This is a genomic window from Streptomyces sp. NPDC028305 (assembly GCF_055569495.1).
Map to the genome: position 1 here is coordinate 169,758 of NZ_JBVHTN010000002.1, position 57,257 is coordinate 227,014.

Consider the following 57,257-nt stretch of genomic DNA (forward strand, 5'->3'; position numbering starts at 1 on the left):
GCGCTCCCGGCTCATGGCCAGTACGCGGTCCCGTATCGGTTCGACGGCCTCGCCGCTGAACCGGTACGGGGGTTCACACCAACCATGGGTCCGGTAGGCGGACTTGAGGGCGGAGAGCGAGGTGACTGCGGCACCGGCCATGGACGCGAACCTCCAGGGTGAAAGTGGCTTCGTCGCGACGTAATCGGGCATATCGGTGATCAGGGCTTTCGATTTCACGCCATGATATTCGAATGGAAAAGAAGCGATGGGCGCCGCGGAACAGCATGCTGATCGCGATGGCGTAGGCTCGGTGGATGGCGAAGTATTTCGACGTGCACCCCGAAAACCCCCAGCAGCGCACCATCGGCAATGTGGTCGACAGGATCCGCTCCGGCGAGCTCATCGCCTATCCGACGGACTCCTGTTTCGCGCTGGGATGCCAAATGGGCAACCGTGACGGTATCGGTCGGATCCGGTCGATCCGGAACCTCGACGACCGTCACCACTTCACCCTGGTGTGCCAGAATTTCGCTCAGCTGGGTCAGTTCGTGCATATCGACAAAGACGTGTTCCGTGCGATCAAAGCGGCGACGCCCGGCAGCTACACCTTCATTCTCCCCGCGACGAAGGACGTACCGCGCCAGTTGCCGCACCCGAAGAAGAAGACGGTCGGCGTGCGGATTCCCGACCATGCCGTGGCCCAGGCCCTGCTCGCCGAACTCGGTGAGCCGCTGCTCTCCAGTACGTTGCTGCTGCCCGGTGAGGACGAGCCGATGACGCAGGGCTGGGAGATCAAGGACCGGCTCGACCATGTGGTGGACGCCGTGGTCGACTCGGGAGACTGCGGCACCGAGCCGACCACGGTCATCGACTTCTCCAGCGGCGAAGCCGAGATCGTACGCCGAGGGGCGGGCGACACGGCCCGGTTCGAGTAGCCCGTAGCCGCGTTCCGCCGCCCCGACGTCGTCCGGCGTCAGGAACCGGTGACGGTGAGCGCTCCGGAGACGGTGGCCGGGTCACCCTGACCGTCGGCGGGGGCGGCGGTGAGGGTCCAGGTGTAGGCGCCGTCGGGCGCGGCGGGGCCCTCGGCGGTGGTGCCGTCCCAGGCGACCTTGACGGTGCTCGCGGCCGACGTGCCGGTCCAGGTGCGCACCTCGGTGTCGGTGTCGTCGTTGTGCAGCGTCAGTTTCCAGGACGTGGCCGGCTTGGAGAGCCACCACTGGGCGTTCCAGGAGGCCGTTTCCGCGCCGCGGTCCCAGGTGGCGGGGACGCTGCGGTCGGGTACGGAGAGCGCGGAGACGCCGTGCTGGGGCGCGAAGACGTGAACGGTCTCCGCCCTGTCCACATAGGCGAGCTTGCCCGCGCGGCGGTCCACCGCCCAGGTGACGCCCCGGCTGTCGGCGGCGGAGGTGGGCTTCATCCCGAGGACGGTGCCCAGATCGGTGGTGGTCCCGTCCTCGTTGAGGCCGGTCAGGCCGAGCGTGCCGTCGACGGTGTTGTGGTCGGCGATGAAACCGTCACCGAGGAGGGCTCCGGTGGCCGGGGCGGGGTAGGCGGTCCCGGTGTCCGGGTCCTGGACGCCGGCCTGGTCCTGTTCGGGGCAGCTCCAGTAGAGAAGCGTGCCGTTGGTCTGGAGCTCCTCAGGTGTGCACGACGCGCCGAGCGACACGGTGTCGGTCTGGTTTCCGGTCCGCAGATCGGTGGCGATCACGGTGCCGGGCCGGTCCGGGGACGGCGTCCAGAGGGTGGCGTAGTCCAGGGCCGCGGCCTGCGCGGCCTGTTCCCGGACGATCCGGTCGCGGACGATGTCGATGACGTACTGCCGCTTCAGCGGGCCCTGCGACTCGTAGAGGACGTACTCGGGGGAGATGTCCAGGATCCGGCCGTCCGCGCCGGGCAGCGGCAGCCGGTCGACGGGCCGGTCCGGGTCGTCACCCGTCACCAGCACGTCCTTGCCGCCGTTGTCCGGGTCCGCCACCAGCCGGGCCAGCCCCTCGTCGCCACCGTCGGCGAACCGCCCCGGTGCGGAGTCGCCGTACACGGGCAGATCGTCCCCGGCGGCCGGGTCCAGCGCGGTGCCGATGTCCTTGCCGTGCAGCCGCTGTGTCTCCTGAAGCGCGTTGACGTAGCGGACGGTTCCCCGGTCCAGGCCGAGCGCCTGGATCGAGCCGTAGGCCACCGTGACCGGCGCCACCACGCGCAGCTGCTGATCGAATACGAGCCCGCTGCCGTCCACGGTGAACCGGTGGATGGCGCGCGTGCCGTCCGCGTCGCGGCCCAGGGCGGTGAGCGTGCTGTTGGACCCCTGGAGACCTTGTTCGATATCGGTGAGCAGGACGCGTGAGGTCTCCGCCCCGTCGATCGGCGTCAGCCGCAGCGGCCCGCGGTCCCCTTCGTGCCACAGCACGTTCCGGCCCACCGTGTAGGCGGTGATCTCGCTGTCGGGGGACCGCGGTGTGAGCGGGACGACCCGCGGTGTCGTCGTACTGCCGTCGCGCGGCAGCACCCGCACCCCCTGCTCGTCCTGGCGGCTGAACCAGGTCACCGTGTCGCGCGTGAGGCGGAAGCTGCTCGCCTCGCCGGTGACCGGCAGCGGGGCGACCGCGCCGGTGATGCCGTTGAGGATGCCGTAGCCGTGGGTGGAGCCGGTGCGGTAGCGGATGAGGAGCGAGGTGCTCTCGCCGCCGAGCACCACCGGCTCGGACTCGGCGGTGGCGCCCGCGGGCAGCTGCACCTGCACGTCGTAGGGCGTGTCCCCGGCGCGGGGCCGCAGCACCCGCAGTTCGTATGTGCCGTCCTCCAGAGTCCGGGTGGCGAGGACGAACCCGCCGTACACCTGGGGGTGCGCGTAGCCGTCCGGCAGTCTCAGGGTGGACTTGGTGTTCTGGTCGACGTTGAGCAGAGTGATCGTGGTCGCGCCGTCCGCGTCGGTGGTGGCGTAGGCGACGCGGTTGCTCTGGTCGTGGTGGGAGAAGATCGACTCGCGTGACACGCCGTCCAGCGCCTTCACGGGAATGGTCTGCCGGTTATACGTATTCGTCCACAGATAGCTCTTGGAGCCCTGCTCCTGGTGCAGCACACCGGTGTCGCCGGTGGACAGCAGCGTCTCGGCCCGATCGTCGTAGGCGTCGGGCGACGGTATGACCACCTCGGTGGCGTCGGCCGCCCGGGCGGTGGCCGGCGGCAGTGACACGGCCACGCCCGAGGCGAGCGTGAGCGTGACCGCGACCAGGGTCGCGGAACGCGCCGAGCGTCTGAGACGTCTTTGCCGTAGGGTCATTTCTTTCCCCCTCGCTGATCGACCAGTGGCGACCCGTCGCCTCCTGGTCACCCGTGGGCCTGCCGATCATGCGAGGCCCACGTCAGGGTAGGGACAACGTCCGTGCCGCGGCGGCTGTTTCAGAAGATTGCGCTGAAGGCGGGGGAAAAGTGGCCGCGCCGCGGGCGGACGCCCGTCGACCAGTTCGTCAGGTGGCGGTGTTCTGCCGTTCCCGGGCGGCGCGGGCGATGGCGCGCCTGATGGGCTCGTAGCCGGTGCACCGGCAGAGGTTGGAGCCCACGAGGCCCGCGACGGCCTCCGGGTCGTCACCGAGCGCGGGGTCGGCCTCCAGCGCTCCGGCGGCCACCATGAGGAACCCCGGCGTGCAGAACCCGCATTGGAGGGCGTGTTCGGCCGAGAAGGCGCGCTGGAGGGGGTGTGGCTCGCCATCGGGCCCCGAGAGCCCTTCCACGGTGCGCACCGTGCTGCCGTCGCACTGCACGGCGAACATGAGGCAGGAGCGGACGGCGCTGCCGTCGACGAGGACCGTGCAGGCGCCGCAGACGCCGTGCTCGCAGCCCAGATGCGTACCGGTGAGACCGCAGTCCTCGCGCAGTACGTCGGCGAGGATGCGCCGTGGCTCGACGTCGAGCGGGTACGCGTCACCGTTCACATTGAGGGTGATCTTCATGGGGGATCTCCCTTGCCCGCGGCGGCCCGCGACCGATGGTCCGCCGCTGCCTGGCTCAGCGTCCTGGCCACCAGGACCGCGATGGCCTGCCGCCGGTACTCGAGATCGGCGTACGGCTCGGCCACGGGCGAGGCGTCCTCCGCCGCGGCCGTCCGGCCGGCGCGGGCGAACGGGTGGCCCTCCGGAATCCGGTGGCCGACCGGGAGGGGGCCGGCCTCGGCGCCGGTCAGCAACTGCTCCGCCGCGCGTGCCCGCACCGGCCGGTCGGCGCAGTTGACCAGCCCGATCCGCGCCTCGCGGATCACCCCGTCGCCGATGGTCAGGGCCGCCGCGACGGCCACCTGCGCGAAACAGAAGTGCGTGCGCCGGTGCTCGAGGAAGCCGACCCCCGTGTCGTCGCCGAGCAGGGGGTAGCGCACCGAGGTGATCAGTTCCTCCGGGCGCCGCGCGGTCCGGTACGGCCCGTGGAAGTAGTCGCGGGCCGCCACCTCGCGAGCGCCGTCCGGGCCGTGCAGTTCGACGTCCGCGTCCAGGGCGACACCGATGGCACACCACTCGGAGGCGGGATGCGCCCAGGCGAAGCTGCCCACCATGGTGCCGCGAGCGCGGATGGGAGGGTGGGCGATGTTCACGACGGCGCGTGAGAAGAGTGTGCCGAGCGGACCCGGTACGGCCCTGGGGGACTCGAAGACCTGATGCCGCACCAGCGCGCCGACCCGCAGCGAGTGGTCGTACACCCGCATCTCGTCGAGCGCCGGGAGGCGGTTGATGTCGACCACGAGGCCGGGGTGGACGCGCTCCAGGTGCATCTCGAGGATCAGGCTCTGGCCACCGGCGAGAACCTGGGCCTCGCGCCCGGAGTCGCCGAGTGCCTCGACGGCCTCGGGCACCGTGCGCGGCACGACGTAGTCGAAGGCGGCGGGCTTCACCTGGCCTCCTCGAATTTGGGGGCGCGGGCCGCCCGCCACACCACATCCGGGGTGAGCGGCATCTGAAGCAGGGCGGGGTCGGCGACCTGGAGGGCGTCGACCACCGCGTTGACGACCGCGCCCGGGGTGCCGATGCAGCCCGACTCGCCCGCTCCCTTCGCGCCCAGCGGCGTGCTGGGACTCGGTGTGCAGGTGTCCTTGACCTCGAGCGGCGGGATCTCCGTGAACGTCGGCACCAGATAGTCCAGCAGGCCGTTGGCCAGCATCGGTGTGCCGGCGTCGTCGTAGGGGATGCCTTCGTACAGCGCCTGGCCGATCCCCTGCACGGCCGATCCGAACGCCTGGCCGTGCACGAGAGTGGGATTGAGCGCCACGCCGCAGTCGTCCACCGCCACCACCCGCAGCAGCCGCACGGTGCCCAGCTCCGGATCGACCTCGGCCACCGCCACATGGGCGCCGAACGGAAACGCCATGCCCGACTCGAATCTGTCCTCCACCCGCAACGTCCCCGTGGCCTTGGCCAGTTCGGCCACGTCCGTGGCCGCCGGGCCGTGGTGTACGGCGCCGTGGGACCACTCCACCTCCTCGACCGGCACCTGCCACAGCCGTGCGGCCCGGTCGCGGGCCTCATCGATGAGCAACTGGGAGGCGTGCTGGAGCATCGCTCCGGCCACCTGCGCCGACCTGCTGGCGAAGGAGCCGAGACCTTCGGCCAGTTCGTCGGTGTCCCCCTCGACCAGCCGGACCCGCCGCCCCTCGACGCCCAGGGTCTCGGCGACCAGCGCGGGGAAGACCGTCTCGTGGCCCTGGCCGCTCGACGCGGCCCCGCAACGGACGATGATCGTGCCGTCCTCGTCGACCTCGATGCTCCCGAACTCGTGCAGTCCTCCGGGCTCACCGCCGGAGCGCTCCACGTAGCAGGACAGACCGATGCCCACGGGCAGGGCGTCCGGGTCGGCGCGGCGCCGGGCCTGCTCGGCCCGCCACTCGTCGTAGCCGACGGTCTCCAGCGCCAGGTCGAGCGCGGCGGCGTAGTTCCCGCTGTCGTAGCGCCGGCCCGTGGGCGTCTCGTACGGGAAGTCCTCGGGCGGGATGAAGTTGCGCCGCCGCAGTTCCGCCGGGTCCGTGTTCAGCCGACGGGCCAGGTCGTCCATCGCCCGCTCCAGAGCGATCGCGGCCTCCGGCCGGCCCGCCCCGCGATAGGGATACGTCAGCATCGTGTTGGTCAGCACCGAGCGGACGGTCGCGTGCACCTCGGGGGTGGCGTACGGACCCGGTGCCATCCAGGCGGTCTGCATCGGCAGCCCCACCCCGAGGTGCGGATACGCGCCGACATCGGCGTCGACCGTCAACTCGTAGGCGAGCAGCCGCCCCTCACCGTCGGCGGCGAGCCGCACCCGCTGGTCCTGTCCCCGGCCCCGGGTCGCGACCGCCATGGACTCCAGACGGTCCTCGATCCACCGCACGGGCCGCTTGAGCCGCATCGCCAGGAAGGCGACCACCACGAACTCCGGGAACGAGGCGCTCTTCGACCCGAACGCTCCTCCGGTGTCCGGGACGACCACCCGCAGCCGGTCGGTCGGCAACCCCAGCAACGCGGCCAGTTCACGGCGCAGCCGGTGCGGCATCTGATGCCCCGACCACACGGTCAGCCGGTCTCCCTCGGGCACGGCGAGGATGGTCCGGCACTCCATCGGGGTGGGCATGAGCAGTTGCTGACGGTACCGGCCCTCCACGACGACGGCCGCCTCCCGCCACGTCGACTCCTCGACGGGCCTGCCGGTATCCCCTTCGAACGCGACGTTGCTCAAGCCGTCGAACAGGCGAACGCGGTCGTCCGCCGCCGCGGACGGTGTCACCACCGCCGGCAGCGGATCGATCCGGAAGTCGATCTCCGCCGCTCCGTCCTCGGCCCGGTAGCGGTCCTCGCCCAGCACCACCGCGACCGCCTCGCCCGCGAACCGAACCCGGTCCTTCACCAGCGCCGGCCACTCGCGGCCTGCCACCGACTCCTCCGTGGACAGCTTGGCGAGCAAGGTGTACGGCACCGGGGGCAGATCCTGGAGGCCGGCGGCCGACTGCGCGCACGCGGGCAGATCGGTGAAGTCCGCGGCGGACCAGGCCCCGACCACTCCGGGCACCGCGCGGGCGGCGGCGCAGTCCACCTCGCGCAGGGTGCCATGGCCGACGGGGCTCCTGACGAACACGGCGTCCAGACAGCCGGGCACATCGATGTCGGCGACATAGCGGCCGCTTCCGGTGAGAAGCCGTTTGTCCTCGCGCCTGGTCCATTGATCCACGACTACCCCTCTGCGCCTGGTGTCGTTGCGGCGGGTGGCGAGGGCGCCTCATACGCGCGGTGGTACGAGTTTCTCACCGCTGAGGGCCACCCGCATGCCGACCGCGCGGGGCGTTCGGGGCGGGGAGCGGCGCGCCCGGGAGGGGCGCGCCGCGCCTGATGAACCGCGTCTCCCTGAACCGCGTCTCATGCGCCGGGCCTCATGCTGCGGTCAGCCGCAGCATGACCTTGCTGCTGCCGCTGTGCGGGTCGGCGGCGACGGCCAGTGCCTCCTCCGCCCGTTCCAGCGGGAAGCGGTGGGTGATCAGCGGCGTCACATCCAGGCCGTCCCGCAGGGCGCGCAGGGCGTCGTCGATCTCGTCGACGAAGCGGTAGGAGCCGATCCAGGTGATCTCGCGGGTCACCAGGTCACCGAGGACCGCCGGGGCGGGCGTGCCGGGCAGGTTGCCGACCTGGACGAGGGTGCCGCCGCGGGCGGTGGCGCGCAGGACCGGGCCGAGCGCGGCCGGGGCGCCGGAGGCCTCGAAGACGAGGTCCACGTCCTGTGGCAGGCCGTCGCCGCGCGAGAGGTCGCGGGTCTCGTCGGCGCCCATGGCGCGGGCGACGGCGAGGGAGGACGCCGCCAGGTCGGCGGCGACGACCGTGCCCGCCCCGCGGTGCCGGGCCGCGGCGACGACCAGCGAGCCGATCGGTCCCGCGCCGTTGACCAGGACGGTACGGCCGCGCAGGTCGGGGACGCGGCCGACGGCGTGCAGGGCGACCGCCAACGGCTCGGCCAGGGCGCCGCGTTCGGTGTCGACGCCGTCTGGCAGTGGCCGGATCTGGTCCGCGCGGACCGCCCGGTACTCGCTGAACCCGCCGTCGGTGTGCGGGTCGAAGGCCGCCGAGCCGAAGTAGCGGACGCTTGGGTAGAGGTTGGTGCGCCCGGCGATCCGCGCCGGCAGTACGCCGTCGCCGACGAGCTGCGCCGGGTGGACGGTGACCGGCTGCCCTTCGCCGAGGCCGGTGACCCCAGGGCCGAGCGCGGCGATCCGGCCCGCGACCTCGTGCCCGAGCACCAGCGGGTGCGTGAGCGAGGCCGTACCGGACGCCCCCTTCTTCCAGTAGGCGATGTCCGATCCGCAGATCCCGCCCCACTCCAGGGCCAGGAGGATCTCGCCGGGGCCCGGCACCGGCCGGGCCCGTTCGTCGACGCGCACATCGCCGGGGCCGTGCACCACGACCGCCCGCATACGGCGGTCTCCCGTGGCCGTACTCATGCCGCGTCCTCCAGCCGGACCAGGTCGCGTCCGCGTGTCTCGGGGGAGAGCAGCGCGCTGACGAAGGTGATGAGCGAGTAGACGACGAGCATCGCCGCGATCGGCCACCAGCTGCCGGTGACGGCCGTGAGCGTGGCCGCCAGGACCGGGCCGATCGCGGTGGCGAGGATCCCGCCGATCTCCTTGGCGAGCGCGAGCTGGGTGAACCGGGAGCGGGCGCCGAAGAGTTCGGCCATTGTCACGCTCTCCAGCGAGAACAGCCCGAGGACACCGACGTTCAGGGCGAGCACCATGCCGATCAGCACGCCCGGGGTGGAGCCGGAGGTGATCAGGAGCATCGCCGGGAAGGCCGCGGCCATGGTGAGCACGGTGAGCGTGAGGTAGAGCACCCGGCGTCCGAAGCGGTCGCCGAGCAGGCCGATCAGCGGCACGGTGACGAAGCCCAGCAGTGAGCCGTACATGATCGCGTCGGTGGGGACGGTCTTGCCGACGGCGAGGTTGGTGGCGATGTAGCCGACGAGGAACGTCTGGACGAGCCCGGAGTTGCCTGCCTGGCCGAAGCGCAGTCCGAGCGCGAGGAAGAACGCCTTGCCCTTGCGCTGCCGGACACCGGCCGCCAGCACATCGCCCCGGTGGTCGTCGGCCTCGGCGATGGCGGACTCGACCTCGTCGCGGCGCAGGGCCACGCCGTCCACCACGTCGGCGCGCTCGGCGAAGACCGGGCTCTCCCTGAGGCCACGGCGCAGCCAGAACGCGAAGAGCATCAGCGCGAAGCTCAGCAGGAAGGGCAGCCGCCAGCCCCAGGAGAGCAGCTGCTCCTCGCTGAGCACGCCGAGCAGCAGGGCCCACAGGCCCGAGGCGGCGAGCGTTCCGGAGTTGGTGCCGAGCGAGACCAGCGAGGAGACCAGGCCGCGCCGGCGGACGGGGGCGTACTCGGCGAGCAGCACGGTGGCCCCGGCGATCTCGGCGCCCGCGCCGAAGCCCTGCACCAGCCGCAGCGCGACGAGCAGGATCGGCGCCGCGATGCCGATGGCGGAGTAGGTGGGCAGGGCGCCGATGAGGGTGGTGGAGGCGCCCATCAGCAGGATGGTGAGGTACAGGACCTTCTTGCGGCCGATCCGGTCGCCCATCCGCCCGAAGTAGACGGCGCCGGCGAGCCGGGCGACGTAGCCGACGCCGTACGTGGCCATGGCGGCGATCAGGCCGATGGCGGGGCTGACGTCCGGGAAGAAGAGCTTGTTGAAGACGATCGCGGCGGCCAGCGAGTAGAGCTGGAAGTCCATGAACTCCATGGCCGTACCGAGCCAGCCCGAGACGGCGGCTCTGGCCAGATCGCTCGTGGTGCGTTGCGCGGGGCGCGCCTGCTCCTCGGTCATGGTGCTGTCCTGCATGGTGAACTCCGTTGTTCGGGGACGACGGTGAGCGGTGTTCGGGGGAGGGGTGATGTGCGGTGGGCGGGCCGGCGGCCGGGCCGGCTCAGATCTCCACGCGGCCCGAGCGGAGCGCGGGCAGCCGGTCCGCGACGGCGGCGACGAGGGCGTCGTCGTCCGCCAGGTCCGCCGCGCCGAGCAGGCGCAGCAGCGCGCGCACCGCCGTCGAGGGGCGGTCCGACGGTTCCCAGCAGGCGGCGAGCGCCTCGGCCGCGGGGTCGGCGAGGGTGCCGTGGGCGTGGCGGGTGGCGTGCGCCCAGGCCGCGAGGGCGAGTTCCAGCACCGGGGTGGCCGCGCCGCGGGCGCGCAGCTCGCGCAGGGCAGGGAGCCAGCGCTCGGTGATCTTCAGAGAGCCGTCGGAGCCGATCTGCCGCAGCAGGTGGCGCATCGCGGGATTGCGGAAGCGTACGACGAGATCGTCGGCGTACGCGACCGGATCGGGGCCGTCGGCGGGGAGGGTGGGGGCGACCTCCGCGCACAGCGCCCGGACCAGGGGCGCACCCCAGTCCGCCGCCATGGTGTCGGCGATGGTGGCGCACCCGGCGGCCAGGCCGAGGTAGGCCAGCGCCGAGTGGGAGCCGTTCAGCAGCCGCAGCTTGGTGAGCTGGTACGGCGCGACGTCGGGGACGAACAGGGCGCCGTCCCGTTCCCAGGGCGGCCGGGGCGCGGCGAACGAGTCCTCCAGCACCCACTGACGGTAGGGCTCACCCGTCACGGGGAGGGCGTCGTGCACCCCGAGCGCGGCAGCGGCGGCGGACCGCTCGGCCTCGCTCGTGGCGGGCACGATCCGGTCCACGACGGTAGCCGGGAAGGCGACGCTTTCGGCCATTTCGGCCAGGATGGTGTCGCGGTCCGGCCAGGCGGAGGCCCGGACGAAGTCATGGACGACCCGGCCCAGCGCGGCGCCGTTGCCCGCCATGTTGTCGCAGGACACCACGGTGACCGGCGGCGCGCCGGCCCGCATCCGCGCGGCCAGCCCGGCGGCCAGCCGGCCCACCACGGTGGCGAGGCGGCCGCCGGGGGCCGCGGCGAGGTCGGCGGCGACCGGTGCCGCCGCGGTGTCCAGACCGCCGGTCAGCGGCGAGCGGTGGTAGCCCTTCTCCGTGACGGTCAGGGTGACCACGGTCACCTCGGGGTCGGCGAGCAGGGCGTCGACGGCCTCGGCGTCCGGCCCCATCGCGAGCGCGCCGACGACCGAGCCCACGACGCGGGTGACGCTGCCCTCCGGGTGGCGTTCGGTGCACGAGTAGAGGCAGTCCTGGTCCCGCAGCGCGCGCACGGTCTCCGCCGACCGGGGCGCGACGGCGGTGATGCCCCAGGGCTCGCCGGACTGGGCGGCGGCGTTCTCGGTGTAGACCGCCTGGTGCGCCCGGTGGAAGGCGCCGAGCCCGAAGTGGACGACCCTGGCGCGCAACTCGGCGGGGTCGACCGCGGGGCGCGCCTCGGGGGCGAGGCGGGAGAGCGCCGCGCGGTTCAGCGCGGGGCGGGCGGTGGCGCTCACCAGTCGTGCACCGAGCCGTCGAGGCGGCGCGCGACCGGCAGGTAGCGCCGCTGGTAGGGGAAGCGCTCGGCGGCCTTCTCGTCGTACTCCACGCCCAGACCCGGCTCCTCGGACGGGTGGAGCATGCCGTCGGCGAACGTGACGCCGCTGCGGAACACCTCGTGGGTCTCGTCGGCGTGGCCCATGTACTCCTGGATGCCGAAGTTCGGCACCGTCACGTCGAGGTGCACGGCGGCGGCCATGCTGACGGGGGAGAGGTCGGTCGCGCCGTGGGAGCCGGTGCGCACCTGGTAGAGCGCCGCGAGGTCGAAGATCCGCCGCAGATGGGTGATGCCGCCCGCGTGGACGACGGTGGTGCGCACATAGTCGATGAGCTGCTCGGTGATCAGCTGCTGGACGTCCCAGATCGAGTTCATCACCTCGCCCACCGCGATCGGGGTCGTGGTGTGCTGCCGGATGAGCCGGAACGCCTCCTGGTTCTCGGCCGGCGTCGGGTCCTCCATCCAGAACAGCCGGCAGGCCTCGACGCTCTTGCCGAAGCGGGCCGCCTCGATGGGGGTCAGCCGGTGGTGCACGTCGTGCAGGAGGTGGAAGCCGAAGCCGAAGCGCTCCCGCACCGCCTCCAGGTAGGTGGGCGCGAAGCCGAGGTAGGCCTCGGTGTCCCAGGGCTGCTCGTCGGGCAGATCGGTCGCGGCGGGCTCGTAGACCTTGCCCTTGCGGACCCCGTACGTACCACCGACCTCCGGCACCGCGGCCTGCGCCCGGACGGCCTTGTAGCCCAGCTCCAGATAGCGCTCGACGTCGTCGAGCAGCGAGGGCACGTCGGCGCCGCTGGCGTGCGAGTACACCAGGACGCCATCACGGGACCGGCCGCCGAGGAGCTGGTAGACGGGCAGCCGGGCGGTCTTCCCCTTGATGTCCCACAGCGCGGTGTCGACGGCGGAGATGGCCGTCATGGTGACGGGCCCGCGACGCCAGTACGCGCCCTTGTACAGGTACTGCCACATGTCCTCGATGCGGGCGGGGTCCTTGCCGATCAGCAGCGGAGCCACGTGGTCGCGCAGATAGCTCGCCACGGACAGCTCACGGCCGTTGAGCGTGGCGTCGCCGAGGCCGGTCACCCCGTCCGAGGTGGTGATGCGCAGCGTGACGAAGGTGCGCCCGGGGGATGCGACGAACACGTCGACACGTTCGATCTTGCTCAATGGGGGCTCTCCTCGCGGCGCGGTGGTACCAGGCTGCCCGACCGGCGTCCGCCATCGGTCGGGCAGTTCCTGTCGCGCAGTGCTTGTATACAAGCAGCTGTCGTGCTCGTCGGCAATACTCCCGTCACCATGTTTTTACGGGCGGCCCAAAGTCGGCCCACACCTCCCCGACCGGCGCCGGGCGGGCTCCGCCGATACGTACGATGGGCGCATGGCTCAATCGAACCGCCGTCGGACGAGTCGGCGCGCTATCTACCTCAAGCTGCGTCAGATGGTCCTGACCCTCGAACTCGCCCCGGGCGCCGCCCTGTCGGAGAACGAACTCGCGGCGTCCCTGGGCGTGAGCCGCACACCGGTGCGGGAGAGCCTGATCCTGCTGGCCCAGGAGGGCCTGGTGCAGATCTTCCCGAAGATCGGGTCATTTGTGTCCCGGGTGGACCCGGCGCAGGTCGCGGACGCGCAGTTCCTGCGGGAGGCAGTCGAGCTGACCTCCTTGGACGATCTGCCCCCACAGCTCGACCCCGCGGTCGTCGAGGAGCTACGGGACAACCTGAAACGCCAGCAGCGCGCGGACCTCGGCCTCGAGGAGTTCTTCGAGCTGGACGAGGCCTTCCACCAGGGCCTGATGCGGTTGAGCGGGCACGGCAACGTCTGGTCCACGGTCGCCGCGGCCAAGGGGCATCTGGACCGGGCCCGGCGCCTCGGTCTCCATGAGAACGTGTCCCCGGCCGTCTTCGCCGCCCAGCACCACGAGATCTTCGACGCGGTGCTCGGCGGGAACGTCCAGCTCGCCCGCACCTCCATGCGCGTTCATCTGAGGGCCGTCTTCAGCGACATCGAGCGCATCCGCGCCCACTCACCCGAACTGTTCGCCTCCGACCCCTCGGGGGTGCCGGTGCGGCGCAACGTGGTGGTCTGGGAGTGACCCGGACAGGTCCAGGAGTGTCCCGCATGACCAGCACCCGGCGCTGGTTCAGTTTCCGGGTACTCCCGATGCCCGGCCGGAGTCCAGGGCGACCGCTCGGTGGAGGGCGCCCCGGCACGCGAGGACCGCGGGGTGCCGGCTGCGCCCGCGGCGTACGACGGTGAAGATGCGGCGGGCGCGCTGGCCGCGGGGGAGCTGCCGCAGGGTGACGGTCCGGGGTTGTCCGTTCCAGACCAGCTCGGGTAGGAAAGAGGCGGCGTGGCCCTGCTCGACGAGGCGGAGGTGGAGCAGGAGGTCGGTGGTCTCGAACCGTACGTCGGGCTCGAACCCGGCGTTGCGGCACAGGGCCGTGGCCCAGTGCCGGGCGGCCGTGCCCTCGGGTTCCATCACCCAGGGGTGGTCCGCGAGCGAACGCAGCGCCGCCATCGGGCCGTCGGTGCCCGGCCCCACGACCGGTTCGGGCAGGGCGAGGTGGAGGGGGTCGTCGAGCAGGTCCTCTTGTTCGAGTTCGGCGGAGCGCGGATTGGGGTTACCGGGGTATTCCTCGGCGAGGACCAGGTCGAAGTCGCGGGCCAGCAGGGCGGGCAGGGACTTTTCCGGTTCCATGTGCGTGACATGGACGCGCAGGCTCGGGTGCCGATCGCGCAGCAGGCCCAGCGCGGCCGGGACCAGGGCCAGGGCCGCCGTCTGGAACGAGGCGATGCGCAGGGTGCCGGTCAGCTCGGTGAGGGAGGTGGCGATGTCGGCCTCCGCGCGCTCCAGGCGTTCGAGGACCGCTTCGGTGTGGGCGACGAGGATCTCGGCCTGCTCGGTCAGCCGCACCCGCCGGCCGACCGGCTCCAGCAGCGGGACGCCGACTTCGGCTTCCAGCTGGGAGAGCTGCTGGGAGACGGATGAGGGCGCGTAGGACAGGGCCGAGGCGACGGCCGCCAGGGTGCCGCGGTGCTTGAGCTCGCGCAGCAGGCGCAGCCGGTGCAGATCGAACATCGCCGGTCCGGTTTCCCCGCCGTCGCGCAGCGACAGCTTCAATGGTCGGTTTTTCCGATGAGTATACGTCGAAAACATTCGCTGGACCGATCCTGGGCGGGTGCCGGACCCTGATCGTGTGCTTGAGAACCTCTCCTCCCCCCGCGCGCTGCCGTGGCTGGCGCGGCCAGGCGCCCGTACCTGGCGGTGTGATCCGGCACCCACCGAGGTGCGGGGCTTCCACGCCGCGCTGCCCGCCTACTCACCCACCCCGCTGCACGAACTATCCGCTCTGGCCTTCGAGTTGGGGGTCGGCCGGGTCTTCGTCAAGGACGAGTCCTGCCGTCTGGGGCTGCCCGCCTTCAAGGCGCTGGGCGCGTCCTGGGCGGTCCACCGCACCCTGGCCGAGCGGGCCGCGAGCGGCCGGGCGCCGGGCCCGGTCACCCTGGTGACCGCCACCGACGGCAACCACGGCCGCGCGGTGGCCCACACGGCACGCCTGCTCGGGCAGCGCGCCCATGTCTTCGTCCCGCGGGGCGTGCACGCGGGGGCCGTGGCGGCCATCGTCGCCGAGCAGGCGAAGGTCACCGAGGTCGAGGGGGCGTACGACGAGGCCGTACGCCGGGCGGCCCGGGCGGCCGCCGCGCCGGACGCGGTCCTGGTCCAGGACACCGCCTGGCCCGGCTATGAGCAGATCCCGGGCTGGATCGTCGAGGGCTACTCCACCCTCTGCGCGGAGATCGACGAGCAGTTGGCGGCACAGGGAGCCGCCGACGGACCCGACCTCGTCGCCGTCCCGGTGGGCGTGGGGTCGCTGGCCCAGGCCGTGATCACGCACTACCGCAGCCACACCTCCAGGCGGGCTCCGGCACTGCTCTCGGTGGAGCCGGAGTCCGCGGCCTGCGTGCTCGAGAGCCTCACCCACGGTGCACCCGTCAGCGTCACCACCGGCGACACCACCATGGCCGGACTCAACTGCGGCACCCCGTCCAGCATCGCCTGGCCCTACCTGCGCGGCGGGCTGGACGCCGCGGTCGCCATCCCCGACGACGACAGCGCCCTCGCAGCCGCCCGCCTCGACGCCCTCGGCGTGTCCTCGGGCCCGTGCGGGGCCGCGGCTCTCGCCGGCCTGCGCGCGGTGCTCACCGGCGCGGGCGCCGAAGACCGCCGTACGGCGCTGGGCCTCGGCGCGACGTCGACGGTCGTCCTGCTGAGCACCGAGGGCACGGCCGCCAACCCGCACTCCACCACCGCCCACGGCACACACCGCTTCTGACCACCCCCCGGAGACAAGCCATGACCAGCCCGAAGATCACTGTCAACGGCGAACGCCTGTGGCAGTCCCTCATGGACCTCGCCGAGATCGGCGCCTACGACGACGAGCGCACCGGCCTGCGCGGCGTCAACCGCCTCGCCCTGACCGACGCCGACGCGGCCGGCCGCCGCCAGGTCATCGCCTGGATGGAAGAGGCCGGACTGGCCGTCCGTATCGACCGGATGGGCAACATCTACGGCCGCCGCGAGGGCACCGACCCCACCGCGGCCCCGGTGCTGACCGGCTCGCACATCGACAGCGTCGCCACCGCCGGCGCCTTCGACGGCTGCCTCGGCGTCCTGGGCGGCATCGAGGTCATACGGACCCTGAACGAGCGCGGCATCCGCACCCGCCGCCCGGTCGAGGTCGGCATCTTCACCGAGGAGGAAGGCGTCCGCTTCGGCACCGACATGCTCGGCAGCGCCGTGGCCGCCGGCCGCCTGACCGTGGAGTACGCACACGCCCTGACCGACCGCGACGGCCGCACCCTCGGCGGCGAACTCGCCCGCACCGGCTTCGACGGCCCCGGCTGCCCCACCGACGTGTGCCTCGCCCCGCCGTACGCCTACGTCGAGTGCCATATCGAGCAGGGGCCGGTCCTCGCCGAGAACGGCGTCGAGATCGGTGTCGTCACCGGTGTGCAGGGCATCTCCTGGCAGGAGATCACCATCCACGGCCGCGCCGCCCACGCCGGCACCACCCCCACCCACCTGCGCGCCGACGCGGGCCTCGCGGCCGCGCAGATCGTCGTCCACCTGCGGGCCCTGGTCGACTCCGGTGAGTACGGCGAGCTGCGCGCCACCGTCGGCCATCTGGTTGTCCACCCGGACCTGACCAACATCGTCCCGGCCCGCGCCGAGATGACCGTCGACCTGCGCAACCCCGACGACACTCAGATGGCCCGCGCCGAGAAAGCCCTCGCCACGTTCCTCCACGACCTGGAAGGCAGTCAACCGGGGCTGTCGCTGACCACCCGGCGCATGGCCAGGACCGCCTACGTCCCCTTCGACGAGGGGGTGCGGAAGACCATCGCGCAGGCCGCCGACGACCACGGCCTGGAGCACATCTCCCTGCTGTCCGGCGCCGGACACGACGCCCAGGAGATCGCCGCGCTCTGCCCCACCGCCATGATCTTCGTGCGGGGAGAGTACGACGGCATCAGCCACAACCCCCGCGAGTACTCGACCCCCGAGGCATGCGCCCACGGCGTCGATGTCCTGGCGACCACCCTCCTGCGCCTGGCCGACCAGGACTGACCCCACGGCGGCCCACCTGCCGAACGCACCGCCCTGCCGCTGAATCCCCGGCCGGCAGCCGAACTTCGAAAGGTCCTCGATGCCCCCCGAGCCCCCGGACACCGACCCCGGCCGCCTGCTGGCCGAGCTGATCGCCATCGACTCCGTCAACCCGGACCTCGTCCCCGGCGGGGGCGGCGAGGCCGCCATCGCCGGCTTCTGCGGCGCATGGCTGGCCGCCCGCGGCTTCGAGGTCCACCGCCTGGAGAAGCGCCCCGGCCGGCCCTCGCTCGTCGCCGTCGCCCGCGGCACCGGCGGAGGTCGCTCCCTGATGCTGGGCGGCCACCTCGACACCGTCAGCCTCGCCGACTACGACGGCGACCCGCTCGACCCGTGCATCCGCGACGGCAGGATGTACGGCCGCGGCGCCTTCGACATGAAAGGCGGCATCGCGGCCATGATGGTCGCGGCCGCCCGCGCCACCGCCCACGGACCTCTGCGCGGCGATGTCATCCTCGCCTGCGTCGCCGACGAGGAGCACGCCAGCTCGGGCACCGAGGAGGTGCTGGAGTCCTTCACCGCCGACGCGGCCGTCGTCACCGAACCGAGCCACCTCGAAGTCACCCTCGCCCACAAGGGTTTCGCCTGGTTCGACGTCGAGATCGAAGGCCGCGCCGCGCACGGTTCACGCCCCGAACTCGGCATCGACGCCATCGCCAAGGCCGGCCACTTCCTGGTCGCCCTCGAAGAACTGGCACAGCGCCTCGCACAGGGCCCGGCACACCCCCTCCTGGGCACCGGCACCGTGCACGCCTCCGTCATCCGCGGCGGCGAGGAGCCCTCCACCTACCCGGCGCACTGCCGCATCACCCTGGAGCGCCGCACCGTCCCCGGCGAGAGCGCCGACAGCGTCGAGCGCGAACTGACCGCCGTCCTCGACCGCCTCGCCGCCACGGTCCCCGACTTCCGCTACCGCCTGGCCCGCGGCCTGCACCGCGAGCCCTTCGCGGCCGACCCCGAAGCCCTGATCGTGCGCACCCTCGCCCGCCACGCCGAGCAGACCCTCGGCCACCCGCCCGCGGTGCGCGCCGAAGCCTTCTGGACCGATTGCGCCCTCCTGGACCGCGCCGGCATCCCCTGCCTGCTCTTCGGCGTGGACGGGGCGGGCGCCCACGCGGCCACCGAGTACGTCGACCTCGCCTCGCTGGACCGCCTCACCGACATCCTCACCGCCACCATCGCGGACTTCTGCTCCTGAGCCCCGGTCAGTTGGTCTGTTCCGTCGGCCGTACGAGCAGCTCGTTGAGGGCGACATGGCGCGGGCGGGTCACCATGAACACGACGGTGGCCGCGATGTCGTCCGGCTGGAGCGGGCCGTATCCGGCGACGCTCGTCGCTTCGGGCGTGTAGGCGTGGCCGCTGGTCGTCAGCTCGGTGGCGACGATGCCGGGTTCCACCAGGCCGGCGCGCACATGCTGCTCGGCGAGTTCCTGCCGGAGGGCTTCGGAGAAGGCGCCGACGGCGTGCTTGGTGGCCGAGTAGACGTTGCTGTTCGCGCTCGGCACTCTGCGCCCGGCGACGGAGCTGATGGTCACGATGTCGGCGACACCACGCCCGTGGGTCGCGGCGGCACGGGTGAGGTGAGGCAGAGCGGCGTGGGTGGCGTTGAGCACTCCGTTGACGTTCAGCTCGACCGTGCTGTGCCAGTCGGCCAGTTCGGCGGTGACAGCGGGCCCCCAGGAGCCGCCCCCGGCGTTGTTGACCAGGATGTCGATGCCGCCGCAGTCGCGGGCCACGGCGTCGATCGTGTCGCGTACGGCGTCGGCATGCGTGACGTCGGCCTCGTACATCCGCGCCCGGCCGCCGTCGCGCGTGTTGATGGTGCCGGCGAGTTCGGCCAGCTTGTCGCGGCGCCGCGCGAGCAGGGCGACCGTGGCCCCTTCCTCGGCGAGTGCTCGCGCGACGGCGGCGCCGATGCCGCTGGAGGCGCCGGTGACGACGGCTGTGGTGTCTTTCAGCACGGCAGAGATCCCATCGTTCGTGCGTGCACACCGTCGCACGCGTCGGCTGCGTTACAGCATTGCCTTCTGCGGCTGCGTGGACACCACGATGACCGTGGTGGTGTCGGCGGACAGGGCCTCCGTGAGCTCGCGCTCCAGGTCCTCCGTGGTTCTGACATCGACCGCGCGGCAGCCGAAGCCCCGGGCCACGGTGGCGATGTCGAGACCGGGCAGGTCGAGGCCCGGAACGCCCGGTGTCTCCTCCAGCACCGCGAAGCTCTTGAGGATGGAGTACTCGCCGTTGCGCATGACCACATAGGCGATCGGCAGTTTGTGCTGAGCCGCGGTCCAGACGGCCTGTACGGAGTACTGGAACGAACCGTCGCCGATCAGGCCGAGGACGGGCCGTTCGACGCCCTTTTCCCGGTCGCCCAGGGCCACTCCCACCGCGGCCGGTGTGCCCCAGCCGATACCGCCGCTGGCCGTGGCGAAGAACGAGCCGGTCCTGACCGTCGGAAGCCACTCGACCTGTTGCGCCATGGTGGAGGTGGATTCGTTGACGATGACGGCGTCGGCCGGCCTGACCCTGCTGAGCGCGGCGTAGACCTCCGGCGGTGTGAGCGGGCTGTTGGGCGTCCGGCTGACCGGGCGCTCCCGTGACCGCTCCATCGGCGCCGGGGCGGTGCGTGCGGTGCCGTCGGCCACCATGTTCAGCAGCAGGCCGATCGCCGTATGCGTGTCGCCGAGGAGGCTGTCGCCCACCCGCGCCGCCGCGGCGACCTCGGGGTTCGCGGTGATCTGGAGCAGTTCGGTGCCTGCCGGGAGGTAGTCGCCGGGGACGTAGGGGTAGTACCGGAACGCCTCGGCGCCGATGACGACGACCAGGTCGTGCCCGGTCAGCCGGTCGCTGATGGTCTTCACGGACATCCCGAGCGGCCCGCGGAAGAGGGGATGGTCCTCGGGGAAGGAGGCACGGTCCAGCAGCGGGGCGCCGTAGACGGCCGCGCGCAGTTTCTCGGCCAGGGCGATCGCCGCGTCCCAGCCGCCGCCGCGGTCCACCTCCGGCCCGAAGACCAGCGCGGGGCGGCTGCTGGCGGAGATGCGGTCGGCGAACTGCCGCAGGCGGTCCGGGTCCGGGGCGACCCGGTTGCCGACCGTCCGGGCGCGGGTGTAGCCGGCCAGCGGCCGCTTCCAGTCGTCCAAGGGAATCGACAGGTAGACCGGCCCCGCGGGCGGCTGCAAGGCCATCGCGTAGGCCCGCATGAACGCCTCCGGGACATCCTCGGCGCGCGCGGGCTCGTACGACCACTTCACCCAGGGCTTCGGCATGGTGGTGGCCTCACGGTTGCCCAGGTACGGATCGCCGATCACCAGCTCCCGGTGCTGCTGTCCCGAGGTGACGATCAGGGGAGTGCTGCCGTGGTACGCCGCCACCAGATTCCCCACCGCGTTTCCCAGACCTGCCGAGGAGTGCACGTTGACCAGGGCCGGGCGCCCGGTGACCTGGGCGAAGCCGTCGGCCATCGCGATGACGGAGGCCTCCTGGAGCGCCAGTACGTAGGTGAAATCGTCGGGGAATTCCTGAAGAAAGGGCTGTTCGGTCGAACCGGGATTGCCGAAGACGGTGGTGAGCCCCAAGGAGCGCAGCAGATCGTAGGTCACGCTTCGGACGGTGCGTTGCGCAGTCATCGTGAGCCGCCACCTTTCGTACGAGCACGGTGGCTTTTCCTGGAGACGCGGCCATGTGTGCGCCGGTAGACACGACGCTACGGGGTGGACAGCGCGGCAGCCACTGGGCGCCCGGCAGGATCGCGCCGCCGACGTCACGCTGAAAGAGCGGCATGCCTCACCGATCCCTCACCCATGCCTCACCCATCCGAATCGAAAGGAGTGAGGAACTGATGGCCGACATCACCGACCTCCGGTCCTATATTTCCGCGCTCGACGCGCTGGGAGATGTTCAGCGCATCTCCCGCGTGATCGATCCGAACCTGGAAGCGGCGGCCGTCACGCGACGCTCCACCGAGAACGGCCGGCCCGCCCCGTTCTTCGAGCACCTCGACGGAGTCGGAGAGGGATTCCGCATGATCGGAGCCCCCGGCGCGCTCTCGAGCGTTCCCGGGCATCCGCTGGCGCGGATCTCCCTCTCCCTCGGCCTGCCGTATACGACGACCCCTGCCGAGCTGGTCGAATGTCTCAGGGAGGCAGGCGCCAGGCAACTGCTCCCGCCGCGGCGTGTGGCAGCCGACTCGGTGCCCTGCAAGGAGAACATCCTGCTGGGTGACGAGGCTCGTCTCGGCCGATTTCCGATCCCGTTCGTTCACCAGAACGACGGCGGCCCCTACGTCAACACGTGGGGTGTGGTCGTCGCGAGGACACCCGACGGCCGTTGGACGAACTGGTCCATTTCTCGCATCATGATGATCGACGACCGGCACATGACCGGACTGGTGCTGCCGAGTCAGCACCTCGGCATGATCTGGCGCGAGTGGGAGGCCCTGGGTGAGCCGATGCCCTACGCCCTCGTCCAGGGTGGCGACCCGGGTGTTTCCGTCGTCGGCGGAATGACCGTCCCGACCGAGGTCGACGAGGGCGCGTATCTCGGAGCGGTGCTGGGCAGGCCCGTCGACGTGGTGAGGTGCGAGACGAACGACCTGGACGTGCCGGCCTCCGCCGAGGTCGTCATCGAGGGGCATCTGTCCGCAACGCGTGATGCCGTGGAAGGCCCGTTCGCCGAGTTCCACGGCTGGGCGCTGCCCGAGACGTCGCCACAGCCGCTGTTCGGCATCGAAGCGATCACGTACCGAGGGAACCCCATCTGGCCGCTGGCCGCCGCCGGACGGCCTGTCGACGACTCGCATGTCGCACCGGCCGCCGGTATCTCGGCAGAGGCTGTCGCGGTCTTGCGGAAGGCGGGACTGCCCATCACGACTGCCTGGCTGCCGCTCGGCGCCGCCTGCTTCTGGACGGTGATCACGGTCCCGCAGAACTGGCGCGATGTGCTGCCGGGGATGGACAGCGCGCGATTCGTGCACCGCATCGGTGAGGTACTGAACGGCACCCGTGTCGGCCGGCTCTCCCCGGTCGTCTACGTACTCGACGACGATGTGGATCCGTCGAATGATGCGGATCTCCTGTGGGCGCTGGCCACCCGGGTGCATCCGTCATTCCGCCAGGAGCAGTGGCACGGGCCGATCATGCCGTGGTACCCGTGCTTCCTCGAGGAGGAACTCCACAACGGCTGGGGTGCCGTCGTCGTGCACGACGCGCTGCTCCCGGCGGTGGGAAGCGGACGCGTCCCGCCCGCGACCTTCGACGGCGTCTACCCGGCGGATGTGCGCGCCAAGGTCCTCGCCGCTGAGTCGGAGTCCGAGTCCGAGTCCGAGTCCGAGGCGGCAGGTGGACGCCGCCCGGGTGAATGACGGGGTTTCGGCGATCACACGGCGAGGTACCGATCAGCGTGCGTCTCGGACCGCAACGGACAGCGGTCCTCAACCACGGGGATGAGCCAGGAAAGGGACACTCGTGACCCAGCAGAATGTGACAGTTGCTGTCACAGGAGCGGGCGGCACCGGTGTGGCCAAGTGCCTGCTCGCCGCGCTTCAGCGGGACGACCGGGTCGGCCATATCAACCTTCTGGTGTCGGCCAATGGGCGCAAACTGGTGGCCTTCGAATTCCGCACCGGCGAGGATCCGGACTCGGTGGTCGAGGCTTTGGACGCGACATCACCGAAAGTACGCTTCCTGGACCCGGCCGATATGTCCGGACCGGTGACCAGCGGCAGCTACCCGACCGACGCAATGATCATTATGCCGTGTGCGGCCGGCGTCATCGGACGCATCGCTCACGGCCATACGGAGAGCCTCGTCGAGCGAGCCGCGGATGTGATGTTGAAGCAACGGCGGAAACTCGTCCTCTGCCTCCGGGAAGCGCCGCTGAATCTCATCCATCTGCGCAACATGGTCGCCGTCACCGAGGCGGGAGCCACCGTGTACCCCATGATCCCCACGTACTACAACGTGCCGGAGACACTCGCGGAGCTGCGGGAGGAGTTCGTCGAACGCGTCTTGCAGTTCCTGGGCCTGGCCGGCACGGATCGCTACCAGTGGGACGGCAGCGACACCACGGCGCGACGCGAGCACACGCAAGCCCGGTAAATCGAGGGCAACCACAGCCGTTCCCGCTTTGCGAGCAGCTCCGAAGGGGTTGATCCTGAGGGAGAGGCATGCCGACCGATCGTATGGACCGAGCGCGGGGGCCGCGGAGCGTGGCGCGACCGTGGCCCGAGCAAGGAGCGGGTTCCAGATGAGGCTTGTCGTCGATCTCAACCGGTGCCAGGGATTCGCGCAGTGCGTGTTTCTCGCCCCGGACGTGTTCACTCTGCATGGCGAAGAGGCGCTGAGGTTCTCCCCCCTGTTCGACGAGGCGCGGCGTGAGCAGGTGGAACAGGCTGTGGCGGCCTGTCCGGTGCAGGCCATCCTCGTCGACTACTCCGACGAGCCGACGCAGGGGGTGGAGCCCGGTGTCGGCTGACAGCGACGTCGAGGCCCTTCGGCGAAAGGGGCGCATCGTCGTCGTCGGTGCCTCGCTGGCCGGCCTGCGCGCGGCGGAGACCCTGCGCGACATGGGATTCACCGGCTCGCTGACCATGGTCGGCGACGAGCCCTATGAGCCGTACGACCGGCCGCCGCTGTCCAAGCAGGTGCTGCTGGGGCGGGCGCGGGCCGAGGACACCGCGCTGCCGCGACGGCGCGACATCGACGCCGAGTGGCGTCTGGGCGTCGCCGCCGAGAGCCTGGACCGGGAAGCCAAGCAGGTGCGTCTGGCGAACGGCGACACCGTGGCCTACGACCGCCTGCTGATCACCACCGGGACCAGGGCCCGGCCCTGGTTCCACCCGGAACAGGCGGCGCTGGACGGGGTGTTCGTGCTGCGTACCCGGCACGACGCCGCCCGGCTGTACCGGAAGCTGGGCGCCCGCCCGTCCCGGGTGCTGGTGATCGGCGCCGGTTTCACCGGCTCCGAGGTCGCCTCCGCCTGCCGGGAGCGGGGCCTTGCGGTCACGGTCGCCGAACGCGGCCCGGCGCCGCTGGTGGGCGCGCTCGGCGGGGTGGTCGGCGATGTGGCGGCCCGGCTACAGCGCGATCACGGGGTGGACCTGCGCTGCGGCACCAGCGTCACCGCGCTGGAGGGCGACCAGGCCGGACGGCTCAGGCGCGCCCATCTGTCCGACGGTTCGGCGATCGACGTGGGCGTGGCGTTGGCCGCGCTCGGCGCCGTCCGGAACACCGAATGGCTCGCCGGCTCCGGGCTGGCCGCCGGTCCCAGGGGGATCGCCTGCGACGCCGGATGCCGGGTGTTCGACGTCAACGGCATCGTCACCGACGACATCTACGCCGCCGGCGATGTGGCACGCAGCCCCCACCCGCTGTTCGACTACCAGTTCCTGGCGCTGGAGCACTGGGGCAACGCGGTCGAACAGGCCGAGATCGCCGCCCACAACATGATCTGCGCGGGGCCCGACCGCAGTCCGCATCTGTGGCTGCCGACCTTCTGGTCCACCCAGTTCGGCGTCAACATCAAGTCCGTAGGCGTCCCCACGATGGGCGACCAACTGGTCATCGCCCAGGGGACACTCGCCGAGCAGGGGTTCGTCGCGGTGTACGGCTACCGCGGCCGCGTCATCGCCGCGGCTTTCTTCGACCGTGCAAAGTGGCTGGGGTTCTACCGGGAGCAGATCGAGGCCAACGCGTCGTTCCCGCCGGAGTACCGCATGGCCGACCGCCGAACCGAAACGCTGGAGCCGGTCGATCCCGCCTTCCCCGACCCCCACCTCCCCACCCACCAGCCCACCGTCACGCTGACGGGTCACTCACCGAGCGAGCGACGTGTCCGGTTCGTCCCGTCGCGTGCCTGACCAGCGGCCCCGAACACCCGGAGCCCCCAGGAGACACCATGACGCTCGGCACCATCTCCGCGCAGATCACCGACTACGCGAACCGAGCCGATCCCTATCCCCTCTTCGCGGAACTGCGCAAGCAGCCGGTCACGCGGGAGGACGACGGCACTTACCTGGTCAGCACCTACTACGAGGTGAAGAGCCTGGCCAACGACCCACGGCTCAGCAACGACACAAGCAACCGCTCACCCGGTTACGCCCGCTTCGGGAAAACGGAGGAGGACACCGGCCTGCCGCCGAGCTTCATCTTCACCGACCCGCCCGAACACGACCGGCTGCGCAACACGGCGAATCGCCCCTTCGGACCCCCGCACAGCCCCAGGTTCCTCCACGACCTGCGCGGAGACCTGGCCAAGGTGGTCACCGAACTGCTCGACGCCTTCGAAGGCAAGGACCAGGTCGACATCGTCGACGACTTCGCCTACCCCCTTCCCGTCACCGCCATCTGCCGCGTCCTCGGCGTGCCGCGCGAGGACGAACCGCGCTTCCACGGCTGGGCCGACGCCCTGGCGTCCGGAGTCGACCCCCACCCCGGCGGAAGCGGCCAGGAACAGGCGGACACGGCACGGCAGGCGATGGGCGCCTACCTGTCCGACCTGATCGACGCCTCACGCCGCCATCCCCGCCCGGGGATCCTCAGCGCCCTCGCCCCCGAGACCGGCCCCGGCGGCAGCATGACACCGGCGGATCTGGTGGCCACGGCGGTGCTGCTCCTGGTCGCCGGCCACGAAACCACCGTCAACCTGATCACCAACACCACGCTCACCCTGCTGCGCCACCCCGACATCCTCCGGCGGTTCCAACGCGAGCCGGACCTGGCCACCCCGCTCATCGAGGAAGTGCTGCGCTACGAGCCCCCGGTGCAGTTCGTCCCGTGGACCACCGCCCTGGCCGACATCGACGTCGCCGACACCACCATCCCCAAGGGCTCCCCGGTCTGGCTCATGCTGGCCGCGGCCAACCGCGACCCGAGGCGCTTCGAGGACCCCGACCGGTTCATGCCGGAACGCCAGGACAACCAGCACCTCGGCTTCTACACCGGCATCCACTACTGCTTCGGCGCCCCGCTCGCCCGCATAGAGGCGCACCTCGCCCTGCCCGAACTCTTCCGCCGGGTCGAGGACTTCCGGCTGCTGGAGGACCCGCCGCCGTACCGCGCCAACGCCGTGCTGCGCGGCCCCCGCCACCTTCCCGTGGCGATCAGCCTGCCGTGAGCACCATCCGGAAGCGGGCCTTGCCGGCGAGCATCTTCTGGTAGGCCTCGTCGGCCTGGTCCAGCGGCACGGTCTCCGTCATCGGGCGGATGCCGTGCAGGGCGCTGAACGCCATGGTGTCCTCCACGTCCCGCGAGGTGCCGGACGGGTGGCCCCGGACGACGCGGGCGTGCATGAGCAGCTGGGCCGGGGTGATGGCCATCGGTGCGGCGTCCGCTCCGATCACCACCAGCTCCCCGCGGTGGGCCAGGCCGTCCACGGTGGCCGTGATGGCCTCGGAGCTTCCGGCGGTGGCCAGGACGGCCTTGGCGCCGCCGAGGGACTGGAGCGCCTCGGCGACCGGGGTGCCGGAGGTGCTGTCGATGTAGTGGTGGGCGCCCAGCTGCTTGGCGAAGTCGGCCTTCTCGGCGCCGCGGGCGATCCCCACGGTCTCGAAGCCCATCGCCACCGCGTACCGCACCCCCAGGTGCCCGAGGCCGCCGAGTCCGAGCACGGCGACCAGATCGCCCGGCCGGGCGGAGCTGCGCCGCAGCCCGTTGTACGTGGTCACGCCCGCGCAGGCCATCGGCCCCGCGTCGCTCGCCGACAGTCCGTCGGGGATCCGGGCCAGGGCGTCGGCGGGGGCGATGACCTGCTCGCCGAAGCCTCCGTCGTACGCCCATCCCGGGACCTTCAGGTTCTGGCACACGACGAAGTCGCCCTCGCGGCAGGGTCCGCAGTAGCCGCAGCTGCCGCCGAACCAGCCGACCGCGATCCGGTCACCGACCTGCCATCCACGGTCTTGAACGCCTTCGCCCAGCTCCTCGATGTGCCCGGCGATCTCGTGTCCGGGAACCTCGGGGAACGACACGCCCGGTAGTCCGCCGTTCACGAAGAGCGCGTCACTGTGGCAGATCCCGCACGCTTCCACGGCGATCCTCACCCGGCCGGGTCCCGGCCGCGGCACCTCGCGCTCGGCCGGCTCGAACCTACCGCCCGGGGCGGTGACCTGTGCGACTCGATAGCGACTCATGGTTCCTCCGGAGAACAGGTACGAAGGCCCCTCAACCAGCAGATCAGCTCCGGGCCGATCGCGCGCGCCGAGGGCCCGGCCCCGGGGCCACGCGTCCGCTCACCACCGCTCCGCGGTGAGAAATCCGGAGACCAGGGCGCCGGCCGCCGACCGGCACTCCTCAAAGTAGGCGTGTCGGGCGCCGGGGAAGACATGCGTCGTCGCGTGGGGGATGCGGGCTGCGAGCAGGGGGATGTTGTCCGGCGGGGTGAGCCGGTCCTGGTCGCCGTGCAGGAGGAGGGTGGGGGCGCCGATGTCGGACAGGGCGTCCCAGGCGTCGTGCTCGTTGCTGGCCCGCAGGTGGCCTCGCCGGGCGTGTGCGGGCATGTCCGGATCGCCGAGGGTCGAGTACGGGCCGGGGTGGGCGGCCAGCCAGGCGGGGGAGTACATGAGATCCAGCAGGGCCTCGCGCGCGGCGCCCGGATCCGCCTGGGCGAGGGCGCGCCGCACCGAGGCGTCGCGCTCGACGGCGTGCGGGCCGCCGGGTGAGGTGCAGCCGAGGACGAGGCGCCGGACCCGCTCCGGGTGGCGGGCGGCGACCCATTGGGCGACCCGGCCGCCCATGGACGTCCCGTAGACATCGGCGCGCTCGACGCCCAACTGGTCCAGGACTGTGATCACGTCCTCGGCGAACTGCGGTGTGGAGTAGCCGTCCTGGGGTTTGCCGCTTGCGCCGGTACCCCGGTAGTCGACGGTGATCGTGTGGTGCGTGGCGTGGAAGTCCTCGCGTATGCCGTCCCACCAGTGGTGGTTGTTGGCCTGTCCGGCCAGGAGCACGAGCGGATGCCCGGATCCCTGGAGCTGATAGGCCAGGGCCGTGCCGTCCAGGGCGCGGGTGGTGCCGTGGATGTGTTGTGCGCCGTCTGTCATGCCATTCCCTGCGAAGCTGTTGCGGTCGGGCCCTGATCTCACCGGTGGCCATTCTCGGCGGACAGCGGCGCCGGGGCGTGACGGGGGTCGCATTGGACACCATGCATGCGCCTGTACCATTATGTGCATATGAATGCACGCATGCATCAATCAGCTCGCTGGGCCGGCGGATGCCGGTGAATGACGGGCCGGCGACCCCGACCAGGTCGCATACGCATCCCAGCGGCGCGGCGCAGTTCTCCGCGGCCGCCCATGTCTTCTCGCTGCTCTCCGACCCGACCCGGCTGCATCTGGTGTGGTCCCTCGCCCGGGGCGAGGCCGATGTCAACACCCTCACCGAGGCCAGCGGGGCGGCCCGCCCCGCGGTGAGCCAGCACCTGGCCAAGCTGCGGCTGGCCGGGCTGGTCCAGGTGCGCAAGGAGGGCCGCCGCTCGGTGTACTCGCTCCACGACGGCCACCTGCGCCGGCTGGTCGTCGAGGCCGTCAACCACGCCGATCACATGGTCACCGGGGCTCCGCCGCACGACTGAGACGGTAGACGGTCATGCGCCACGGCGTACGGCGACGACCTTGGGCTCGGTCATGGCCTCCACGGCATACCGCACCCCCTCACGGCCGACGCCCGACCGTTTGGGCCCGCCGAAGGGCATCGCGTCGATCCGGAAGTCGCTGCTGTCGTTGATCATCACCGCGCCGACCCGGAGCCGTTCCGCGATGTCCAAGGCGGTGTCCAGCGAGGTGGTGAAGACGCCCGCCTGAAGGCCGTAGCGGGTGTCGTTGGCGCGGGCGACGGCCTCGTCCACCGTGGCGACCGGCTCGACCACCAGCACCGGGCCGAAGATCTCCTCGGTCATCACCTTCGCGTCCGCCGGGACGTCCGTGAGCACGGTCGGCCGGTAAAAAGTGCCGTCCCGGCGGCCTCCGGCGCGCACCACGGCGCCGCCCTCGCGCGCCTCCCGCACCCACTCCTCGACCCGGCGCGCCTCGCGCTCGCTGATGAGCGGACCGATGTCCGTACGGAGATCGGCCTTGCTGCCGACCCGCAGCTTCTCGGTGGCCGAGAGCACGTCCCGGAGCAAGGGCGCGAAGACGCGCGCGGCGACGAAGACCCGCTGCACCGACAGGCAGTTCTGCCCCGCCACGCCGAAGGCCCCCGCCACCACGGCCTGTGCGGCCGCCCGGGTGTCCGCGTCGTCGAGGACGAGGACGGCGTTGTTCCCGCCCAGCTCCATGAGGGTCTTCTTGGCTCCGGCGGCGCCGGCCACCGCGTTTCCGGTCCGGTGGCCGCCGGTGAAGGACACCAGGTCCACCAGCGGGTGGCTGACCAGGGCGTGGCCCGCACCGCCGCCGGTGCCCGGGACGACGGCGATCCGCCCGGCGGGCACCCCGGCGTCCAGCAGGATCTCGGTGAACGCCAGCGCGGTGAGCGGTGTGGCCTCGGCCGGCTTGAGGACCACGCCGTTCCCGCCGGCCAGGGCCGGACCCACCTTGTGCGCGACCAGGTTGAGCGGGTCGTTGAAGGGGGTGATGGCGGCGACCACCCCGACCGGTTCCCGGGTGTACCAGCCCAGCCGGCCCTCGCCGCGGGAGGTGTCGGAGAACGGCAGGGTCTCACCGGTGAGGCGGTGGGTCTGCTGGGCCGAGAGCCGCAGGGTCTCCGCGGCGCGGGACACCTCGCCGTTCGCCTCCCGCAGCGTTTTGCAGCCCTCCCGGGAGATCACTTCGGCCAGCCGTTCGCGGTGGCGCAGGACCAGCCCGGCGGCCTCCTCCAGCGCCTCGCGCCGCCTCCAGGCGGGCCAGCTCGCCCCGGAGGCGACGGCGGCGGCCACGCCGGTGACGGCCTCGTCGACCTCGGCGGGGCTGGTGTCCGTGACATGGCCGAGCAGGCGGCCGTCCTCCGGATCGTGCACAGGCATCGTGGACGCGCCGTCCACCCATCTCCCGGACCACAGCGCCCCGGCGGGCGGCCGCCAGGTCAGCGGGGTGGCGGGCGCGGTCTCGACAGTGGTCATCGGCTCGCTCTCTTCGTTCGGGCGGCGCGTCACGCGCTCGGGTAGTGGCAGGAGACGAGGCGGCCCGTGGGGCCCGCGCCCAGCGTGGGGGCCTGGGTGCGGCACCGCTCGCCGACCAGGGGGCAGCGGGGGTGGAAGCGGCACCCGGAGGGCGGGCTCACCGGGCTGGGCGGCTCACCGCGCAGCGCGCCGAACTCGCCCTCCCCGGCGGACGCCTCCGGCAGCGAGGCGTCCAGCAGCGCTCGGGTGTAGGGGTGGGCGGGGCGTTCGAACAGCTCCTCCCGGGAGGCCACTTCGACGATCTCGCCGAGATACATGACCGCCACCCGGTCGCAGATGTGCCGTACGACGCGCAGGTCGTGGGAGATCATCAGCAGGGTCAGGTCCAGCTCGTCCTTCAGCTCGACGAGGAGGTTGAGGATCTGGGCGCGGACCGAGGCGTCGAGCGCGGAGGTCGGCTCGTCACAGATCAGCAGGCGTGGGCGGAGCAGCAGGGCGCGGGCCACCACGAGCCGCTGGAGCTGGCCGCCGGAGCATTCGCCCGGGCGCCGGCCGAGGAACGACGCGTCGAGCCCCACCTGGCCGAGGACCTGGAGAATGCGCTGATGGCGCTCCTCCCGGGTACCCAGGCCGTGCTGGGCGAGCGGGGCCTCGAGGCTGGTGCCCAGTCGCATCCGCGGGTCCAGCGCGGCGAACGGGTCCTGGAAGACCAGTTGCATCGAGCGGCGCATGGCCTTGCGGCCGCGGCCCCTGGTCCGGGCGACATGGACGCCGTCGAAGAACACGCGCCCGGAGTCGACCGGGGTCAGCCCGAGCATGGCCCTGGCCAGGGTGGACTTGCCGCAGCCCGACTCACCCACAAGACCCAGGACCTCTCCGGGGGCGATGGTGAACGACACATGGTCGACCGAGTGGACATAGCTCTTGCCGCCGAACGCGCGGCCCTTCACCGGGAAGTGTTTGACCAGGTCCTCCACGACGACGAGTGGCTCTCCCGCCGCGGGGCCGGGGGCGCGGTCCGCTTCCACGAGCGCGGTCATACGGCCACCGCCTCGCCGACGGGCTCGCCGCCGGGCTGGGACGCCCAGCAGCGGCAGCGGTGCGCACCACCGTGGGTGTGCAGCGGCGGCTCGGCGCCCGAACACCGGCCGGTGATGCCCAGGTCCTGGGAGAGCGGACATCGGGGCTGGAACCGGCATCCGCGGTCCAGGCCGCGGGACTGGGTCGCGCTGCCCGGGATGGAGAAGAGCCTGCCCTCCTCGGACTGGAGCAGCGACGCCTTCAGCAGGGCGCGGGTGTAGGGGTGTTCGGGGGCGTCGAAGACCTCGCGCACCGATCCCTCCTCCACCACCCGCCCCGCGTACATGACGGCCACCCGGTCGGCGATCGAGGTGACGATGGTGAGGTCGTGCGTGATGAGCAGCACGGCCATGCCGGACTCGCGCTGCTTGCGGCGGAGCAGCCGCAGGATCTGGGCCTGGACGGTGGCGTCGAGCGCGGTCGTCGGCTCGTCGGCGATCATCATGGTGGGGTCGGCGGCGAGGGCCGCCGCGATCATCACCCGCTGCGCCATGCCGCCGGAGAGCTGGTGTGCGTACGAGGCGGCTCTGCGCTCGGGTTCCGGGATGCCGACGTCGCGCAGGAGTTCCACGACGCGCGCCCTCGCCTGGCGGCGGCTGAACCCTCGGTGCAGCCGCAGCGGCTCGGCGACCTGGCTCCCCACCGTGCAGGTCGGGTCGAGCATGACCTTGGGCTGCTGGAAGAGCATGGCCAGCCGATGACCGCGGATGCGGTTCATCCGCTTCGGCGGAAGGGCGGTCAGGTTCTCCTCGCCGAGGGTGATCCGGCCACCGGTGACCCGGGCGCCGGGCGGCAGCAGCCCGATGGCGCTCAGCGCCGTCATGGTCTTGCCGGAGCCCGACTCGCCGACCAGCGCGACGATCTCGCCGCGCCGGACGGTCAGGTCGAGGCCGTCGACCGCGGGGGTGGCGGAGGCGTGACCGGGCTCCGAGAACTCCACCCGCAGGTCCCGGATCTCGAGCGCGGAGTCGCCGGTGGTCACGGGGGCCGGCGGGGGACGGTGAGGCAGGCGCATGGTCCGGGTTCCCTTCAGCGTCGGACCGCGCGAAGGCGGTTCCGCACGGTCACGGTGGCTTCTTCGAAGTGCTGGGCGAGGGTGGCCAGCGCGGCGTCGACGTCGTCGCCCGCGATCAGCCGCGCCAGTTCCCGGTGTTCGTCGACGAGGTCGAGCCGCGCGGGGTCGGCGTCGGCTTGCAGGTTCAGGCACAGCCGGGTCTCGGCGATCACGGTGCCGAACATGCGGGTCAGCCGGGGGCTGCCGGCCGCCTCGATCACCAGGGAGTGGAACCGCACATCGAGGTCGGCCACCTTCGACCAGTCACCGGTGCGCGTGGCACGGGCGAGTTCGTCCACCGTCTCGCCGAGGGCCGACAGCAGGCCGGGCGGTCTGGGCGAGGTGATGACCCGGCGGAAGGCGGCGGCCTCGAGCGCCTCCCTGGCGTAGTAGATGTCGAGGACGTCGGCCTCGCCGAGCAGCGGCACGAACACCCCGCGATGGGGCTGGCTCAGCAACAGTCCCTCGTGGACGAGGCGGGCGAGGGCCTCGCGCACCGGGCCGCGGCTGACCCCCAGGGATTCGGCGAGTTCGGCCTCGCCCAGCTGGGAGCCGGGCGGGAAGGTGCCGGTGAGCAGCCGGGACCGGATCTGCTCCACGACCTGTGCGGTGAGCGTGGTACGGCGGACCGGGGAAGCCGACGGCACCGCCGGCGGCGTGATGTCACGTGGCATCCGTCCTCCTCTTGCGTTTCAGCTCCATGCCGTGGCCGATCAGGGTGACGCTCAGCGCCGTCACGAAGATCGCGGCGCCGGGCGCGATCACCAGCAGGGGGAGGCGCTCCATGTACGGCTGGGCGTCCAGCAGCATGGCGCCCCAGTCGGAGTCGGGGGGCTGCACGCCCAGCCCCAGGTAGGACAGCCCGCCGACGGTGATGAGCTTGTGGCCGAACCGCAGAAAGCCCAGGGAGAGCACGGGCCGCAGCGCGTTGGGGATGACATGACGGAAGACGATGAAGGCCTTGGAACAGCCGAGCGCCTCGGCGGCCTCGATGTACTCCCGGCTGCTGATCTCCAGGGCGAGGCCCCGCATCAGCCGGGCGAAGGGGGTCCAGCCGACGAGGGTCAGGGCCGCGACGAGCATGCCGTAGCCGGTGCCGAAGGCCGCGATCAGGAACAGGGCGACGATCACGTCGGGAATCGAGATCAGCAGGTCGGTCGTGCGCATGACGACCTCGTCCACCACCCCGCCGCGCCGCGCGCTGAAGGCTCCGATCACCGTGCCGATCACGGCGGAGAGCAGCAGCGTGACCGCCGCGATGGAGACCGAGAAGCGGCCGCCGTACATCAGCCTGCTGAGGATGTCCCGGCCCAACTGGTCGGTGCCGAGCAGATGGTGGGCGTCGGGCCCGGCCAGCCGCCGGCCGAGGTCCTGGTGTGCCGGGTCGTACGGCGCGATCCACGGGGTGAGCAGCAGGACGATCAGCACCAGGGCCAGCGCCACGGCGCCGAGGCGCAGCGTCCAGTGCCGGCCGGTGACCGCGCGCAGACCGGTGACGGTCCGGCGGGCGAGGCGCCGGGGGGTGGTGGCGGGCACCGGATCGTGGGAAAGCGAGCTAGACAGCGCCATCGTGCACCCTCACGGCCGGGTTGATCAGTGCGTACAGAAGGTCGGTCGCGGTGGTGATCAGGACCGCCAGCGCCACGGTGCACAGGATTCCGCCCTGGATCAGCGGGACATCGTGGTTGACCACGGCGTTGTAGACGAGCCGGCCCATTCCGGGGATGGCGAAGATGACCTCCACGACCACCGACCCGCCGAGCAGCCCCGCGAACCACAGGGAGAACAGCGTCATCACGGGCAGCAGGGCATTGCGCAGCCCGTGCCGCAGCAGGGCCTGGCCTCCGCTCAGTCCCCGGCTGCGGGCGGCGGTCATATAGGGCGATGCCAGCACATCGCTCATCGCCGCTCTGGTGACCTGCGTGAAGTAGGCCATGGGCCGCAGCGCGAGGGTGAGGGCGGGCAGGATGATGGACGTCGGGTCGCGCCATCCGGCCGAGGGCAGCCAGCCGAGGTAGCGGGAGAAGACCAGCACCAGGATGGGGGCCAGCCAGTATTCGGGGACGGCGACGAAGCTCTGCGTCACCAGGGTCACTCCGTTGTCGACCCGTTTCCCCGGCCGCATCGCGGCGAGCGTGCCCAGCGGCAGGGCCGCGAGGAAGGCCAGCCCGATGGCGATGACGGCCAGGGTGCCGGACACGCCGATGGCGGTGGACAGCAGTTGGTCGACCGGGGTGCGGCTCGTGAAGGACAGGCCGAAGTCCCCACGTACCGCATGGCCGAGCCAGTTCAGATACTGGACGAGGATCGGCCGGTCGAGCCCGAGCTCGGAGCGCAGGGCCGCGATCGCCGAGGGGTCGAGGGCCTGGTCGGAGACTCTGGACCGCAGGATCGTCCGGACGGGATCGCCGCCCGAGGCGTACGGGATGGCGAAGGTGGCCGCTGATACGGCGAGCAGGGTGATCAGCAGCACCAGAAGCCGCCGCACGGCGAATCTGACCATCGTTCACTCCTCCTTTCCGGGCTCTTCCGGCAGGTGGGCGGTGGGTTACCTGATGATGTCGAGGGCCCGGTAGTAGGCCCCGGCGAACGGCAGGAACCAGGGGGGACCGAAGTGTCCGGGGACCCGCGGGAACTTCATGCCGCGCCAGATGTTCGCCTCGGGCCGGCCGTCCATGACATCGGCCATCTGCCGGCCCATGTGGGTGGCCATCTGGACCCCGTGGCCCGAGTAGCCGAGGGAGTAGTAGAGACCGTCCCGCTCGCCGGAGTGGACCATCTGGTCGAGGCTGATGTCGACGAGACCGCCCCACAGGTAGTCGATGCGCACGCCGTCGAGCTGCGGGAACACCGAGAGCATCCCCTTGCGCAGAATCTGTCCGCTCTTCCGGTCGGACTGGGGATTGGACATGGCGAACCGCGCCCGCCCGCCGAACAGCAGCCGGTTGTCGGGGGTGATGCGGAAGTAGTACAGGATGTTCTTGGAGTCGGAGGCCATCCGGCGGGTGGGCATGAGCTCGTCGACCACCTCCTGCCGAAGCGGTTCGGTGACGATGATGAAGCTGCCGACGGGGATGATCCGGTTGCGCAGCCAGCGGAACGGGGAGCCGGTGTAGCCGCTCGTGGCGACCAGCACCTGATCGGCGCGGAGGGTGCCGATGGGGGTGGTCACATCGTGCGTGGTGCCGCTGACCCGGCGGACCCTGGTGACCGGGGCCTTCTCCAGGATCCGCACCCCCTGGGCGGCGGCGGCCTCGGCCAGACCGCGGACGAACTTGCCCACGTGCAGGCCCGCGCCCTGAGGATCCGCCATCGCGCCGTGGTAGTGGTCGGATCCGATCTCGGACCTGATGTCCTTCCTGGGGACCAGCTGTGTGGGGTAGCCGATCAGGTCGGCGAGTGCCTCATGGGTGCGGGCCAGCCGCTCGTAGTGCGCGGGCTTGGCGGCCAGGTTGAGTTTTCCGGTGCGGGCGAAGTCGCAGTCGATGTCCTCCTCCACCACCAGCTTCTCGACGGTGTCGATGGCCTCGTTGTAGGCCAGGTAGGCGGCCTTGGCGGTGGGGAGGCCGTAGCGCTCCACGGCGGTGAGGAAGCCGATGGCCAGCCCCGTGGTGCACATACCGCCGTTGCGTCCCGACGCTCCCCAGCCCACGCTCTCCTGCTCGAGCACGGTGACCTGGGCGCCCTTGCGGGCCAGATGAAGCGCGGCGGACAGCCCGGTCAGCCCGGCGCCCACGATCGCCACATCGGTGCGGCCACCGATCTCCACCGCGCTGCGGTCGGGGCCGGCCGGGGACGTGTCCAGCCAGTACGGGACGGTCTTCACGGCACTCACAGCCCGAGCAGCGCGGGCAGTTCGGACAGGGCCGACACCTCGTGGTAGCCGTAGTACGGCACGCTGGGCTCATAGCGCCGGTTGACGTACACCTTGTTGGCGATCCGCAGATCGTGGGCCGGGATGAGGTCGTAGCGCAGGCTCGAGGAGACGTGCAGGATCTCATCGGGGGCGCAGCCCAACTGCTCCAGCATGTACTCGAACGCCTGGAAGCGCGGCTTGTACGCACGGGCCTGCTCGGCCGTGTACACGGCGTGGAACGGGGCGCCCAGCTTCTCGACGTTGCCGCCGATCTGGTCGTTCGCGGCGTTGGAGAGGATGACCAGCGGATAGCTCTCGGCGAGGGTGCGCAGCGCGTCCGGCACATCGGGGTGCGGACCCCAGGTGGGCACGGCGGCGACGATGGCCGCGCCGTCCGTGTCGCGGTATTCGATGTTCCACAGGGCGCAGGCCCGCTGAAGCGCGTGCCTGATGACGTCGGGGTAGAGCTGGTAGGCGCCCAGCACCTCGTCGATCCGGAACGCCTCGAAGTCGTCGAGGAAGTCCTCCATCCGCTCGGCCGCGACGCGGTCGGCGAACAGCTCACGGGTGAGGGCGGACATCCCGAAGGCGGTGAGGGTGCCGTAGCAGTCGAACGTGATGTACTTGGGCCGGAAGTCGATCACAGCGTGCTCCTTTGGGTGGTGCGGCGTCACTTGGTGCCGAGGGAGAGGTTCGCGGTGAGGGTGTAGTACGGGTGGACGGCGAAGCCCTTGAGGCCGGAGGCGACGGCGACGGACTCGGTCTCGTGGACGAGGAAGACGTCCACGGCGCGGGACTGGAGCTCCGCGGCGACCTTGGCGTAGTCGGCGTAGCGGGCTTCGGGGTCCTTCGCGGAAGCGGCCTTCTTGATGAGGGCGTCGGTCTTCGGGTCGCAGTAGTGCGAGAGGTTGTAGCTGCCCTTGCAGGTGTAGTCCGCGGTCAGGTAGCCCAGCGGGTCGGGCATGTCGCCGAGGTGGTTGCGGGAGAGCAGGGCGGCCTGGAAGTCGCCGGAGAGCAGGTCGGGTTCCACGGAGGCGTAGTCGGCGGTGCGGATGCTCGCCTTCACGCCGATGGCCTTGAGCTCCTGCTGGATGATGGCGGCGAGATCGGAGAAGCCCGATCCCTCGTTGTAGGCGATCAGGGACACTTTGATCGACTCGGGCTTCACCCCGGCCTCGGAGAGCAGGGCCCTGGCCTTGGCCGGGTCGGCCTTCACCGGGGCGGCCCCGTCGGGTGTCCAGGGTTCTCCGGGGCCGAACGGGCCGACGGCCTGCCGCCCCGCCCCCTGGTAGACGGCGTCGGTGATCGCCTTGGTGTCGATCGCCGCCTGGAACGCCTGCCGCACCTTCTCATTGTCGAAGGGGGCTTTCTTGTTGTTGAGGACGAGTTCCGTGGTTCGGGGAAGCTGTTCGGTCAGCACCTCGACGGAGGAGTTCCCCTTGAGGTCCTGGACGCTCGGGACGGGGAGCTTTCTGGATATCTGGGCTTCCCCGGTCTGGATCTGGGTGGCCCGTTTGGCGCCGTCCGCGATGAACCGTACCTCGGCGGAGGCCAGTTTCACCGGGCCGTTCCAGTACTTCGGATTGCGCTTGAGCTGGATTGCCTGTTGGGGGATTTCCTTGGTGATACGGAACGGGCCGGTGCACGTTCCTTCGGGATCGGTCGACGATCCGGTGTACGCCTTCGGGGCGAGTATTCCGGTGTTGGGGGCGGCGAGCCGGAAGGGCAGCAGGGCGTCGGGGGCGGGGGTGGTGATCCGCACGGTCGAGCCGTCCACCGCCGTGACGCCGGCGATCGTGTCGGGCGAGAAGCCGGGGGCCGGAGTCTTCGCGGCGAGCGCGTGTTTCAGGGCTCCGGCCACCGCCTTGGCGTCGAGAGGGGAGCCGTCCTGGAACGTCACTCCCGAGCGGAGGGTGAAGTCCCAGGTGGTCGGGCGGGTCTGCTTCCACGAGGCGGCGAGCATCGGCTTGATCCCGCCGCCCGTCTGGTACTTCACCAGGGTCTCCAGGCAGCCCGCCTTGCTGAGGACGAAGGAGTCGTCGGTCTCCAGGGCCCAGTTGGCGGCCGGCGCGAACGGTTCGTCGACCACGATGGACCGAGCGCCTTTGGCGTCACTGCCGCTGGAGGTCTGGCCGCCCATTCCGCAGGACGTGAGCGTCAGGGTCGTTGCTGTCAGTACAAGGGCCAAGCGCGGTTTGTTCATGGGTCTCACTGATCCGATCGGGACAACTGAGACTTCCCAGCGTTCGGGGAGTCGGCGCGGCCGAAGATGGCCGGAATCGGGGAGGTGGCGCTTGGTTGACGAAGGTAGGAGGCGATGACGGCGCTGTCGATAGGTTGTCGATGATATTTTGTAAACAACCCATTGCCGTCATGTCACCTGCTCGTCGAAGCCGGAATGGGCGGGCGGCAGCTGAATTCCCGGAAAAGGGCATGCCGAATGGATCCAGGACCCTGACGCCAATGGGGCTGGACGAATGCCCGATGTGGCGGCCCCGGCCGTGTCAGCCGGGGCCTGATGTCATGTCATGTGGTGGGCGAGCGCCAGATGGGGGTCGTCCACGTCCGGTCCGAGAGCCGGGTCGGTGTGCACCAGGGCGGCGGTGAGCCGGGGCACCGCGTGGATCAGCGCATGCTCGACGTCGACCGCCACGCCGTGCGACTCCCGTACGCTCAGACCTCCGTCCACCTCGACCGTGGCCTCGGCGCGCAGCTTGTGCCCGATCCAGCGCATCCTCAGCTCACTCACGCCGCGCACCCCGGGAACCTCGCGCACCGCGGCCTCGCCTTTGTCGACGAGGGCGGGGTCGACGGAGTCCATGAGGCGGCGGAAGACCTCGCGTGCCGCGTCCTTGAGGACGAGCAGGATCGCGGCCGTGATGAGCAGGCCGACGATCGGGTCGGCGAGCTGCCAGCCGAGCGCGGCGCCGCCGGCGCCCAGCAGCACGGCGAGCGAGGTGAAGCCGTCGGTGCGGGCGTGCAGTCCGTCGGCGACCAGGGCGGCCGAGCCGATCTTCCGTCCGACCCTGATCCGGTAGCGGGCCACCCATTCGTTGCCGATGAAGCCGATGACCGCCGCGACCGAGACGATGCCCAGGTGGGAGACGTCGCGCGGGTTCATCAGCCGGTCTATGGCCTCGTAGGCGGCCAGGGCCGCCGAGGCGGCGATGGTGAGGACGATGGCAATTCCGGCCAGGTCCTCGGCGCGCCCGTAGCCGTAGGTGAACTTGCGGTTCGCCGCACGCCGTCCCAGGACGAAGGCCACGCCGAGCGGAAGCGCGGTCATCGCGTCGGCGAAGTTGTGGATGGTGTCACCCAGCAGCGCCACCGAACCGGAGATGAGGACGACCACGGTCTGGAAGATCGCGGTGGCGCCCAGGATCGCCAGGGAGAGCCAGAGGGCGCGCATGCCCTCGGCGGACGACTCCATCGCGGAGTCGACCTTGTCCGCCGCCTCGTGCGAGTGCGGCTTCACGACGTGGGTGACCTGGTGCTTCCAGCGGGACCAGCGGCCCTCGCCGTGGTCGTGGCTGTGGCCATGGTCGTGATCGTGGTCGTGCCCGTGGTCGTGGCTGTGCCCGTGATCGTGGTCATGCCCGTGGTCGTGCCCATGGTCATGAGCCGACGCGTGCGCCTTCGGGTGGGCATCTGCCGGGGCTGGGGGATGAGGGTGTTCGTGGGCCTTCATGCGTGGCTCACCTTCCAGGAATGTTGCCGCGGGGAGAACGGTGCCGGGGCACCCTCCTTTCATTATGTGCATACGCGTGCACCAATGCACTTGTAGGATCGTACGGAAAGATTTGAGTCACTGCCTGAGGGCGGTGAACGGCCTCACCGGGCTCGCGTGGGTTCCGGGTGCGCCGACCTCGGCAAGCCGGAGCCCGTTCCGGAGCGGTGGTCCGGGTCGTGCGACGGCCACAGCCACACCGCCAGCAGCGCCGCGGCGAAGGCGATCGCGCCCAGCGTGATCACCGCCGACTGGAGCCCGGCCGTCGCGCCGAGCCATCCGGCGAGCGGGTAGGTGAGCAGCCAGAAGGAGTGGGAGAGCGAGAACTGCGCGGCGAACACCGACGTGCGCTCCTCGGTCGGTGCCGAGCGGCGGACCAGGCGGCCGGCGGGCGTGAGCACCATCGAGCACGCGGCGCCGAACGCGGCCCACGCGGCGAGCAGCGCCGGCCATCGCCACCCTCCCGAGGAGGCCGCCGTCAGGGCGCCGAGCGCGACGTGGACGGCGGTGAGCAGGAGGGCGCCGCGCAGCATCACGGCCCGGTCCGTGACCCTGTCGAGGAGCCGGGGCAGCAGCAGGGCGACGGCCATCGAGCCCGTGCCGTACGCGCCGAGGGCGAGCGGCACATCGGCGGCGGAGCGGCCGAGATGGTCGCGCACGTACACCACGGTGTTGACGGTGACGGTCGCGCCGGCGGCGGCGACCGCGAGATTGAGGGCGAGCAGGGCGCGCAGCCGCGGAATGGCGAAGAAGAGCCGGGTGCCCGCGGTGGCCTTGGCGTAGGCGGAGCCGGTGCGGGGTGCGGCGACCGGCTTGGGCAGGACGGCGGAGACCACCAGCGCCGCCGAGGCCAGAAAGCCGAGCACGGTGCCGGTGAACAGCCAGTTGTAGCTGATCAGCGTGAGCAGCCCGGCCGCGAGCGCCGGGCTGAACAGGCTTTCCAGGTCGTAGGCGAGCCGCGAGAGGGAGAGCGCGTGGGTGTAGTCGCGCTCGGCGGGCAGGACCTCCGGGATGACGGCCTGGAAGGTGGGGGTGAAGGCGGCCGAGGCGGACTGGAGCGCGAAGACCAGGATGTATACCTGCCAGACGTGATCGACGAAGGGCAGCGTCAGCGCCACCCCGGCCCGGATCAGGTCCGCGCCGACCAGCAGCGCCCGGCGCGGCAGCCGGTCGGCGACGGCGCCGACGACCGGGGCGATCAGCACGTACGCCGCCATCTTGATGCCCAGCGCGGTGCCGAGCACCGAACCGGCGTCCGCCCCCGCGATGTCGTAGGCCAGCAGGCCCAGCGCGACGGTGGCCAGACCCGTTCCGACCAGAGCGATCACCTGAGCCGTGAAGAGAAGGCGATAGGTGCGGTCGCGCAGGACGGAGAGCATGCGGCGGTCCCTTGGTCGGAGGGGTGGGCGGCCGATCACTATACGTACAGATGCGCATCTGCGCACATGTGGAGGTGGGTTTCCGGTCATCGACATCGCCGCGAAGGCGAGCCCTAAGCTGTCCGCATGACGGATCGCGAACCGATGTCAACTGCACCTGATGCGCATCTGCGCCCGCCGGACGGTGCGCGCCTCGCCGAGGCGACCGGGGTGTTCGCGATGCTGGCCGACACGACCCGGCTGCATGTCCTGTGGCTGCTGGCGCAGGACGAGTCGGACGTCGGCTCGCTGGCCGAGCGGTGTGCGGCGTCGCGGACCGCTGTCAGCCAGCACCTGGCCAAGCTGCGGCTCGCGGGGCTCGTCGAGACGCGGCGCGAGGGCCGGCACATCTACTACCGGCTCAGCGACGGCCATCTGCGTCGCCTCGTCCTGGAAGCCCTCAGCCACGCGGACCATCGGGTGAGCGGCCAGGCGCCGCACGACTGAGTCACCGCCCCTCAGGTGAGGCTCGCGGCCTGCTCCTTCGCGGTCAGGGGCGCCTTCTCGCGGCGCGGGAGCAGCAGCGGGGTGGCCAGGAGGAGAATCCCGGCGACCGCGATCGCGGTGCGGGGGCTGGTGAGGGCGGCCAGCAGACCCCACACGGCGGTCAGGGCCGCGATGCTGAGGCTGCTGCTCACCGACCACGCGGACAGGGTGCGGGCGACCCGGTCGGGGGCGGTGTGGTCGAGCCGGTAGGTGGCCAGCACCGGGTTGTACACGGCGCAGCAGGTCACCAGGGCGAACTGGACGGCGATGATGAGTCCCATCCCGGGGACGCCGGGCTGGACGAACACCAGGCCGATGGGCCAGCAGGCGCGCAGCGCACCGGCGGTGAACATCACCTTGTGCCGCCCGAACCGCGGCACGAGCCGGCGCGCGAGGCGCGAGCCGACCAGGCCGCCGACGCAAGGCACCGCGAACACGAGGCCGTACTGCCACGGTGTGAACCCGAGGTCCTCCAGCAGGAGCACGGCGAGCAGCGGCTCCGTCACCATGATCAGGCCGTTGACCACGACCGTGTTGAAGAGCAGCGGGCGCAGCGTGGGGTGGGTGAGGATGTGGCGCCATCCTTCGAACAGATCGCCCGCTCGCAGCCGTGGTGTGCCGGACCGCGCGGGGCGCGGCTCCGTCCCGCCGATGGCGCGGATGCCCAGCGCCGAGAGCAGATAGCTGACCGCATCGGCCGCCACGGTCGTCACCGGTCCGAATATCGCGATCGAGGCCCCGCCGAGCGGTGGTCCGACCGTGGTCGCGCTCCACATCGTGGACTCGAACCGGGCGTTCGCGACGAGCAGGTCCTCCGGCGGGAGCAGCGCCTTCAGAAACGCGCCACTGGCCGCGTTGAAAGCGATGTTGGCCGCGGCGACGACCACGGAGACGACGAGGAGTTGGGTGAAGCTGAGCCGGCCGAGCGCGAACGCGAGGGGGACGCTCATCAGCGCCGTGAACCGGGTCAGGTCCATCGCCACCATGACCGGCCGCTTGCGGCGGAACTCCACCCACGGGCCGAGCGGCACCGCCACCACCGCTCCCACGGCCCGCCCCGCGGCGGACAGCGCCGCCACCTCGGTCGGCCCGGAGTGCAGCACGAGGATCGCGATCAGGGGGAACGCGCCGAACCCGAGCCCCGTGCCGTACGAGCTGACCGCGTATGAGGCCCAGAGCCAGCCGAACCGTCTCCCCAGCCCCCGCTTACCCGCCATACCCGACGCACCTCTCGCCGATCCGAACAGCCACACGCTGACCAACGGCATCAAAGCGAGTAGTGGATGGCGAGATCAAACAACCGTCGCGACGGGTAAGCACAACCATTCGTTGTGCGGACGGGGACACCATCGCCGACGTGCGTGTCAGTTGTAGCCGAAGCCGGGTGGCAGTGGCCGGTTCAGGAAGAGACGCAGGGGGAAGGCCTCGGCGAGCACGCGGTAGCCCTCGGGGTTGAAGTGCAGATGGTCACCCACGTCGAGGTCCGGGCGGAGGCGCCGTGGATCGTCCGTGTCCCGCACCGCCCTGTCCAGGTCCACGACCGCGTCGAAGCGACCGCTGGTGCGTATCCAGTCATTGACCCGCTGCCGTGTCGCTTCGCGGTGGCCCGCCGCGTCGTCGTAGGGGGTGTTGCCGCCGAACGGTGTGATGGTGGCCCCGTAGACGCGGATGCCCCGCGCGTGGGCGCGCATGACGATCTGGTCGTAGGCGGCGATGAGCTGGTCCGCGACGTCCCGCTGTGCGTCGGGGGTGGCAGGGGCGGTCCCGATGTCGTTGACGCCCTCGAAGACGACCAGAGAGGTGACACCGGGCTGCACCAGGACATCACGGTCCAGGCGGGAGAGGCCGCCCGGGCCCAACCCGTCATGGAGCACCCGGTTTCCGCCGGCCGCCTGGTTCAGCACCGCGGTGTCGGCCGTCCTGCGGTCCGTGCGCAGACGTGTCATCAGCCGGTCCGTCCACCGGTCGTTGTGGTTGGTGGTGGAGCCCCGCCCGTCGGTGAGCGAGTCCCCCAGCACGGCGGTGGCCCGGGTCCGCGCCGGCGACCACACCTCGACGGCGTTCAGGAAGTACCAGTGGTCGACCGGGGTCGCTCCCGCCAGGTCCGTGGCCTCGACATGGTCGCCGCGCAGCAGGTACGAGGTGGTGCGCGAGCCGGGGTGGGACGTGATGTCGGTCGACTGCTGGCCCGTGGCCAGATAGGCGGTCACGGTGAGGTTCGAGCCCGCCGGCAGCGTGAAGTCCAGGGGGTCGGAGACCACGTGCGCGCCGGTCGGCACGGTCGTCGAGGCCCGGCCGTGGAAGGTGACCGGCCGGGACGTGCCCGGTCTGATCGCGCTCACACCGGCCCGGCCGTCCACGGGCATGGCCACGGAGACCCTGGTGATGGGCAGCGGCGCACCGCCGAATGCATTGGAGAAGCGCAGCCGCAGATGGCTGCCGCCCACCGACACATGCACGGTCTGCCGGAGTGTGCTGTCGGCGAGGACCGTGCCGTCCTGGGTGTAGGGCGCGGGCGGCATGTTTCCCGGCTCGGTCAGCTGGGGCATGGCGGTCCAGGTGCCAACCCAGTGGGTGCCCGCGGGCGGTGCGCCCGGGCCTGCCTCGGCCGGTTCGGTGCGCGCCTCGCTCCTCTCGGCCCCCTGGGCGCCGGACACCAGCATCACCACGGGCACAACCGCGGCGAGTGCGGCCGCCGTCAGCAGACTCAGTCTTCGGGTGTTCTTTCGCACGGATCATCTCTTTCCGGGCAGGGGGCAGGATGCGTGCCGGACCGTCGTCGGTGTCGACGCACCCCACCCTTCCCACCGACGGTCCGCGGTACGCCGCGTTGGGGGGCGGGGGTACTTCGCCGCGTTGGGATACTCAGAACATCTGGATTCCCCGGATATCCTGGCGCGGGCACGGAAGGGAGTCGTGATGGTTCGCCTGACTCGGGCGCAGCAGCAGGAACACACGCGTGCGGCGGTGCTGGCCGCGGCGCGGGAGGAGTTCGCCGACCGCGGATACGCCGAGGCGAAGGTCGACCGGATCGCCGAGCGAGCCGAACTGACCCGTGGCGCGGTGTACTCGAACTTCCCGAGCAAGCGGGCCCTGTATCTCGCGGTGCTGGTCGACATGGCGGGCGCGGCCGCCACCGAGGAGGTCCCGCGGAAGTCGCCGGCGTCGGTGGCCGATGCCCTGGGGGCGTTCGCCCGGGTCTGGCTCGAACGGCTGCCGCTGGTCGGCGAGGGGTCGGCGGGCGGCCATCTGCGCCTGCGCTCGCTGTCCGGCGTGCTCGACGACGACCGGGCCCGGGCCGGGCTGGCCCAGGTCGTCCGGCTGGAGGCCCTGCTGCTCGCGCTGGCGATCGAAACACACCATCCCCGGGACACGGCGCGGGTGCGGCGGGTGCGGCTGGCCGAGTTGGCGCTGACGCTGTTGAACGGCTCGGCGGGCCTGGCGGAGACGGCGCCGGGATTCGGCGACCCCTTCGACGTGGCGCGCGCGTGTGAGCATCTGGCCGGGATCGACCTCGCCGATGTGTGGGACCCGCCGCACCTGCCCTATGTACCCCCGGCGCACCCCTGCGACGAGGCCTGGATCCCGCCGGCCGAGGTGTCCGACGAGATCACCGGCCGCCGCGTCGCCCTCGACGCCGATGGCGTGATCGCGGTCCTGGGGACCGGCCGGCTGGCCGCGGCCGAGGAGGCCGTCCGCGGCGCACCCCCCGGAGAGCAGGTGACCGTGGCCGTCGTGACGAGCGATCCGGCCGAGATCGGGCGGCTCGTCCGGCTCCGGGTCGGCGACCTCGGCGGCTGTCTGCGGCGCGTGTTCGCCCCCGACGCGTGGCCGGGCCTTCGTCTGGTTCTCGACGACCGCGCCCTGACCGCCTCGGCGCTCGGCCTCACGGATGCCGACGACGCGACCGAGGCCGCGGTGCGCGTCCGGGACGGCAGGATCGTCGCCCGGGCCGAGGGCCGGGGCGCGGTCCACGCCGCGGCGACCGCCGACGCCCCGAAGGCCCCGCGATCCCGCCGCAGCGGAGCGTAACCCCGCCCGATTCGACCCACCGTCATGGCCGTGGGCTCAGCCGGTGTCCGCCACCCCGTCACGCCGTGCCCGGGCTCGCAGGGCCAGGGCGATGAGGGCGGCGTCCTCGGGGCGGCGTACGTCGCGACCGGTGAGTTCGCAGAAGCGGTTGAAGCGGTGCTGAACGGTGTTGCGGTGGCAGTACACGGCCGCGGCCGTGTCGGCTATCGCACCGTTCCCGGTGAGATGGACATGCACGGTGCGCAGCAGCCGTTCCTTCTCGGCGTCGCTGACGTCAGGCCGGTCGAGTCCGCCGAGCACATCGTCGACGAGGTCGTGCGCGAGCTCCGAGGTGTGGTGGACCAGGACGTCCAGCCAGCTCTCCCGCAGCCACCGCGGCCCGCGGGCGTCCGCGGGCAGACTGCGCGCCGTGGTGATGGCCAGCCGGACCGCTCGCGGTACGTCGGCCAGGCGGCCGGCGGTGGATGACACCCCGCAGGGCGTGTCCCCCAGGTGTCCCAGCACGGTGCGGGCGGTGGTGCGCGGCCCGAGCTGGGCGGTGAGGACCACGGCCGAATCGAGGGCCTGCTGCTGGACCGGCACCCCCGCGGTGCGCAGCTCCGTGGCGGCCTGGCGCAGCGCGGCGCCGTGTTGCGCGGCAGTGGCGGCGCACAGGTACTCCCCGCTGATCTGGAAGCCGAGGGCCAGCGCGGTGTCACCCACCACGGTCGGATTGCGGCCGTCGCAGTCCATCAGGCGGGCGAACCACATCTGACGTTCGTCGTCGGCGAGGCGCCCCATCTCCAGCACGGTGCGCTGGTAGGCGGTCATGATGCCGGTGACATGGCGCTCGACGGCCTCCCAGACGTAGTACGCGGAGGCCACCAGGTGCGTCATGTTCCGGTTCTCGGCCCGCCGCACCAGGGCCGTCCACACCACCCGGAAGTCCAGCCGGGCCGCGTCCAGCAGGGCCTCCAGCGGGACCCCCTGCCGTGCGCGCCGCGTCCCGACCCGCTCGGACACCTTGGCCATGTGGTCGGGCACGGGCAACTGGGCGACGGTGCGCAGCAGCATCTCCAGGGCGTGTCGCGCGGAGTCCCGGAAGTCGGCGTCCGGCACGCGGTCGGCGTAGGTCCTGCGGATGGGGCCCACCACGTCGATCCACAGATCGATCAGCCCGTCGAGGTCGGCCAGGCACTCCCGGGCGAGCTCGGCGATGCGTGGGTCGGGGGGAGGGAAGGCGACGGCCGCATTGTGCATGTGCACGATTCTGGGCGGCGTATCGGATGCATTTCAACCTTGGCTGGATTCCATCGTCCCGGGATTCTGATGTGACCCACCCCGGGCGTCACGCGCCGGGGTCTACCGTCCAGGAGGTCACCGCAGTGCATCTGACCCCTCGCGAAGTGGAGCGTGTCCAGCTCTTCACCGTCGCCGAGATGGCCCGCCGCCGCCGTGCGCGCGGCCGGCGGCTGAACGCCCCGGAGGCCATCGCCCTCATCTGCGACGAGATGCTGGAGGCGGCCTGGGACGGGGCGAGCCTGGACGAGGTGATCGAGGTCGGGCGGTCGTTGCTGACCGTGGACGACGTGCTGGAGGGCGTGCCCGCGCTCGTGGGTACGGTCCAGGTCGAGGCGCTGTTCCCGAGCGGAACGGCCCTGGTCGCGGTGGAGAACCCGATCGCGGGCGGTGGCGAGGGCCACGCTCCCGGCGCGGTCCGCCCGGCCGGGGAGCCGGTGGTGATCAACGCGGGGCGGCCCCGGCTGCGGCTGACGATCCGTAACAACGGCGACCGCACCGTCTATCTCTCCTCGCACTATCCGCTCGCCGAGGCCAACCCCGCCCTCGGACTGGACCGCGCGGCCGCCGCCGGGATGCGGCTGGACATCGCGGCGGGGACGGCCCTGGCCTTCGAGCCGGGGACCGCCCGCGAGGTGGACCTGGTGGCCGCCCGCCACGACGGCGCGGCCGCCCACCACGACGCGGACGAACAGGAGGAGTCGGCGTGACACGGCTCGACCGGCGCACCTACAACGCCCTCTACGGCCCCACCACCGGTGACCGTGTCCGCCTGGGCGACACCTGTCTGTGGATCGAGGTGGAGACCGACGACGGCACCCCCGGCGACGAACTGCTCGGCGGCTGCGGCAAGACCGTCCGCGACGGACTGCTGGCCTCCCCGCGCTCCGACCGGGACTCGGCCCTGGACCTGGTGGTCTCCAGCGTGGTGCTGCTCGACCCCGTCCTCGGTGTCCGCAAGACCGACATCGGGGTCAAGGACGGGCGGATCGTCGCGGTCGGCGGGGTCGGCAACCCCGATCTGAGGCCCGTGGACTTCGCCATCGACTCGCACACCGCGGTGGTCACGGGGGAGGGGCTGATCGCCACCCCCGGCATCGTGGACAGCCATGTGCATCTGTCCTCCCCACAGGTGGCCCCCGCCGCGCTCGCCTCCGGCGTCACCACGGTCGTGGGCATGGGGCTCGGCGGGGTCTGGGATATCGGCTGCAACCCGGCCCACAATCTGCACACCCTCATGAGCTCCTGGCGCGGCACCCCGCTCAACGTCGCCTTCCTCGGCCGCGGTTCCTCCAGTTCCCGCGCCCTGCTGGACGAGTCGGTGCTCGCCGGGGCCGGCGGCTTCAAGATCCATGAGGACTTCGGCGCCACCCCGCGCATCATCGATACCTGCCTGACCACGGCCGAACACGCCGACCTGCCCGTCGCGCTGCACACCGACTCGATGAACGAATCCGGCTATCTGCGCGACACCGTGAGCGCGACGCGCGGCCGTACCGTGCACGCGTACCACGTCGAGGGCGGCGGCGGACACCCCGATCTGCTGGAGATCCTCTCCGAGCCGAACATCCTGCCCTCCTCGACCACCCCCACCATCCCGTACACGGCGAACACCGTCGGCGAGCTGTTCCCGATGACGATGACCGTGCACCGGCAGAACCATCACGTCGACACCGACGTCGAGATCTCCCGCGGCCGCATCCGCGGCCACGCCATCGCCGCCGAGAACGCGCTGCACGACCTCGGCGCCATCAGCATCGTCAACTCCGACTCGATGGGCATGGGCCGCATCGCCGAGACCGTACGGCGCACCTGGCAGCTCGCCCATGTCCAGGCGCTGCGCGCGGGCGAGGGCGGAGTGGAGCGGCCCGCCAACGAGCGGGTGCTGCGCTATCTCGCCAAAATCACCCTCAACCCGGCCATTGCCCACGGCCTCGCCCACGAGGTCGGCACCCTCCGGCCCGGACGCCTCGCCGACCTCGTGCTGTGGCATCCGGCCTGGTTCGGCACCAAGCCCGAACTCGTCCTCAAGGGCGGCTTCGTGGCCTGGGGCAACAGCGGCTCCGGCTCGGGGTCGACGCGGCTGACCCAGCCCCGCGCCTACGGCCCGTACTTCGGCGGCCTCGGCGACGCACCGTCCCGGCTGTCGCGGATCTTCGTCGCCCAGGCGGCGCTCGATGACACCCGGGCCCGCGCCGCCCTCCCCGGCGGGCTGCGCTACGCGGCGGTGCGCGGCGCCCGCGGGCTGACCCGCGCCGACATGCTCCACAACACCGCGACCCCGCGGGTGGAGGTGCCCCGTGAGCCCGCGCCCGTCCTCGTGGACGGTGTGCCCACCATCACCGACCCCGCTGTCGAACTGCCGCTCGCCCAGCTCCACCACCTGGCCTGACCGACGGCGCTCCGCATCATCCTCATCCCCAGCCCCCGCCCGGGCCGCAGCCTGCCCGCGCGGCGCGGCCCCTCCGTCCCCATGGAGACCCCGTGAGCACCACGACGACGCAACCACCCGGCCCGAGCGCCAGAGACATCAAGCGGCTGTTGTCCGCCGCGTTCATCGGCACCGCCCTGGAGTGGTACGACTACTTCCTCTACGGCACCGCCGCCGCCCTCGTCTTCAACAAGCTCTTCTTCCCCTCCCTCGACCCGACGACCGCCACCATCGCCTCGTTCGTCACCTTCGCCGTCGGATTCCTCGCCCGGCCGATCGGCGCCGCCATCTTCGGACACATCGGCGACCGCTACGGACGCAAGGCGGCGCTCATCATCACCGTCGTCCTGATGGGCGCCTCCACCGGCTGCATCGGACTGCTCCCGGACTATGACGCGATCGGTGTCTGGGCACCCGCCCTGCTCGCCACCCTCCGCTTTCTCCAGGGCATCTCGGTCGGCGGCGAGTGGAGCGGCGCCATGCTGCTCACCCTGGAACACACCCCGAAGGAGAAGCACGGCAGCTACTCCTCCGTCCCCCAACTCGGCTCGCCCGTCGGCACGTTGCTCTCCAGCGGCGCCTTCGCCCTGGTGGGGATGTTGCCCGACGACGCCTTCTACTCGTGGGGCTGGCGCATCCCCTTCCTCGCCGCCTTCGCCCTGCTCGGCTTCGCCCTCTATCTGCGGCTGCGCATCGAGGAGTCCCCGGTCTTCCGCGCCATGCACGCCGACGCCGAGCGCGACGGGCCGCCGTCCGCCCCGCTGATCGAGGCGTTCCGCACGACCTGGGGGCGCATGCTCATCGGAGTGGCCGCGGCCTTCCTCGGCATCGGCGGCTTCTTCCTGCTGACCACATACGTCATCTCCTACGGCACCGAGCGACTCGGCATCGGCAAGTCCGTGATGATCAACGCCACCCTGCTCGCGGCCGTCGCCGAGATCGCCGTCATCGTGATCGCCGGGCGGCTCGCCGACCGGGTGGGCGCCTGGAAGGTGTGCGCCGTCGGCGGCGTCGTCTCCGTGCTGGCGGCCTTCCCCGCCTTCTGGCTCATCGACACCCGGCAGACCGAGTCCGTGCTGCTCGGTGTCTCCCTCGGCGTGGCCGCCATCTCCATCCCGTACGCGGCCATCGGCGCCGTCGTCACCGGGATGTTCCCCGACACCGTGCGCTACAGCGCGGTCGCCATGTCGTACAACCTCGCCGGTGTGCTGGGTGGCCTGGTGCCCCTGGTCGCCGCATGGCTGACCGGCCTCGCCGACGGCGCCTCCTGGGGCGTGGCGCTGCTCCTGATCCTCATCGCGGCCTGCACGGCGACCGGCTCCTACCTCGCCGGACCGCCGCTCCAGCGCCGCCTCGGCTCCTCCTCACCGGAACACCCCGCAACCGTGAAGGCCACCGCATGACACCGCAGTACCCCGCCCGCACCGGCGGGCAGGTCCTGATCGACCAGCTCATCCGGCACGGTGTGGACACCGTGTACGGCGTCCCCGGCGAGAGCTATCTCGCCGCGCTCGACGCTCTCCACGACGCGTCCGTCCGGATGGTCGTCTGCCGCCACGAGGGCGGCGCGGCCTATATGGCCGAGGCGCACGGGAAGCTCACCGGCCGCCCCGGGGTGTGCTTCACCACCCGTGGCCCCGGCGCCACCAACGCCCTGGTCGCCCTGCACACCGCCGAGCAGGACGCCACCCCGCTCGTGCTCTTCGTCGGGCTGGTGCCGCGCGGCCACACCGACCGCCGCTCCTTCCAGGAGCTCGATCTGCGCGCCACCTTCGGCGCCTGCGCCAAGCGCGTCGAGACCATCGACGACGCCGCCCGGATCCCCGAGTACATCGCCCGCGCCTTCGCTACCGCCACCGGCGGACGGCCCGGCCCGGTCGTCCTCGGACTGCCCGAGGACATGCTGACCGATACGGTACGGGTGTCCGACGCGGCCCCGGTGCCCGAGCCCGAAGGCGCCGTCTCGACCTCCCAACTGGACGCGCTCGCCGAGCTGTTGGACGCAGCCGAGCGCCCGCTCCTGGTGCTCGGCGGCAGCCGCTGGACCCCCGGGGCCCGGGCGGACCTCCGGGACTGGGCCGAAGCGTGGTCGCTGCCGGTCGCGGTCGACTTCCGCTGCCAGGACCTCCTCGACAACGACAGCGAGGTCTACGCCGGAGCCCTCGGCTACGGCAGATCCGACGCGCTGGCCACCCGGCTCCGCGACGCCGACCTGCTGATCTGCGTCGGCGCCGCCCCCGGTGACGTCACCACGGACGGCTTCACCCTGCTGACCGCCGACGGGACGGAACCGCGCGTCGTGCTCGCCCTCCCCGAGGCCGGGGCCCCCGGGCTGCTCCGCGCCCCCGACCTCACCCTGCTCGCCGCGCCGCAGGCCTTCGGGCTGGCCGTACGGAACCTGCGCCCCGCCGCGCCCGTGGCGTGGGCCGCGCGGACCAAGGAGGACCGTGCCGCGCATCTCGCCCACCGCGCACCGGTCCACGACGACGACCGGCTGGATCTCGGCGCCGTCTTCGCCGAGCTGGACTTCCGCCTGCCGCACGACACCATCGTCACCTTCGGCGCCGGAAACCACGCCCTGTGGGCCCAGCGCTTCCTCACCTACCGCGACGGCGCCCGCCAGCTCGCCCCGCGCAACGGCTCCATGGGATACGGCATCCCCGCCGCGGTGGCGGCGGCCATCGCCCACCCCGGCCGCCAGGTGGTCTCCGTCGCCGGCGACGGCTGCTTCCTGATGAACGGCCAGGAACTCGCCACGGCGGTGGCGGAAGGCGCCGCCCCGCTCGTGCTCGTCGTCGCCAACGGCACGTACGGCACCATCCGGCAGCACCAGGAGCAGCACTACCCCGGCCGGGTCAGCGGCACCGGGCTGGTCAACCCCGACTTCGCGGCGTACGCCCGCGCCTTCGGCGCCCATGGCGAAACCGTCGCCGCCACCGAGGAGTTCGCCCCCGCCCTCGACCGCGCGCTCGCCAGCGGCACCGCCGCCCTGATCGAGCTCAGGACCGAGGGCCGGCTGGCCCCCGGCGAAACCGTCGCCCGCCCCGGCAAGGAGCACCAGGATGGCTGATCTGACCCTGCACAACATCGTCGACGGCGAAACCGTCGCCGTGACCGGGCGCATGACCCTCACCGACCCCGCGACCTGCGAGGTCTACGGCACCGCGCCCCGGTCGACCGCCGCCGACGTCGACACCGCGGTCGCCGCCGCCCGCCGCGCCTTCACCACCTGGCGCCGCACCACTCCGGCCGAGCGCCAGGCCGCCCTGCTGCGCCTGGCCGACCTGTTCGCCGAGAACGCCGACCGCCTGCTGGACGCGGAGGTGCGGAGCACCGGCAAACCACGGGAGACCACCCGCGCGGCGGAGGTCGACCGGTGCGTGGACCAGCTGCGCTTCTTCGCCGGGGCCGCCCGGGTCCTGGAAGGGCTGGCCGCGGGGGAGTACGCCGAGGGGCACACCTCCTACCTCCGGCGGGAGCCGGTCGGTGTCATCGGCCAGGTGACCCCGTGGAACTACCCGCTGATGATGGCGGTGTGGAAGCTCGGCCCGGCCCTGGCGGCCGGGAACACGGTCGTCCTGAAACCCTCCGACACCACACCGTGGTCCACCGTGCTCCTCGGCGAGCTGGCCGCCCGCGTCTTCCCGCCCGGCGTCGTCAACATCGTCTGCGGCGACCGGGACACCGGCCGGGCCCTGGTCTCACACCCGGATGTCGACATGGTGGCCATCACGGGCAGCACCCGGGCCGGAGCCGAGGTCATGAGCGCCGCCGCGGCCGATCTGAAGAACGTCCACCTGGAACTCGGCGGCAAGGCCCCCGCGATCGTCTTCGCCGACGTCGACCCGGTGCGCACCGCCCGTGCCCTGGCCGACGCCGCGTTCTTCAACGCGGGCCAGGACTGTACGGCTGTCACCCGGGTGCTCGTCCAGCGCGAGGCCCATGACGCGCTCCTCGCGGCCCTCGTCGCGGCGGCCCGCGACACCCGCACCGGGCCGCCGTCGGAGGAGGCGTTCTACGGCCCGCTGAACAACGCGGACCAGGCCGAACGGGTGGCGTCGGTCGTCGCCGGGCTGCCCGCCCACGCCGTGGTGGAGACCGGCGGCACCCGGCTCGACCGCCCCGGCCACTTCTTCGCCCCGACCGTGGTCTCCGGCGTACGGCAGGATGACGCCGTGGTCCAGCGGGAGACTTTCGGCCCGGTCGTCACCGTCCAGCCCTTCGACACCGAGGAGGAGGCCCTGGCGCTGGCCAACGGCGTCGACTACGGACTGGCGTCCAGCGTCTGGACCACCGACCTGGGCCGCGCGACCCGGATCGGGGCGGAACTGGACTTCGGCTGCGTCTGGCTCAACTGCCACCAGGTGATCGTGGCCGAGCTGCCCCACGGCGGCTACAAGCAGTCCGGCGCCGGGCGTGACCTCAGCCGCTACGGATTCGATGACTACACGCGGGTCAAGCACGTGATGATCTCCCACGCCGCGCCCTGAGCCACCGCCCGCCCGTACCGCTCAGCTGTGCCGGCGTGCCTGGTCCAGTTGGGCATGACCGGCCGCCGGAGCGGGCCCGGCGACCGGAGGCGAGGCGGCAGGGGCGGTGCGGGCGGTGACCACCATGACGGCGAGACCGAGCGCCACGACCGCGGCGCCCACGTACAGCGGCGCGGTGTACCCCAGGCCGGCGCTGATCGCGAGGCCGCCGAGCCAGGCGCCCAGGGCGTTGCCGACGTTGGAGGCCGAGACGTTGGCACTGGCGGCGAGCGGCGCGCCGCCGGCGGCGTCCGTGACGCGGGTGATCATGCCGGGGACGGCGGCGAACCCGAAGACGCCCATCAGGAAGACCAGGACCACCGCTGCGACCCGGCCTTCGGCCAGCAGCCCGAACGCCGCGAGCGTGGCGGCGAGTCCCGCCAGGGACACGATCAGCGTGCGGTCGCGGTCACGGTCGGCGGCCCGGCCCCCGACGATGTTGCCGATCACCAGGCCGCTGCCGTAGACGACGAGCAGCCAGGCGACATCGGTGTCGGAGAAGCCGGTGACCTCGGTGAAGGTGTACGCGATATAGCTGAACGCCCCGAACATGCCGCCGTAGCCGAGCGCGGTGGCGCCGAGGGTCAGCCAGACCTGCCAGGAACGGAAGGCGCGTAGCTGGGGGCGCAGGCCGCCCGCCCGGTGGGCCTGGTCCACGGCGCCGGCCCAGGCCGGGACCCACACCGCGATGGCGGCCACGGCCAGCACGCCGATCCCGGTGATCGCCCAGAACGTGGCGCGCCAGCCCCAGCGTTCGCCGACCAGGGCGCCGAACGGCACCCCCAGCACATTGGCGACCGTCAGCCCGGCGAACATCACGGCGACCGCGCGCGAGGCCCGCTCCGGCGGGACCATGCGGCGGGCGACGAGCGAGCCGATGCCGAAGAAGGAGCCGTGACACAGGGCGGCGACGACGCGGCCGAGCATCGCCACGGCGTAGCTGGGCGCGACGGCGGACAGCAGGTTGCCGAGGACGAACAGCGCCACCAACCCGACGAGTACGGCCTTGCGGTGGAGGCGGGTGGTGGCGGCGGTCAGCAGGATGGCGCCGATCGCGACGCTCAGGGCGTATCCCGAGATGAGCCACCCGGCCGCGGCCTCGGACACCTCCAGGTCGCGGCTCACCTGGGGCAGCAGGCCCGCGATCACGAACTCGGTCAGACCGATCCCGAAGCTGCCGAGCCCGAGCGCGATCAACCCGGCGGGCATCCGCCGCGCGTCCCCGTCCTGTCCGATGTTCACGCAAACATCATGGAGTCCGGCGGCCGAAGAGGGCAAGGTCTTCCTCGCCGCCGGCTCCTGACCGAGACGGTCACGCATTCAAAACCGCGCCGTCCGAACGGTACGGTGACGGTATGCGACCGAGTCAGAAGAACGTGATCCTGGATGCCGCGATCCGTGTGACGGAGCGGGACGGGATCACCGGCCTGACCCTGGAGTCGGCGGCCGAGGAGGCCGGCGTCACCAAGGGCGGACTGATGTACCACTTCCGCACTCGGGACGATCTGTTGGTGGCCATTCAGAAGCATCTGACCCGGAGCTGGGAGGAGCTGCTCGAAGCGGAACTGGGCAAGCCGCTGGAGGAGGCGACCGAGCGGGAGACCGTGGCGGCGTACACCCGGGTGGGCGCTCAGGGCGCGGCGAGCAAGGCCGACCTCGCCTTCATGGTCGAGTCGGCGACCAGCCCGGAGCTCGCCGCCGTCTGGGACGACCACATCACCCGCTGGGCGCCGCCTCCCGCGTCCGCCGAGCCGCACGACATCGACCTGCTTCTCGCGCGGCTCGCCGTCGACGGCCTGTGGCTGCTGAAGGCCACCAGCCCGATCCCGCTCCCGGAACCGGTCATGGCGGCCCTGCGGGCACGGCTGGCCCAGTTGACCGAAGGGGAGAGCGACAAGGCCGAGTGACGGGGCGGCCCCGCGGTCCCGTTCCGGCAGGGGCTGTGGGGCGCTCAGCCGTGCAGGGGGAGAAGCATCCGGAAGGTGGCGCCCTCGCCCGGGGCCGTGCGGACCTCCACCCGGCCGTGGTGGGCCGTCACCAGGGAGTCGACGATCGCGAGGCCGAGGCCCGCGCCCCCGCTCTCGGTGCGGCCGCGGGCGTCGTCCGCGCGGTAGAAGCGGTCGAAGACCCGGGCGGCCTGCTCCTCGGACATCCCCGGACCCTCGTCCTGGAGTTCCAGAACCGCCAGGCCGTCCTGGGTGCCGACGCCGATCCGCACCGGGGTGCCGGGCGGGGTGTGGGCCACCGCGTTGCCGACGAGGTTGGAGGTCACCTGCCGCAGCCTCGCCTCGTCGCCGAGCACCGGCGCGCCCCCCGGCGGGCCGCCGTCGGGGCCGGTGAGGGTGACGGGGCGCCGTGGATCGAGCGCGCGGAGGTCGTGCAGGGCGTCGGCGGCCAGGGTGCGCAGGTCCATGGGGGTGAGCCGGAGCGGGAAGCCCGCCGCGGCGGCGTGCTCGTCGAGGCGGGCCAGCAGCAGCAGGTCTTCGACCAGCCGCACCAGCCGTGCCGCTTCCCGCTCGATGCGGCTCATCGCGGCATCGACATCGGCCCGCTCGGGCATGCCGCCCATCCGGTACAGCTCGGTGAACCCCTTGATGCCGAAGAGGGGGGTGCGCAGTTCGTGTCCGGCGTCCGCGATGAACCGGCGCATGAGCTCGGCGGCGGCCGCCCGAGCGGCGTCACTCGCCTCGATCCGGTCCAGCATGCCGTTGAGCGCCGCGGCCAGCCGGCCGAGTTCGGTGCGGGAGGCGGCCAACTCCGGGACCCGGCTGGACAGGTCGCCGTCCGCGATGGCCGCCGCGGTGGTCTCGATCCGGCGCAGCGGACGCAGCCCGGCGCGCACGGCGAACCACCCGGCCACGCCGAGCAGGGCCAGCACCAGGGAGTCGATGAGCAGCACCCGGGCGCCGAGCTGCGTCATGGTGGCGTCGACCTGGGCGAGCGAGCCGGCGATCATGACGCTGCGGCCGTTCCGTCCCCCCGGCGCGTCGAGCGGCACGGCGATCACCCGCCAGGACTCGTCGCCGTCGACGGCCGGGACCTCGAACGGCCTGCGGTCACGTTCGGCGACCGCCGCCGCGTCGAGCGGGGGCAGCGATGGAGAGCTCCGTACGGCCGGGCGGACGACCCGCTGCACGCGGCCGCTCGGCGCGAGGTAGGCGAGATAGACATCGCCGGTCAGGTGTCGCTCCACGGTGGCCCGCACCCGCGGAGCCTGGTCGCCCGCCACGTCGGACAGGTCGGTGAGGCCCGCGGCGACCGTG

General features: G+C 71.8%; 49 protein-coding genes (2 of these 49 cut by a window edge). 19 read left to right on the plus strand and 30 right to left on the minus strand.

The genetic code is table 11. The features are described 5' to 3' along the window. Window positions 1-141, minus strand: partial view of a phytanoyl-CoA dioxygenase family protein gene (locus tag ACZ4WQ_RS07655; protein WP_398374110.1) — the start only. 690 nt of this gene lie to the left of the window's left edge; the window shows 141 of its 831 coding nt (coding positions 1-141); the start codon lies at window positions 139-141; its stop codon lies beyond the left edge, outside the window. Between the two features lie 155 nt (window positions 142-296). Between ACZ4WQ_RS07655 and ACZ4WQ_RS07660 the strand changes: the two genes are divergently transcribed. After that, window positions 297-917: an L-threonylcarbamoyladenylate synthase gene (locus tag ACZ4WQ_RS07660; protein WP_311721988.1), complete on the plus strand. Its 621-nt coding sequence runs from the start codon at window positions 297-299 to the stop codon at window positions 915-917. A 38-nt stretch (window positions 918-955) separates the two neighbouring features. On the opposite strand, the gene ACZ4WQ_RS07665 is transcribed toward ACZ4WQ_RS07660, so the two are convergent. The 8 genes from ACZ4WQ_RS07665 to manD all read right to left on the minus strand — a co-directional run bounded on the left by ACZ4WQ_RS07665 (window position 956) and on the right by manD (window position 12,555). Next, complete coding sequence (locus ACZ4WQ_RS07665; RefSeq protein WP_398374111.1) at window positions 956-3,262, minus strand: FlgD immunoglobulin-like domain containing protein; 2,307 nt, start codon at window positions 3,260-3,262, stop codon at window positions 956-958. 187 nt (window positions 3,263-3,449) lie between these two features. Then, entirely contained in the window at window positions 3,450-3,932 is a 483-nt protein-coding gene (locus tag ACZ4WQ_RS07670) for a (2Fe-2S)-binding protein (protein ID WP_311721990.1), read from the minus strand. Next, window positions 3,929-4,861: an FAD binding domain-containing protein gene (locus ACZ4WQ_RS07675; protein WP_385340161.1), complete on the minus strand. Its 933-nt coding sequence runs from the start codon at window positions 4,859-4,861 to the stop codon at window positions 3,929-3,931. The genes ACZ4WQ_RS07670 and ACZ4WQ_RS07675 overlap by 4 nt, the downstream gene beginning before the upstream one ends. Further along, on the minus strand, window positions 4,858-7,161 hold the full coding sequence (locus ACZ4WQ_RS07680; RefSeq protein ID WP_398374112.1) for a xanthine dehydrogenase family protein molybdopterin-binding subunit: 2,304 nt from the start codon (window positions 7,159-7,161) through the stop codon (window positions 4,858-4,860). The genes ACZ4WQ_RS07675 and ACZ4WQ_RS07680 overlap by 4 nt, the downstream gene beginning before the upstream one ends. Window positions 7,162-7,360: 199 nt before the next feature. Further along, window positions 7,361-8,419 carry an L-idonate 5-dehydrogenase gene (locus tag ACZ4WQ_RS07685; protein ID WP_398374113.1) on the minus strand — a complete coding sequence of 353 codons (1,059 nt, stop codon included), beginning with the start codon at window positions 8,417-8,419 and terminating at the stop codon, window positions 7,361-7,363. Continuing rightward, complete coding sequence (locus tag ACZ4WQ_RS07690) at window positions 8,416-9,810, minus strand: MFS transporter (protein WP_385340157.1); 1,395 nt, start codon at window positions 9,808-9,810, stop codon at window positions 8,416-8,418. Before ACZ4WQ_RS07690 ends, ACZ4WQ_RS07685 begins: the two co-directional genes overlap by 4 nt. A gap of 85 nt (window positions 9,811-9,895) precedes the next feature. After that, window positions 9,896-11,350 (minus strand): mannitol dehydrogenase family protein, encoded by a 1,455-nt coding sequence (locus ACZ4WQ_RS07695; protein ID WP_398374114.1) that lies wholly within the window; start codon window positions 11,348-11,350, stop codon window positions 9,896-9,898. Further along, window positions 11,347-12,555, minus strand: a complete 1,209-nt coding sequence (manD, locus tag ACZ4WQ_RS07700) for a D-mannonate dehydratase ManD (protein ID WP_311721996.1) — start codon at window positions 12,553-12,555, stop codon at window positions 11,347-11,349. Before manD ends, ACZ4WQ_RS07695 begins: the two co-directional genes overlap by 4 nt. Before the next feature lie 211 nt (window positions 12,556-12,766). On the opposite strand from manD, the gene ACZ4WQ_RS07705 reads away from it, so the two are divergent. After that, window positions 12,767-13,480: a GntR family transcriptional regulator gene (locus ACZ4WQ_RS07705; RefSeq protein ID WP_358843696.1), complete on the plus strand. Its 714-nt coding sequence runs from the start codon at window positions 12,767-12,769 to the stop codon at window positions 13,478-13,480. 48 nt (window positions 13,481-13,528) lie between these two features. Here ACZ4WQ_RS07705 and ACZ4WQ_RS07710 read toward each other — a convergent pair whose 3' ends face one another. After that, the gene (locus tag ACZ4WQ_RS07710) at window positions 13,529-14,467 is read right to left on the minus strand and encodes a LysR family transcriptional regulator (protein ID WP_398374436.1); all 939 of its coding nucleotides are present in this window, start codon (window positions 14,465-14,467) and stop codon (window positions 13,529-13,531) included. Window positions 14,468-14,585: 118 nt separating this feature from the next. On the opposite strand from ACZ4WQ_RS07710, the gene ACZ4WQ_RS07715 reads away from it, so the two are divergent. The 3 genes from ACZ4WQ_RS07715 to ACZ4WQ_RS07725 all read left to right on the plus strand — a co-directional run bounded on the left by ACZ4WQ_RS07715 (window position 14,586) and on the right by ACZ4WQ_RS07725 (window position 18,254). After that, window positions 14,586-15,722: a diaminopropionate ammonia-lyase gene (locus tag ACZ4WQ_RS07715; RefSeq protein ID WP_398374115.1), complete on the plus strand. Its 1,137-nt coding sequence runs from the start codon at window positions 14,586-14,588 to the stop codon at window positions 15,720-15,722. 20 nt (window positions 15,723-15,742) lie between these two features. Next, a complete protein-coding gene (locus ACZ4WQ_RS07720) occupies window positions 15,743-17,017 on the plus strand; it encodes a M20 family metallo-hydrolase (protein ID WP_398374116.1) in 1,275 nt (424 codons plus the stop codon). 79 nt (window positions 17,018-17,096) lie between these two features. After that, on the plus strand, window positions 17,097-18,254 hold the full coding sequence (locus tag ACZ4WQ_RS07725; protein WP_385340148.1) for an ArgE/DapE family deacylase: 1,158 nt from the start codon (window positions 17,097-17,099) through the stop codon (window positions 18,252-18,254). A gap of 7 nt (window positions 18,255-18,261) precedes the next feature. On the opposite strand, the gene ACZ4WQ_RS07730 is transcribed toward ACZ4WQ_RS07725, so the two are convergent. Continuing rightward, window positions 18,262-19,017 (minus strand): SDR family oxidoreductase, encoded by a 756-nt coding sequence (locus ACZ4WQ_RS07730; RefSeq protein WP_398374117.1) that lies wholly within the window; start codon window positions 19,015-19,017, stop codon window positions 18,262-18,264. Between the two features lie 51 nt (window positions 19,018-19,068). Next, window positions 19,069-20,658, minus strand: coding sequence for a benzoylformate decarboxylase (mdlC, locus tag ACZ4WQ_RS07735; protein ID WP_398374118.1), 1,590 nt, complete (start codon window positions 20,656-20,658; stop codon window positions 19,069-19,071). 239 nt (window positions 20,659-20,897) lie between these two features. Here mdlC and ACZ4WQ_RS07740 point away from each other — a divergent pair, with 239 nt between their 5' ends. The 5 genes from ACZ4WQ_RS07740 (at window position 20,898) to ACZ4WQ_RS07760 (ending at window position 26,170) form a co-directional block, all read left to right on the plus strand. After that, window positions 20,898-22,418 (plus strand): UbiD family decarboxylase, encoded by a 1,521-nt coding sequence (locus ACZ4WQ_RS07740; protein ID WP_468022103.1) that lies wholly within the window; start codon window positions 20,898-20,900, stop codon window positions 22,416-22,418. Between the two features lie 103 nt (window positions 22,419-22,521). Further along, window positions 22,522-23,154, plus strand: a complete 633-nt coding sequence (locus ACZ4WQ_RS07745; RefSeq protein WP_311722004.1) for a UbiX family flavin prenyltransferase — start codon at window positions 22,522-22,524, stop codon at window positions 23,152-23,154. A gap of 148 nt (window positions 23,155-23,302) precedes the next feature. Further along, complete coding sequence (locus tag ACZ4WQ_RS07750) at window positions 23,303-23,530, plus strand: ferredoxin (protein ID WP_468022104.1); 228 nt, start codon at window positions 23,303-23,305, stop codon at window positions 23,528-23,530. Then, window positions 23,520-24,914 (plus strand): NAD(P)/FAD-dependent oxidoreductase, encoded by a 1,395-nt coding sequence (locus tag ACZ4WQ_RS07755; protein ID WP_468022105.1) that lies wholly within the window; start codon window positions 23,520-23,522, stop codon window positions 24,912-24,914. The genes ACZ4WQ_RS07750 and ACZ4WQ_RS07755 overlap by 11 nt, the downstream gene beginning before the upstream one ends. Window positions 24,915-24,952: 38 nt before the next feature. After that, window positions 24,953-26,170, plus strand: a complete 1,218-nt coding sequence (locus ACZ4WQ_RS07760) for a cytochrome P450 (protein ID WP_468022106.1) — start codon at window positions 24,953-24,955, stop codon at window positions 26,168-26,170. On the opposite strand, the gene ACZ4WQ_RS07765 is transcribed toward ACZ4WQ_RS07760, so the two are convergent. Beyond that, on the minus strand, window positions 26,157-27,182 hold the full coding sequence (locus ACZ4WQ_RS07765; RefSeq protein ID WP_468022107.1) for an alcohol dehydrogenase: 1,026 nt from the start codon (window positions 27,180-27,182) through the stop codon (window positions 26,157-26,159). The genes ACZ4WQ_RS07760 and ACZ4WQ_RS07765 overlap by 14 nt on opposite strands. A 99-nt stretch (window positions 27,183-27,281) precedes the next feature. Then, the gene (locus tag ACZ4WQ_RS07770) at window positions 27,282-28,091 is read right to left on the minus strand and encodes an alpha/beta fold hydrolase (protein ID WP_468022108.1); all 810 of its coding nucleotides are present in this window, start codon (window positions 28,089-28,091) and stop codon (window positions 27,282-27,284) included. 170 nt (window positions 28,092-28,261) lie between these two features. On the opposite strand from ACZ4WQ_RS07770, the gene ACZ4WQ_RS07775 reads away from it, so the two are divergent. Beyond that, a complete protein-coding gene (locus tag ACZ4WQ_RS07775; protein ID WP_311722011.1) occupies window positions 28,262-28,621 on the plus strand; it encodes an ArsR/SmtB family transcription factor in 360 nt (119 codons plus the stop codon). 12 nt (window positions 28,622-28,633) lie between these two features. On the opposite strand, the gene ACZ4WQ_RS07780 is transcribed toward ACZ4WQ_RS07775, so the two are convergent. The 11 genes from ACZ4WQ_RS07780 to ACZ4WQ_RS07830 all read right to left on the minus strand — a co-directional run bounded on the left by ACZ4WQ_RS07780 (window position 28,634) and on the right by ACZ4WQ_RS07830 (window position 41,199). Continuing rightward, window positions 28,634-30,103, minus strand: coding sequence for an aldehyde dehydrogenase family protein (locus ACZ4WQ_RS07780; protein WP_398374122.1), 1,470 nt, complete (start codon window positions 30,101-30,103; stop codon window positions 28,634-28,636). A 29-nt stretch (window positions 30,104-30,132) separates the two neighbouring features. Next, window positions 30,133-31,143 (minus strand): oligopeptide/dipeptide ABC transporter ATP-binding protein, encoded by a 1,011-nt coding sequence (locus tag ACZ4WQ_RS07785; RefSeq protein ID WP_311722013.1) that lies wholly within the window; start codon window positions 31,141-31,143, stop codon window positions 30,133-30,135. After that, window positions 31,140-32,198, minus strand: coding sequence for an ABC transporter ATP-binding protein (locus tag ACZ4WQ_RS07790; RefSeq protein WP_468022109.1), 1,059 nt, complete (start codon window positions 32,196-32,198; stop codon window positions 31,140-31,142). Before ACZ4WQ_RS07790 ends, ACZ4WQ_RS07785 begins: the two co-directional genes overlap by 4 nt. A gap of 14 nt (window positions 32,199-32,212) precedes the next feature. Then, complete coding sequence (locus tag ACZ4WQ_RS07795; protein ID WP_311722015.1) at window positions 32,213-32,911, minus strand: GntR family transcriptional regulator; 699 nt, start codon at window positions 32,909-32,911, stop codon at window positions 32,213-32,215. Continuing rightward, window positions 32,901-33,806, minus strand: coding sequence for an ABC transporter permease (locus ACZ4WQ_RS07800; RefSeq protein ID WP_398374125.1), 906 nt, complete (start codon window positions 33,804-33,806; stop codon window positions 32,901-32,903). Before ACZ4WQ_RS07800 ends, ACZ4WQ_RS07795 begins: the two co-directional genes overlap by 11 nt. Next, entirely contained in the window at window positions 33,793-34,740 is a 948-nt protein-coding gene (locus ACZ4WQ_RS07805; protein ID WP_311722017.1) for an ABC transporter permease, read from the minus strand. Before ACZ4WQ_RS07805 ends, ACZ4WQ_RS07800 begins: the two co-directional genes overlap by 14 nt. A gap of 45 nt (window positions 34,741-34,785) precedes the next feature. Then, window positions 34,786-36,063, minus strand: coding sequence for an NAD(P)/FAD-dependent oxidoreductase (locus ACZ4WQ_RS07810; protein ID WP_468022177.1), 1,278 nt, complete (start codon window positions 36,061-36,063; stop codon window positions 34,786-34,788). Window positions 36,064-36,068: 5 nt separating this feature from the next. Beyond that, on the minus strand, window positions 36,069-36,737 hold the full coding sequence (locus ACZ4WQ_RS07815; RefSeq protein WP_311722020.1) for a haloacid dehalogenase type II: 669 nt from the start codon (window positions 36,735-36,737) through the stop codon (window positions 36,069-36,071). A 26-nt stretch (window positions 36,738-36,763) separates the two neighbouring features. Then, window positions 36,764-38,182 (minus strand): ABC transporter substrate-binding protein, encoded by a 1,419-nt coding sequence (locus tag ACZ4WQ_RS07820; RefSeq protein WP_311722021.1) that lies wholly within the window; start codon window positions 38,180-38,182, stop codon window positions 36,764-36,766. 432 nt (window positions 38,183-38,614) lie between these two features. After that, window positions 38,615-39,781, minus strand: a complete 1,167-nt coding sequence (locus ACZ4WQ_RS07825) for a cation diffusion facilitator family transporter (protein WP_358845095.1) — start codon at window positions 39,779-39,781, stop codon at window positions 38,615-38,617. 143 nt (window positions 39,782-39,924) lie between these two features. Then, a complete protein-coding gene (locus tag ACZ4WQ_RS07830) occupies window positions 39,925-41,199 on the minus strand; it encodes an MFS transporter (protein ID WP_398374127.1) in 1,275 nt (424 codons plus the stop codon). Window positions 41,200-41,343: 144 nt separating this feature from the next. Here ACZ4WQ_RS07830 and ACZ4WQ_RS07835 point away from each other — a divergent pair, with 144 nt between their 5' ends. Continuing rightward, entirely contained in the window at window positions 41,344-41,685 is a 342-nt protein-coding gene (locus tag ACZ4WQ_RS07835) for an ArsR/SmtB family transcription factor (protein WP_385340124.1), read from the plus strand. A gap of 11 nt (window positions 41,686-41,696) precedes the next feature. On the opposite strand, the gene ACZ4WQ_RS07840 is transcribed toward ACZ4WQ_RS07835, so the two are convergent. Together ACZ4WQ_RS07840 and ACZ4WQ_RS07845 are read right to left on the minus strand one after the other, a co-directional pair. Beyond that, window positions 41,697-42,941 (minus strand): MFS transporter, encoded by a 1,245-nt coding sequence (locus ACZ4WQ_RS07840; protein ID WP_311722026.1) that lies wholly within the window; start codon window positions 42,939-42,941, stop codon window positions 41,697-41,699. 147 nt (window positions 42,942-43,088) lie between these two features. After that, window positions 43,089-44,387, minus strand: coding sequence for an SGNH/GDSL hydrolase family protein (locus tag ACZ4WQ_RS07845; RefSeq protein WP_398374437.1), 1,299 nt, complete (start codon window positions 44,385-44,387; stop codon window positions 43,089-43,091). 256 nt (window positions 44,388-44,643) lie between these two features. Between ACZ4WQ_RS07845 and ACZ4WQ_RS07850 the strand changes: the two genes are divergently transcribed. Further along, a complete protein-coding gene (locus ACZ4WQ_RS07850; protein WP_311722028.1) occupies window positions 44,644-45,756 on the plus strand; it encodes a TetR/AcrR family transcriptional regulator in 1,113 nt (370 codons plus the stop codon). 36 nt (window positions 45,757-45,792) lie between these two features. Here ACZ4WQ_RS07850 and ACZ4WQ_RS07855 read toward each other — a convergent pair whose 3' ends face one another. Continuing rightward, window positions 45,793-46,995: a helix-turn-helix domain-containing protein gene (locus ACZ4WQ_RS07855; protein ID WP_311722029.1), complete on the minus strand. Its 1,203-nt coding sequence runs from the start codon at window positions 46,993-46,995 to the stop codon at window positions 45,793-45,795. 125 nt (window positions 46,996-47,120) lie between these two features. Here ACZ4WQ_RS07855 and ureA point away from each other — a divergent pair, with 125 nt between their 5' ends. The 5 genes from ureA to ACZ4WQ_RS07880 all read left to right on the plus strand — a co-directional run bounded on the left by ureA (window position 47,121) and on the right by ACZ4WQ_RS07880 (window position 53,955). After that, a complete protein-coding gene (ureA, locus tag ACZ4WQ_RS07860; protein ID WP_311722030.1) occupies window positions 47,121-47,744 on the plus strand; it encodes an urease subunit gamma in 624 nt (207 codons plus the stop codon). Continuing rightward, the gene (locus ACZ4WQ_RS07865; RefSeq protein WP_385340115.1) at window positions 47,741-49,426 is read left to right on the plus strand and encodes an urease subunit alpha; all 1,686 of its coding nucleotides are present in this window, start codon (window positions 47,741-47,743) and stop codon (window positions 49,424-49,426) included. Before ureA ends, ACZ4WQ_RS07865 begins: the two co-directional genes overlap by 4 nt. Window positions 49,427-49,518: 92 nt before the next feature. Continuing rightward, on the plus strand, window positions 49,519-50,868 hold the full coding sequence (locus ACZ4WQ_RS07870) for an MFS transporter (RefSeq protein WP_311722032.1): 1,350 nt from the start codon (window positions 49,519-49,521) through the stop codon (window positions 50,866-50,868). Then, window positions 50,865-52,535 (plus strand): thiamine pyrophosphate-dependent enzyme, encoded by a 1,671-nt coding sequence (locus ACZ4WQ_RS07875; RefSeq protein ID WP_311722033.1) that lies wholly within the window; start codon window positions 50,865-50,867, stop codon window positions 52,533-52,535. Before ACZ4WQ_RS07870 ends, ACZ4WQ_RS07875 begins: the two co-directional genes overlap by 4 nt. Continuing rightward, window positions 52,528-53,955: an aminobutyraldehyde dehydrogenase gene (locus tag ACZ4WQ_RS07880; protein ID WP_398374128.1), complete on the plus strand. Its 1,428-nt coding sequence runs from the start codon at window positions 52,528-52,530 to the stop codon at window positions 53,953-53,955. Before ACZ4WQ_RS07875 ends, ACZ4WQ_RS07880 begins: the two co-directional genes overlap by 8 nt. A gap of 21 nt (window positions 53,956-53,976) precedes the next feature. Here the strand turns inward: ACZ4WQ_RS07880 and ACZ4WQ_RS07885 are convergent, their stop codons facing one another. Then, entirely contained in the window at window positions 53,977-55,203 is a 1,227-nt protein-coding gene (locus ACZ4WQ_RS07885; protein ID WP_311722348.1) for an MFS transporter, read from the minus strand. Between the two features lie 146 nt (window positions 55,204-55,349). Between ACZ4WQ_RS07885 and ACZ4WQ_RS07890 the strand changes: the two genes are divergently transcribed. Next, window positions 55,350-55,901: a TetR/AcrR family transcriptional regulator gene (locus ACZ4WQ_RS07890; protein WP_385340109.1), complete on the plus strand. Its 552-nt coding sequence runs from the start codon at window positions 55,350-55,352 to the stop codon at window positions 55,899-55,901. Window positions 55,902-55,945: 44 nt separating this feature from the next. On the opposite strand, the gene ACZ4WQ_RS07895 is transcribed toward ACZ4WQ_RS07890, so the two are convergent. After that, window positions 55,946-57,257 carry the 3' portion of a sensor histidine kinase gene (locus ACZ4WQ_RS07895; protein ID WP_398374129.1) on the minus strand. The gene runs 158 nt beyond the window's last position, so the window shows 1,312 of its 1,470 coding nt (coding positions 159-1,470); its start codon lies beyond the right edge, outside the window; it ends in the stop codon at window positions 55,946-55,948.

Coding starts and splice junctions, on each gene's coding strand:
- ACZ4WQ_RS07785 (WP_311722013.1), bottom strand. CDS start 31,143: ATGACCGCGCTCGTGGAAGCGGACCGCGCCCCCGGCCCCGCGGCGGGA.
- ACZ4WQ_RS07875 (WP_311722033.1), top strand. CDS start 50,865: ATGACACCGCAGTACCCCGCCCGCACCGGCGGGCAGGTCCTGATCGAC.
- ACZ4WQ_RS07880 (WP_398374128.1), top strand. CDS start 52,528: ATGGCTGATCTGACCCTGCACAACATCGTCGACGGCGAAACCGTCGCC.
- ACZ4WQ_RS07790 (WP_468022109.1), bottom strand. CDS start 32,198: ATGCGCCTGCCTCACCGTCCCCCGCCGGCCCCCGTGACCACCGGCGAC.
- ACZ4WQ_RS07890 (WP_385340109.1), top strand. CDS start 55,350: ATGCGACCGAGTCAGAAGAACGTGATCCTGGATGCCGCGATCCGTGTG.
- ACZ4WQ_RS07885 (WP_311722348.1), bottom strand. CDS start 55,203: ATGCCCGCCGGGTTGATCGCGCTCGGGCTCGGCAGCTTCGGGATCGGT.
- ACZ4WQ_RS07665 (WP_398374111.1), bottom strand. CDS start 3,262: ATGACCCTACGGCAAAGACGTCTCAGACGCTCGGCGCGTTCCGCGACC.
- ACZ4WQ_RS07720 (WP_398374116.1), top strand. CDS start 15,743: ATGACCAGCCCGAAGATCACTGTCAACGGCGAACGCCTGTGGCAGTCC.
- ACZ4WQ_RS07845 (WP_398374437.1), bottom strand. CDS start 44,387: ATGCTGGTGTCCGGCGCCCAGGGGGCCGAGAGGAGCGAGGCGCGCACC.
- ACZ4WQ_RS07760 (WP_468022106.1), top strand. CDS start 24,953: ATGACGCTCGGCACCATCTCCGCGCAGATCACCGACTACGCGAACCGA.
- ACZ4WQ_RS07830 (WP_398374127.1), bottom strand. CDS start 41,199: ATGCTCTCCGTCCTGCGCGACCGCACCTATCGCCTTCTCTTCACGGCT.
- ACZ4WQ_RS07855 (WP_311722029.1), bottom strand. CDS start 46,995: ATGCACAATGCGGCCGTCGCCTTCCCTCCCCCCGACCCACGCATCGCC.
- ACZ4WQ_RS07710 (WP_398374436.1), bottom strand. CDS start 14,467: ATGTTCGATCTGCACCGGCTGCGCCTGCTGCGCGAGCTCAAGCACCGC.
- ACZ4WQ_RS07840 (WP_311722026.1), bottom strand. CDS start 42,941: ATGGCGGGTAAGCGGGGGCTGGGGAGACGGTTCGGCTGGCTCTGGGCC.
- ACZ4WQ_RS07805 (WP_311722017.1), bottom strand. CDS start 34,740: ATGGTCAGATTCGCCGTGCGGCGGCTTCTGGTGCTGCTGATCACCCTG.
- ACZ4WQ_RS07750 (WP_468022104.1), top strand. CDS start 23,303: ATGAGGCTTGTCGTCGATCTCAACCGGTGCCAGGGATTCGCGCAGTGC.
- ACZ4WQ_RS07705 (WP_358843696.1), top strand. CDS start 12,767: ATGGCTCAATCGAACCGCCGTCGGACGAGTCGGCGCGCTATCTACCTC.
- ACZ4WQ_RS07670 (WP_311721990.1), bottom strand. CDS start 3,932: ATGAAGATCACCCTCAATGTGAACGGTGACGCGTACCCGCTCGACGTC.
- ACZ4WQ_RS07775 (WP_311722011.1), top strand. CDS start 28,262: ATGCCGGTGAATGACGGGCCGGCGACCCCGACCAGGTCGCATACGCAT.
- ACZ4WQ_RS07725 (WP_385340148.1), top strand. CDS start 17,097: ATGCCCCCCGAGCCCCCGGACACCGACCCCGGCCGCCTGCTGGCCGAG.
- ACZ4WQ_RS07765 (WP_468022107.1), bottom strand. CDS start 27,182: ATGAGTCGCTATCGAGTCGCACAGGTCACCGCCCCGGGCGGTAGGTTC.
- ACZ4WQ_RS07825 (WP_358845095.1), bottom strand. CDS start 39,781: ATGAAGGCCCACGAACACCCTCATCCCCCAGCCCCGGCAGATGCCCAC.
- ACZ4WQ_RS07690 (WP_385340157.1), bottom strand. CDS start 9,810: ATGCAGGACAGCACCATGACCGAGGAGCAGGCGCGCCCCGCGCAACGC.
- ACZ4WQ_RS07795 (WP_311722015.1), bottom strand. CDS start 32,911: ATGCCACGTGACATCACGCCGCCGGCGGTGCCGTCGGCTTCCCCGGTC.
- ACZ4WQ_RS07770 (WP_468022108.1), bottom strand. CDS start 28,091: ATGACAGACGGCGCACAACACATCCACGGCACCACCCGCGCCCTGGAC.
- ACZ4WQ_RS07835 (WP_385340124.1), top strand. CDS start 41,344: ATGTCAACTGCACCTGATGCGCATCTGCGCCCGCCGGACGGTGCGCGC.
- ACZ4WQ_RS07780 (WP_398374122.1), bottom strand. CDS start 30,103: ATGACCACTGTCGAGACCGCGCCCGCCACCCCGCTGACCTGGCGGCCG.
- ACZ4WQ_RS07800 (WP_398374125.1), bottom strand. CDS start 33,806: ATGGCGCTGTCTAGCTCGCTTTCCCACGATCCGGTGCCCGCCACCACC.
- ACZ4WQ_RS07740 (WP_468022103.1), top strand. CDS start 20,898: ATGGCCGACATCACCGACCTCCGGTCCTATATTTCCGCGCTCGACGCG.
- ACZ4WQ_RS07850 (WP_311722028.1), top strand. CDS start 44,644: ATGGTTCGCCTGACTCGGGCGCAGCAGCAGGAACACACGCGTGCGGCG.
- ACZ4WQ_RS07685 (WP_398374113.1), bottom strand. CDS start 8,419: ATGAGTACGGCCACGGGAGACCGCCGTATGCGGGCGGTCGTGGTGCAC.
- ACZ4WQ_RS07660 (WP_311721988.1), top strand. CDS start 297: ATGGCGAAGTATTTCGACGTGCACCCCGAAAACCCCCAGCAGCGCACC.